Raw genomic sequence first — 57,528 nt, 5'->3', positions numbered from 1 at the left:
GCTGTCGTAGTTGTCGACGACGAGAATTCGCGCGCTCACTGGCCGTCCACCGTCACATCGTTGAACGGAAGCAGAGGTTCCGCCCAGGGGAACACGTACTGGAAGAGGGCGTAGACGGTCGCGAGGACCAGCACGACCGAGATCAGCGCCCGCACCCATGCGTTGCCCGGCAGATGCCGCCAGATCCAGCCGTACATGACGTCGACCGCCCCTTTCCGTTCGTTACGGGACCAGAGTACGGGGCGCGGGGGGCCTGGGGGGTCAGCTGTCCAAAGCCTGTGGACGGCCGTCGGTCACCGGGCGGGTGGCGTCCAGGTGGGCCCACGCGATCAGGCGGTGGCTGCTGCCCCACTCGGGGTCACAGGTGGTGAGGGTGAGGTAGCGGCCGGGACCGGTGAAGCCCGACTTCCGGGGGACGGGATCGACGACGGCGGTGTCGGTGGGAACGGTCCGGTGGGGACCCCGGTCGATCCGGTACGTGTACCAGGCCGTGCCGTCGGTGAGCACCACCGCGTCGCCGGGGCGCAGCCGGGGAAAGTCCTTGAAGGGATCGCCGTGGGTCCGGCGGTGGCCGGCGACGGCGAAGTTGCCGGTGTCGCCGAGCCGGGCGGTACGGGGGTAGTGCCCGAGTCCCTGCTTCAGCACGCCGGGCCCGGTGCCTTCGAGGACGGGCCACTTCCAGTCGCGGCCGAAGCGGGGGACGTACATCACGGCGATGCCCCGGCCCGGCGCGTAGGGCGTCCGTGCCCGGGCGGGTGCGGGCGGGCCGGCGACGGGCGCACTCGTCCACTCCCTCTGGAGGGTGTCGATCCGGGCGGAGCCGGCCTGCTCGGCCCGGACGCCGGTCCAGTAGAGGAGGTAGGCGACGAAGAGGACGACCAGGGCGCCCACGGTGATGCACAGCTCGCTGAGGCTCCGCACGACCCGTCGTACCGTCACGGCCCCGGCTCCCCCCGGTCGACCCCTGCCCGACGTCAGCCCGCCGGCTGCGCGTAATGGAGGTCCACTGTGCCCGAGTACCCCGGAAGAGTCACCTTCTTGTGCTCGTCCACCTTCCAGCCGAGCCCGTACGCCTTGACGTACAACTGGTAGTTCTGGAGCGCGGGGGAGTCGGCCAGCGCCCTGGTGAGCGCGTCCCGGTCGCCGACGGCGGTGATCTTGTACGGCGGGGAGTAGACCCGGCCCTGGAGGATCAGGGTGTTGCCGACGCAGCGCACGGCGCTGGTGGAGATGAGCCGCTGGTCCATGACCCGGATGCCCTGGGCGCCGCCGTGCCACAGGGCGTTGACCACGGCCTGGAGGTCCTGCTGGTGGATGACGAGGTCGTTGGCCTGCGGCTCGGGGTAGCCGGGGGCGGCACGGGCGTTCGGCGGGGCGTCATTGAGGGTGACGGTGAGGCCGGCGCCGGAGAGCTCACTGGTTCCGGCGCTCGCTTCGAGTGCGGCGAGCTTCTCGTCCTCCGCCCGCGTGGAGCCGTCGTCCCGGGCGGCGAGGGCGTCGACCTGGGTGCGGAGCGCGGAGGTCGACTCGTCGAGGCCGGCGTTCTTGTGGCTGCGTTCCTCGATGAGGTCGGAGAGTCTGAGGAGCGAGGCGTCCGTACGGATGTTGGTGCCCTTGGCGGTGTTGAAGCTCGTGACGAAGATCAGCCCGGCGAGCGCGAAAACGGCAAGGGTGAGCACCCGGACGGGGCGCCACCTCGTGGTGCGGCCCGGCCCGCTGGGAGTGTCGGCGGAATTGCTCAACGTACCCTGATCCCCTTCGGTGCCGCGGAAGCACTACGCTAACGGACGCCTGGGGGACGTCGCCGTCCTCCTTCGTCACATCCCGGCGCCAGCCACAGTTCCCTGCGCGGTCACGCAGCGCATCGACAGGAGAGTCCCTCGTGCCGAAGTCACGGATCCGCAAGAAGGCCGACTTCACGCCCCCGCCCGCCAAGCAGGCCACCAACATCAAGTTGACCAGCCGCAGCTGGGTGGCGCCCGTGATGCTGGCGCTGTTCGCCATCGGGTTGGTGTGGATCGTGGTCTTCTACGTCACCGACGGCTCCATGCCGATCGAGTCGATCCGGAACTGGAACATCGTGGTGGGCTTCGGCTTCATCGCGGCCGGCTTCGGCGTCTCCACCCAGTGGAAATAGCTGGGGGAAGGTAGCCGGGGGGGACGCAGCCGAGGCGACCTAGCGGTCGTGCCAGTCACTCGTCAAGCTCTCCCCCGAGCTTATCCACAGCGTTGTGCACAGCACTGGATAACTTACGAAGATCTGTGGATAACTCACGCGAGGTTGACGCCGGTATGACCGGAATCACTCTCGCTCAAACGCCATGCGCCCCTCGCCTCCCTGGAGAAATTCCAGGTCAGAGACGAGGGGCGTCCGCTTTCCCCACAGAGCGGAGAGGATCCACCACACACTGTGGATAACTCTGGGGAAAGCTCACAAGAGAGCTCTTCCACAGCCCTCCACGCTCAGGTGAGCGCCGCCGTACGGGCGAGCACGATCCCCAGGTCGACCAGCAACACCAACAGACAGACCCCGTACTGCACCAGGTCCCGTCGGGCCCGCGGCGCGTGCACCATCGCGTATGTCACCAGGGCGCCGGCGACCAGGCCGCCGATGTGCGCCTCCCAGGAGATCCCCGGACGGGTGAATGTGAGGAGCAGGGACAGCGCCACGAAGAGGAACACCGGGCGCATGTCGTGCCGCCTGCGCCGGGCCAGCACGGCCCAGGCGCCGAGCAGGCCGTAGACGATGCCGGAGGCCCCCAGCGAGAACTGGTTGTGCGGGGAGAGCAGATAGGCGAGTGCGGAGCCGGACAGCCCGGCGAGCAGGCAGAGCGCCGCGTACCGGATCCGCCCCAGCTCGGGTTCGACGATCCCGCCGATCACCCACAGGCCCAGCATGTTGAAGAGGAAGTGCGGGATCTCCTGGTGGAGGAAGGCCGAGGTCAGCAGTCGGTACCACTCGCCCTCCGCGACCCCGACCGGTTCACCGCTCGGCAGGACCACTCCGCCGCCGCCGATGAGCGCGAGGTCGTCGACGAGTCGGTCGCCCACCACCTGGACGGCGATGAACAGCGCCAGGTTGATCAGGATGAGGACCTTGGTGACGAGGCGGCCGTCCGCCGCCACCCGGCCGCCCGCGAGCGTGCGGGGTTGGTTGGCGTCCGAGGCGTGACCGGTGCCCGAGCCGTTCCGCACGCACTCCGGGCACTGGAAGCCCACGGACGCGGAGATCATGCACTGCGTGCAGATGGGGCGCTCGCAGCGCGTGCAGCGGATGCCGGTCTCGGCCTCCGGATGGCGGTAGCAGCGCACCAGGCCGGGCTGCGTGTCCATGGGAGGTTCCGTCCCTTCCGGTTCAGCGCTTCTCGATCACCGCGGACTCGATGACCACGTCCTGGAGCGGACGCTCCGTGTGCGGGTCGGTGGAGACCGTCGCGATCGCGTCCACGACCTTCCGGCTCTCCTTGTCCACCACCTCGCCGAAGATGGTGTGCTTGCGGTTCAGCCAGGTCGTGGGGGCGACGGTGATGAAGAACTGCGAGCCGTTGGTGTTCGGACCGGCGTTGGCCATGGCCAGGAGGTAGGGACGGTCGAAGAAGAGCTCCGGGTGGAACTCGTCGGCGAACTCGTACCCGGGCCCGCCGGTGCCGTTCCCCAGCGGGTCACCGCCCTGGATCATGAAGCCCTTGAGGACCCGGTGGAAGACCGTGCCGTCGTAGAGCGGATCCGAAGAGACCGTGCCGGTGGCCGGGTGCGTCCACTCCTTCTCGCCGGAGGCGAGCTCGACGAAGTTGCGGACCGTCTTGGGCGCGTGGAACGGCATCAGCCGCACCTCGATGTCGCCCAGGCTCGTCTTCAGGATCGCGTACAGCTGCTCGGCCACGGTCGCCTTCCGTCCCACGTCGTGACGCGTCGTCTCGCGTCATGTCAGGTCTGTTCCTGGCGTGTCCGATCCTCGCATGCCCCGGATGCCCGCCCCACATGCCGGACGGGGCTCCGGCGGGCATGATTCCGAAAAGGATGGAAAGGTGAAAAACCGACATCGCCACCGAGGAGGAGGAGTCCTGTGACCCGCATGGACAGCGTGCGCGCCGCGACAGATTCGGCGAAGGAGAGCGTCCTGCACGCCGCGGAAGTGGTGGCGCCGTACGCCGAGACGGCCAAGGACCAGGCCGCGCACTACGCGCACGAGGCGCGGGCGATGCTCGCACCGAAGCTCTCGAAGGCCGCTCATCAGGCTCGTGTGCAGTACGACGCCCATGTGGCACCGCACGTGCCGCCGCGGGTCGACGCAGCCGCACACCTCGCGGCGGTCAAGACCCGTGAGGCCGCCCGCCAAGCGGCCGACTACACCGTTCCGCGCGTCGAGTACGCGGTTGCCGCCACGGGTCCTGTCCTCGACGAGGCCGGGGCGCGCTCCACCGCCGCCTGGGCCGCGCTGCGCGGTCAGGTGACGCCGAAGGAAATCAAGAAGATCGTGAAGAAGCACGAGCGTCGGGCCAGGGCCGGGCGTCTCGTCAAGGGACTCGCCGTCTTCGTCGTCCTGGCCGGCGGCGCGTTCGCCGCCTGGAAGTGGTGGGACAGCCAGGCCAATCCCGACTGGCTGGTGGAGCCTCCCGCGCCGACCGATGTGGACGAGGACTCCTCACCGTCGTCCGTCGACGGTGGCGGGACTCCCCTCGACACGGAGGGCGGGACCGCTGCGGAAGCCGCCGACCGCGACGAAAGCCGCTGAGCCGCCGGGCTCCTGCCGGGGTTCCACCGCTTGGGGTGCCCGAGCCTCGCCGGGTCCCACGGGGTCCTAAGAGGTCCTACGGGGTTCTTCTGCGGGTGCTCCCGGAGCCCTCACCGGGGTCCCCGTCGGGGCCTTGAGGTGCTCCACGGGTCCTGCCCGCGGGGTGGTGGGGAGGGTGCCGTACGCGTCGTCCGCTCCCCGCTGCTCAGGCCGCCGCTGCGAGCGCCAGCTCGGTCAGGGCAGCCGGGTCGTTCTCGGCCGCGACGGTCGACGACGACCGCTGCCGGGTGGCGGGCGCGGAACCGTGGGCCTCGGCGGCGATGCGCTGCTTGATGGTGGGCGGCAGGGAGCGGTCCCCGACGAGCGGCCACCGGTGCGTCCGCTGTGCCGGTACGGAAAGCGTGCGCTCCGAGGGGACGGAGACCGGCGCGGCGGGTGCGGCCGACTCCTCGGGCTGCTGGACCGCGGGCTGCTGGGAGGCGGCGGCGGTGCCCGCGAGGCCGACGGAGGCGAGCAGGGCGAAGAGGACGGAAAGGAAGACGGTCCAGATCTGCTTGACCTTGGCGGCGGCCATGGCCCCTCACTTTCGTGGCTTTCTCGAATGGTTTATTTCGTTTTGCGCGTTTTACATACCTTCCTCATGATGTGCACGTAGGCCGGTTTTCCCCGCACCGACGCCGCCACCGCGCAGTTCTTCCGATGAACACCACCCGTCCGGACCAGCACCGCCCTGGCCCCCGGCACCACACCGGCCTCCGATAGCGCCCCGGCCTCCGTGCGGATCGCCCTGCTTCCGTGCGGATCGACCGACGGGCCGCCGACGGCCCCGCACCACCACGAGTCGGACTGTGCGGGCCGCGCCGCGGGCCCGCACCCCGGCAAGGGGATGCCGCCCGACCACCGCGCCCTTCGGGGTCCGTACGCCCCTCCTGCGCTCCGCAGGACACCGTTGCTTCCCCGCGGAAACACGAAAAATGCCCTCCGAGACTGCTTTTCGGCAGCTCGAAGGGCATTGAGGAGTGGAGCCTAGGGGAGTCGAACCCCTGACATCTGCCATGCAAAGACAGCGCTCTACCAACTGAGCTAAGGCCCCGGAACGAGAACAGCGTACCGGGTCACCCCCCATGTCAGGCAAAAGGATTGGGTCTCCCGGTCAGCGACCACTCTCCGTAAGATGCTGATCGAGGTTCGCAGTGGCGAACCTAAGGGATGGGGAGAGGGCAATGGACGCAGCGCAGCAGGAAGCCACGGCAAGAGCCAGAGAGCTTCAGCGCAGTTGGTACGGAGAGCCGTTGGGAGCGCTCTTCCGCCGGCTGATCGACGATCTCGGGCTCAACCAGGCGAGGCTCGCGGCCGTGCTCGGGCTCTCCGCCCCCATGCTGTCCCAGCTGATGAGCGGACAGCGGGCGAAGATCGGCAACCCCGCGGTCGTGCAGCGCGTCCAGGCCCTCCAGGAGCTCGCCGGCCAGGTCGCCGACGGCAGTGTCAGCGCCGCCGAGGCGACGGCACGGATGGACGAGGTGAAGAAGTCTCAGGGCGGTTCCGTCCTCACCAGCACGAGCCAGACCGGCCTCGGCACCAGCTCCGGCGCGCCGACCGTGCGCCGGGTGGTCCGTGAGATCCAGTCGCTGCTGCGGTCCGTGGCAGCCGCCGGTGACATCATCGACGCCGCCGACTCGCTCGCCCCGTCCCACCCGGAGCTGGCAGAGTTCCTCCGGGTGTACGGCGCCGGACGGACCGCCGAAGCAGTCGCCCACTACGAGTCGCACCAGAACTGACGCAGGCCCGGTGGGTCGACCGGGCACCGCGGGGAAACGACGCAGACGGGGAGCGGGCGCAACGCGATGGGCGAGGTCTTCGGTGGTCGGTACGAGCTGGTCGACCCGATCGGGCGCGGCGGGGCGGGCGCGGTGTGGCGGGCCTGGGACCACCGGCGCCGCCGCTACGTGGCGGCCAAGGTGCTCCAGCAGAGCGACGCCCACACGTTGCTCCGGTTCGTCCGCGAACAGGCGCTGCGGATCGACCACCCCCACGTCCTCGCCCCGGCCAGCTGGGCCGCCGATGACGACCAGGTCCTGTTCACCATGGACCTGGTCGCCGGTGGCTCCCTCGCGCACGTCATCGGGGACTACGGCCCGCTGCCGCCGCGTTTCGTCTGCGTCCTGCTCGACCAATTGCTCTCAGGCCTCGCCGCGGTCCACGCGGAGGGCGTGGTGCACCGGGACATCAAGCCGGCCAACGTCCTCATGGACGTCACCGGCACCGGGCGGCCCCACCTGCGGCTGTCCGACTTCGGCATCTCCATGCGCAAAGGGGAGCCCCGTCTCACCGAAACCAACTACGTCGTGGGCACGCCCGGTTACTTCGCACCGGAGCAACTCCTCGGGGCGGAACCGGACTTCACCGCCGATCTGTTCGCCGTCGGCCTGGTCGGCCTCCACCTCCTGAAGGGCAGCAAGCCGGACTCACAGGCATTGGTCGACCACTTCCTCACCCATGGCACTCCCGGCGCCCCCCAAGGGGTTCCCGAGCCGCTGTGGCAGGTTCTCGCCGGTCTGCTCCAACCCGACCCACAGGCACGGTTCCGGTCCGCCACGGGAGCGCGCAAGGCGCTCGCCTCCGCCGTCGAGCTGTTGCCGGAGCCCGGTTCCGGCGAGGGGCCGGTGGAGATCCTCGACCGGCTCGGTCCGTTGCCCGCCGGCTTCGGCCCGGAAGGGCCACGGGGGCCGGCAGCGGTCCCGGCGGAACGCCCCGTCCCGATACCGGTCCAGCCGTCCCCACCGGGGCCGGAACAGCCGCCGGCGCCCTCCCCGCACCAGCCGTACCGCCCTCCGACGCAGTTCACGGCTGCCGCCCCCGGACGCCCTCCGCTCCCCAGCCCTTCCGAGACGGGCAGCTTCCCCCTGCCCCCGCCCGCCCCGGTGCCGGATCCCGCTGGTGCGGCGCCGTACGGACAGCCCTCCGTCACCCACCCCGCACCGTTTCCGGTGCAGGCCCACGCCCCGGCACCCGCCCCGCACACCGGGCCCACGGCCCTCGTACCGGGACGCCGGCCGGGCCCGCCCGCGAAGGTCGCGGTCCCGCTGCTGCTGCTCGCGCTGGTGTGCCTCGCAGTCGGTTTCTGGGCGCTCGGCCAGGTCTGAGGCCGCTCCGCCCGCGGCTCGTCTCCCCCTCCCGCCGGAGGCACGGCTCCGGCGGGCTCCCCCCTCCCGCCGGGGGGGCGCGGCGTCCGGCTCACGCCCGCCGACGGGCCAGCAGGGTCCAGGCGCCGAGGACGAGCAGCAGTGCGGTCCCGGTGCCGATGCCCACGGTCGCGACGAGCACCATGGTGCCGTTCGTCTCCGCCGGTGCTCCGGGGACGCCCTTCGCCGCCGCCTCCCGGTCCCCCGTGGTCACCGTGAACGTCCCGGGGTCCCCGTCGTACCCGGGCTCCCCCTTCGGGCTGCCCTTGACGGTCACCCGAAGCGTCAGCGGGACCGGGGCGTCGCCGTACTCCGCGGCGATCTTCGGGCTCAGCGTGGCCGACAGGTAGTACCAGCCGGCGAACCTCATGCCGCTGGTGGCGACGTTGTACGAGGTGCGGTTCTCGTGGGCCACCGGCCGGAGCGGGGCGAGCACGAGCGTGGCGGGCTTCCCCGTGTAGCTGACCGTCTTCATCTCGACGAAGCCGAGGGCAGGATTGTCGAGCGTGAGGCTGAGCGCGTTGCTCACCAGATCGCCCTTGACTCCGCTGCCCAGTTCGGCGCTTGCGTGGAGCTGCTGTCCCCAGTCGACGGGCACCCGGTAGAAGAGGGTCTGGCCCGGCAGGATGTCCGCCCGCCACTCGCCCTCCCGCAGGGCGACGGCCTCGTGGAACCCGGCACCGCCCTGCCGTCTCTGCTGGCCTCCGGCCGGCGGTGCGGGCGTGCCCGACTCCCAGGTCTTGGGGAGTTCGGTGGGGCCCGGCTGCTTGAGGAGCGGCTCGGTGACGTGCCGGAGCTCCAACTCCCAGTCGTCCGGGGTGGAGGCCGTCGCGGACTCGCGCTCGACCAGCACGTAGTAGGCGCCCTCGGTCTGGCACCTGCTGCTCCCCGGGACGACGGTCCGGCGGGCGTAACCGGCGAGCGGACGGGCGTACTCGGCGGAGGCGAAGTTGACCTTCTGGTAGCTGCACTCGGCGCCGGAGCCGTCCTGGATGCTGATCCTGAAGCCGTCGCCGTACTCGACCTTGCCACCGGGCTGGGGAACGGCGACGACGGAAACGTAGGTGTTCCGCTCGTTGTCGAGGTTGATCCGGTAGTGGACCTTGCCGTCCTTCTTGAGGGTGTCCCGGTACGTCTGACCGGGCTTCAGCTCCTTCGCGTCCAAGCTGGAGGCGGCACCCTGGATCCGCTGGGCCGAACCGTCGAAGGCGTACGACGGGACCTCGGGCCCTCCGGTCGCCCGGGCCTGGGCGGGCAGCGCCGCCACCACGCCCAGCACCGTGGCCACCACGATCAGGGCCCCCGCCCTCCGGCCGGTCCCGGTCCGCCTCCCGGTCTGCGTGCTCACGCCTTCTCCCGTTCGTCCCGCCCTGCGCCGCGCCCGGCGGAGGCCGGTCCACGCCCCCGCGCGCAGCACCCGCGCCCGTCGCTCCCGCGGCGGGCCTGGTGCCGGTCCATCCTGCCCCGCCCGCGCCTTCGGTGTCCGCCGGCGTCGTGGATCGGTCCTGCGTCACGGGACTGCAGCGCACAGGACGCCCACGGCCAAATTTTTGCTTGAGCAACACCTTTGTTCACTTCAGCAAAAGCCGGAGGGTGCTGCGTTCCCGGAACGGTGAAGCCCCGGTCCGCTCGCGCGGCCGGGGCTTCATCCACAGTGTGTGCGTCGCTCAGACGCCGGAACCTGCGGGCACGGAGTCGGTCGCCTCCGTCCACAGATCCTGCTCGGCGCGATCCGCCTGGATCTGGCGGTACACGAGGAGCCCGCCGATGGCGGCCAGTGCGACCAGGAGAAGCTTCTTCACCGCGCGACCTCGTCTTTCGTTGACGTAGGAGACTTCTGTCGCCCACTCTACACATCGACCGATACCGATCGGTGACCTGTACCGGCTTCAAACCTCGCACAAACAGATCGACCCGGATGGAGGAACCATCCGGGTCGATCGTGCTGTGGGGCTAACAGGATTTGAACCTGTGGCCTCATCCTTATCAGGGATGCGCTCTAACCAACTGAGCTATAGCCCCGCCGTGCTTCGCGGTGTGTGTCCCGCTCGCTGACTCCTGAACATTAGCGCACGTCGGGGCCAGTCCCAAAATCGATACTCGGGACCGGCCCCGGGCAGGCTACTCGTCCTCGGCGAGCGTGAGCTCCACACCGCCCACGAAACCGGCCGAGAGGTTGTAGATGAAGGCGCCCAGCGTCGCGAGCGCGGTCATCAGAACCACGTCGATCACGGCGATCACCGAGGTGAACATCAGCACCCTCGGCAGCGACAGGAACGACTGGAGGTCAAAGCCATTGGACTCGTTCGACCCCGTGGCCTCGCTGATCGTGCCGCCGACCGTCGAGAAGACGCCCATGGCGTCCATGACCATCCACAGCACCGCCGCGGCCACCACCGTGCAGATGCCCAGCGCGATGGAGAGCAGGAAGCTCACCTTCATCACCGACCACGGATCGGCCTTGGCCACCCGAAGCCGTGCCTTGCGCGTCCGGGGCGTCGTGCGCGCCCCGGTCCGCGGCCGGCGCACGGCACCGGTCTGACCACCCGCCGTACCGCCCGACGCACCGGTGTACGCCTGCGGCGGGTGGTAGGGCCCGCTCGGCTGCTGCGCACCAGCGCGCTCGCCGGGCAGTGGCCCGTTGTACGTCTCGTACGGGGGCTGCTGCCCCCGGGTGTCCGTCACCGCAACCCCCTGGGAGTCCGTGGCGGGGCCACGGGCACCGTTCGCTCCGGCACCAGCAGAAGCTCCGGCAGCCGCCGATCCGGTACCCGTGGCTCCACTCACGCTCTTACTCCTCGTGCTCGCCGGCCGAAGGCTCCGTGCCCTCGACTGCCTCGGCCTCGACCTCGACCGACTCGACGGCGCCCTCGACGTCGTCGATGTCCTCGTCCTCGCCACCCGCCTCGGCGTTCCGTGCGATGCCGACGACGGCATCGCGCTTGCCCAGGTTGATCAGCTGGACGCCCATGGTGTCACGGCCGGTCTCCCTGACTTCGTTGACTCGCGTACGAATCACACCGCCGGAGAGCGTGATGGCGAGGATCTCATCGGTCTCCTCGACCACCAGCGCGCCCACGAGTGAGCCGCGGTCCTCCACGATCTTGGCAGCCTTGATACCCAGACCGCCACGGCCCTGGACGCGGTACTCGTCGACGGGGGTGCGCTTCGCGTACCCGCCGTCGGTCGCGGTGAAGACGAACGTACCGGGCCGGACGACATTCATCGAGAGCAGTTCGTCGTCCTCGCGGAAACTCATCCCCTTGACGCCCGAGGTGGCCCGCCCCATCGGGCGAAGCGCCTCGTCGGTGGCGGTGAAACGGATCGACTGCGCCTTCCTGGAGATGAGCAGCAGATCGTCCTCGGCCGAGACCAACTCGGCGCCGATCAGCTCGTCGTCGCTGCCGTCCTCGCGCTCGCGCAGGTTGATCGCGATGACGCCGCCCGACCGCGGGGAGTCGTAGTCCTTCAGCGCGGTCTTCTTCACCAGACCGGCCTTGGTGGCCAGCACCAGGTAGGGAGCGGCCTCGTAGTCGCGGATCGCGAGGATCTGGGCGATCTGCTCGTCCGGCTGGAAGGCCAGCAGGTTGGCCACGTGCTGACCGCGTGCGTCCCGGCCGGCGTCCGGCAGTTCGTACGCCTTGACCCGGTAGACCCGGCCCTTGTTGGTGAAGAAGAGCAGCCAGTGGTGGGTGGTGGAGACGAAGAAGTGGTCGACGATGTCGTCCTGCTTCAGCTTCGTGCCGCGGACGCCCTTGCCGCCGCGCTTCTGCGAGCGGTAGTCCTCGGTCTTCGTCCGCTTCACATAGCCGCCGCGTGTGATGGTGACGACGATGTCCTCTTCGGCGATCAGGTCCTCGATGGACATGTCACCGTCGAAGGGCACCAGCTTGGAGCGACGGTCATCGCCGAACTTCTCGACGAGCGCTGCCAGTTCCTCGCTGACGATGGCCCGCTGCTTCTCCGGCGAGGCCAGGATCGCGTTGTACTCGTTGATCTTCGCCTGAAGCTCGTCGTGCTCGGCGATGATCTTCTGGCGCTCCAGGGCCGCGAGTCGGCGGAGCTGCATCTCCAGGATCGCGTTCGCCTGGATCTCGTCGATCTCCAGCAGGTCCATCAGGCCCCCGCGGGCCACCTCGACCGTCTCGCTGCGCCGGATGAGGGCGATGACCTCGTCGATCGCGTCGAGGGCCTTGAGCAGGCCGCGCAGGATGTGGGCGCGCTCCTCGGCCTTGCGCAGCCGGAAGCGGGTCCGGCGCACGATGACCTCGATCTGGTGCGTCACCCAGTGGCGGATGAACGCGTCGAGCGAGAGGGTGCGCGGCACTCCGTCGACGAGCGCCAGCATGTTCGCGCCGAAGTTCGTCTGCAGGTCGGTGTGCTTGTACAGGTTGTTGAGGACGACCTTGGCGACGGCGTCGCGCTTGAGGACGATCACCAGTCGCTGGCCGGTCCGGGACGAGGTCTCGTCGCGGACGTCGGCGATGCCGCCGATCTTGCCGTCCTTCACCAGGTCGGCGATCTTCTGCGCGAGGTTGTCCGGGTTGACCTGGTAGGGCAGTTCGGTGACCACCAGGCACTGACGGTTCTGGATCTCCTCGACCTCGACGACCGCGCGCATGGTGATGGAGCCGCGACCGGTGCGGTACGCCTCCTCGATGCCCTTGCGGCCGACGACGAGCGCGCCGGTGGGGAAGTCCGGGCCCTTGATCCGCTCGATCAGCGCGTCGAGGAGCTCCTCGTGGCTGGCCTCGGGGTGCTCCAGGGCCCACTGGGCTCCGGCCGCGACCTCGCGCAGGTTGTGCGGAGGGATGTTGGTGGCCATGCCGACGGCGATGCCGGCCGATCCGTTGACCAGCAGGTTCGGGAAGCGGGCCGGCAGGACCGTCGGCTCCTGGTTGCGGCCGTCGTAGTTGTCCGTGAAGTCGACGGTCTCCTCGTCGATGTCACGGAGCATCTCCATCGACAGCGGCGCCAGCTTGCACTCGGTGTAGCGCATGGCGGCGGCCGGGTCGTTGCCCGGGGAGCCGAAGTTGCCGTTGGAGTCGACGAGCGGCATCCGCATCGACCACGGCTGGGCGAGGCGGACGAGCGCGTCGTAGATCGAGGAGTCGCCGTGCGGGTGGTACGTGCCCATGACGTCGCCGACCACGCGGGCGCACTTGTAGAAGCCCTTCTCGGGCCGGTAGCCGCCGTCGTACATCGCGTACAGCACGCGCCGGTGGACGGGCTTGAGTCCGTCCCGGACGTCGGGCAGCGCGCGGGACACGATGACGGACATCGCGTAGTCGAGGTACGAGCGCTGCATCTCGGTCTCGAGCCCGACGGGCTCGATCCGCAGCACGGGCTCCTGCTCTTCGGTGGTGCCGGAGGTGTTTTCGTCGGCCATTGCTGGTCGTCAGTCCTTTCGTACGGTCAGCTGAGACCGACTCAGATGTCGAGGAAGCGAACGTCCTTGGCGTTGCGCTGGATGAACGAGCGGCGCGCCTCCACGTCCTCGCCCATCAGCACCGAGAAGAGGTCGTCGGCCTGGGCGGCGTCGTCCAGGGTGACCTGGCCGAGGACGCGGTGCTCGACGTCCATGGTGGTGACCCGCAGCTCCTCGGCGTTCATCTCGCCGAGGCCCTTGAAGCGCTGGATCGAGTCCTCCCTGATCCGCTTGCCGTTCTGCTTGCCCAGTTCGACGAGCGCGTCCCGCTCCCGGTCCGAGTAGGCGTACTCGAAGTCGTCCCGACCCCACTTGATCTTGTACAGCGGCGGGCGGGAGAGGTAGACGTGCCCCGCCTCGACCAGCGGTCGCATGAAGCGGAAGAGGAAGGTCAGCAGCAGGGTGTTGATGTGCTGGCCGTCGACGTCGGCGTCCGCCATCAAGATGATCTTGTGATAGCGGAGCTTCTCGATGTCGAAGTCCTCGTGCACACCGGTGCCGAAGGCGGAGATCAGCGCCTGGACCTCGGTGTTCTGCAGGATCTTGTCGACGCGGGCCTTCTCGACGTTCAGGATCTTGCCGCGGATCGGCAGGATGGCCTGGTACATCGGGTTGCGACCGGACTTGGCCGAACCACCGGCGGAGTCACCCTCGACGATGAAGATCTCGCACTTGGAGGGGTCGTTCGACTGGCAGTCGGACAGCTTGCCCGGGAGGGAGGCCGACTCCAGCAGCCCCTTGCGACGGGTCAGGTCGCGCGCCTTGCGGGCGGCCACGCGGGCGGTCGCCGCCTGGATCGACTTGCGGATGATGTCCGCGGCCTCGTTGGGGTTGCGGTCCAGCCAGTCGTTGAGGTGCTCGTAGACCGCCCGCTGCACGAAGGTCTTGACCTCGGTGTTGCCCAGCTTGGTCTTGGTCTGGCCCTCGAACTGCGGCTCGCTCAGCTTGACCGAGATGATCGCGGTCAGGCCCTCGCGGATGTCGTCGCCCGTGAGGTTGTCGTCCTTCTCGCGGAGCAGCTTCTTGTCGCGCGCGTACTTGTTGATCAGCGAGGTCAACGCCGCGCGGAAGCCCTCCTCGTGGGTGCCGCCCTCATGCGTGTGGATGATGTTGGCGAAGGAGTACACGCCCTCGCTGTAGCCGCTGTTCCACTGCATGGCGACCTCGAGGGACAGGTTCTTGTCCTTGTCCTCGGCATCGAGGTCGATCACGGTCGGGTGGATCAGGTCGCCCTTGCGCGAGTTGAGGTACTTCACGAAGTCGACGATGCCGCCCTCGTAGTGGTACCTCACCGTGCGCGCGGTGGCTTCGGTGGCCGCGGCCGCGGCCTCGGGGTCGTCCGCACCGACCGTGGCCTTCGCGGACTCCCGCTCGTCCGTGAGCGTCAGGGTGAGGCCCTTGTTGAGGAAGGCCATCTCCTGGAAGCGGCGCGCGAGCGTCTCGAAGGAGTACTCGGTGGTCTCGAAGATGTCCGGGTCGGACCAGAACGTGACCGAGGTGCCGGTCTCGTCGGTCGGCTCGTGCTTCGCGAGGGGCGCGGTCGGGGCGCCCATCTTGTACTCCTGCGTCCAGCGGTGACCGTCGGTCTTGACCTCGACGGCGACCTTGGTGGACAGGGCGTTCACGACGGAGACGCCGACGCCGTGCAGACCGCCGGAGACCGCGTAGCCGCCGCCGCCGAACTTGCCGCCCGCGTGCAGCACGGTCAAGACGACCTCGAGGGCCGGCTTGCCCTCGGACGGGACGATGCCCACCGGGATGCCACGACCGTTGTCGACGACGCGCACGCCGCCGTCGGCCAGGATCGTCACGTCGATGGTGTCCGCGTGACCGGCCAGGGCCTCGTCGACCGAGTTGTCGACGACCTCCTGCACCATGTGGTGCAGACCGCGCTCACCGGTCGAGCCGATGTACATGCCGGGGCGCTTGCGCACCGCGTCCAAGCCCTCGAGTACCTGGATGTTGCTGGCGGTGTACTGGTTGTTCTCGTTGGGGTTGCCGGAATCGGCCACGAAGCGCCCTTTCTGGCACAGCACAGGCCGTTCTCCGGGCATACGGGAGCGGCTGCGTCATTCGACATGTTCCGCAGGATGGCGGGATTGTCTCCCAGTCTACCGGTAGCGCTGACAGTCATGGGGGTTTGCCGGTACCTGAATGCGCATGTGCCGCCCTGGGCGGACGCGAGACGACTCCCCATATTCGGATAGGGGCTCCAGGACGCCCTGACCACCACCCAGCGCTTCGAGCCGTAGCGCGTTGTGGGCAACTGTTCCGGGACCATGCCTCGGGCATGCGTTCGGACCGGGCGGGCACGGAAGGAAAGGACACCGTCGACGGCCGCCCGGGACCGCCCCCACCCCGCGCAGGCCCCGTGCGGACTGCTTCCGGGGAGCGGACTCCCTATCCGTACGTGTCGCCGGGCCCCACGGACCCCGGCGCGCGCAGCGGCCCGTAGCCCCGCCGGGGCGCACCGGGCCCGAGCACCTTGATCATCCGTACGGTCCCGTGCCCCAGGTCCTCGTTGAGCCGTGCGACGAGCCGCGGTGCCAGGAGCCTGAGCTGCGTGGCCCACGCCGTCGAGTCGCACTGCACCGTCAGCACCCGCACATCGGGTTCGTCGTCGAACTTCAGCGGTACGCAGTGCTTCGCCACGTCCTCGCCGACGATCTGCGGCCAGCGCCCCATCACCCCGCCGACGGCGGCCGGCGTCTCCCAGCCCCGCTCGGTGATCAGCCGGTTGATCGCTGCGCCCAGCGCCATCGGGTCGCGGCCGTCGGCACGCGCGCCGGAGCGCAACCCCCCGCCGCGCCGGGCCTGCTTCTTCTCCTGGGCGGCCGCACCGCGCGCCCGGGCCTGTTCCTTGGCCGCGCGCAGGGCGACCCGGGCGAGGTCGACTCCCGAGGGCTCGGCCGCCACGGGCGCCGCGGGCCGGTCGACCGGCTGCTCGCTCATCCCCGTCACACCCGTTCCACCGTTCCGCCGGACACCGCGTACCGGGTGCCCACCAGCGCGCCCGGCACGTCGTCGTCCACCGCCGCCGTGACGAGCACCTGCTCACCCGGTGCCACCAGTTCCGCGAGCCGCTCGCGGCGCCGTGCGTCGAGCTCGGCGAAGACGTCGTCGAGGACCAGGACGGGCTCGTTCCCCTCGGCCCTCAGCAGGTCGTACGAGGCCAGCCGCAGCGCGAGCGCGTACGACCAGGACTCGCCGTGGCTCGCGTACCCCTTCGCCGGCAGCTCGCCCAGCTTCAGGAGGAGCTCGTCCCGGTGCGGTCCGACCAGTGTGACGCCCCGCTCGATCTCCTGCTTGCGGACCTCGGCGAGGGCGGCGATCAGTTGCCCGTACAGCTCCTCGCGAGTGTGCCCACCGCCCGGAGCGGAGGGGCGGTACTCCAGCAGGATCGGCCCCCCACCGGGTGCGAGCTGGTCGTAGGCCTTGTCGGCGAGCGGCTGCAGCACGCCGATCAGGTCGAGGCGCTGGGCCAGCAGTTCGGCTCCGGCCCCGGCCAGGTGTTGGTCCCACACGTCCAGGGTGGACAGGTCCATGCCCCGGCCACCGTGCCGCCGGGCCATCGCGGCCGATTTCAGGAGCGTGTTGCGCTGTTTGAGCACGCGCTCGTAGTCGGAGCGCACGCCCGCCATGCGCGGCGCACGCGCCGTGATCAGCTCGTCGAGGAAGCGCCGGCGCTCACCCGGGTCGCCCTTGACCAGGGCGAGGTCCTCGGGGGCGAACAGGACGGTCCGTACGATGCCCAGTACGTCACGTGGTCTGACCTGCGAGGACCTATTGATCCGGGCCCGGTTGGCACGGCCCGGGTTGAGTTCGAGCTCGACCAGTTGGGAGCGCTCGCCCTGGGTGACAGCGGCCCGGATGACGGCCCGCTCGGCTCCCATCCGGACCAGCGGGGCGTCGGAGGCGACACGATGGCTGCCGAGGTTCGCCAAGTAGCCCACGGCCTCGACCAGATTGGTCTTCCCCTGGCCATTGGCGCCCACGAAAGCGGTGACGCCCGGATCGAGCGGGACCTCGACCCGGGCGTAGGAGCGGAAGTCGGCCAGCGAGAGGTGCGTGACGTGCATGGTGGGCGCTGACCTTCTTCCCCCGGCGGCTGTGCACCGCGGGGTGCACAGCCTGTGGATTACTTCTTCGTCTCGACCGCGTGGCCACCGAACTGGTTGCGCAGCGCGGCGATCATCTTCATCTGCGGGGAGTCGTCCTGGCGGGAGGCGAACCGCGCGAACAGCGATGCGGTGATCGCCGGCAGCGGAACGGCGTTGTCGATGGCGGCCTCGACCGTCCACCGGCCCTCACCGGAGTCCTGCGCGTAGCCCCTCAACTTCTCCAGGTGCTCGTCCTCGTCCAGCGCGTTCACCGCGAGGTCGAGCAGCCAGGAACGGATGACCGTGCCCTCCTGCCACGAGCGGAAGACCTCGCGCACGTCGGTGACGGAGTCGACCTTCTCCAGGAGCTCCCAGCCCTCGGCGTAGGCCTGCATCATCGCGTACTCGATGCCGTTGTGAACCATCTTCGCGAAGTGGCCGGCGCCGACCTTGCCCGCGTGCACCGAACCGAAGTCACCCTCGGGCTTGAGCGCGTCGAAGATCGGCTGGACCCGCGCCACGTGCTCGGCGTCGCCGCCGTACATCAGCGCGTAGCCGTTCTCCAGGCCCCAGACGCCGCCGGAAACGCCGCAGTCGACGAAACCGATGCCCTTGGCGGCGAGCTCCTCAGCGTGCTTCTCGTCATCGGTCCAGCGGGAGTTCCCGCCGTCCACGACGATGTCGCCGGGGGACAGCAGGTTCGCCAGCTCGTCGATGGTGGACTGGGTCGCGGCACCCGCCGGAACCATGACCCACACGACGCGCGGCCCCTTGAGCTTGCCCACAAGCTCTTCCAGGCTGTGGACATCGGCGAGGTCCGGATTGCGGTCGTATCCGATGACGGTGTGGCCTGCGCGGCGGATGCGCTCGCGCATGTTGCCGCCCATCTTGCCGAGACCGACGAGACCGAGCTCCATCAGAGATTCCTTAAGCGTCGTGTGCGGTTTACCCGGGTCCGAGCCTACGCCCGGACCCGGGTGCACACCTGTGGGGTCAGCCGCTCAGGCGATGTCCCCGGTGGAGGCCGTCAGCCGCTGAGACGCACCGGCATGATCAGGTACTTGTAGGCCTCGTCCGCCTCCGCGTCGAGCGCCGGCTTGCCGCTCAGGAGCGCCGGCTTCGTGGAGGTGGTGAAGGAGAGCTGGGCGACCGGCGAGTCGATCGCGCTCAGACCGTCCAGGAGGAAGGTCGGGTTGAAGGCGATCGAGATGTCGTCGCCCTCGAGCTGGGCGTCGACGCGCTCCACAGCCTGTGCATCGTCGCTGGAGCCCGCCTCCAGGATCAGCACGCCCTGCTCGAAGCTGAGCCGGACCGGGGTGTTGCGCTCGGCGACCAGGGCCACGCGCTTGACGGCCTCGACGAAGGGGGCGGTCTCGATCACGGCCACCGAGTTGAACTCGGTGGGGAAGAGCGTCCGGTACTTCGGCAGGTCGCCCTCGAGCAGGCGGGTGGTGGTGCGGCGGCCCGCGCCCTCGAAACCGATCAGGCCCTCGCCCTGACCGGAGCCGGAGAGCGCCAGGGTGACGGTGTCGCCGCTGGTGAGCGCCTTGGCCGTGTCCAGAAGGGTCTTCGCGGGCACCAGGGCGACCGCGGAGGCGTCCGGGGACTCCGGCTTCCACAGGAACTCGCGGACCGCGAAGCGGTAGCGGTCGGTGGAGGCCAGGGTGACGGTGTCGCCCTCGATCTCGATGCGGACGCCGGTGAGGACGGGCAGCGTGTCGTCACGGCCGGCGGCGATGGCGACCTGCGCGGCGGCGGAGGCGAAGACCTCACCGGGAACGGTGCCGGTCGCGGTGGGCATCGCCGGCAGTGCCGGGTACTCCTCCACAGGCAGGGTGTGGAGGGTGAAGCGGGAAGAGCCGCAGACCACGGTCGCCCGTACACCGTCTGTGGAAATCTCAACGGGACGGTTGGGGAGAGCACGGCAGATGTCGGCGAGCAGCCGGCCGGAGACGAGGACGGTGCCGTCCTCTTCCACCTCGGCCTCGACCGAGACCCGGGCGGAGACCTCGTAGTCGAAGCTGGAGAAGCTCAGCGCGCCGTCCTCGGCCTTCAGGAGAAGGCCCGCGAGCACGGGCGCCGGCGGACGGGCCGGGAGGCTGCGGGCCACCCAGGCCACCGCCTCCGCGAGTACATCGCGCTCCACCCGGATCTTCACCGGAACCGCCTCCTGCTTGTTGCTGGCTCTTCGTCGACTGCGGGAACCAGTCTGACGTACGCCACCGGCACTCGGTGCGGCTCGGGGTCAAGTCGTGACAAGGGCATGCCGGAGCTCCGGCGCCGAGTTGTGCACAGGTCCCACTTCGAAGCGAATTCCGGGCTAACTCTATGTGGGAGTAGTAGTAGGGCCTGTGGAAACCGTGGATAACGTCGTCATCGCAGGTCAGAAGCGATTTTTTGTCCACTGCGCCTGTGGGCAGAACCCGTGGACAACCAGGGGTCTCTGTGGACACACGAAAGTTCTGCACACCCGATACACAGGACATGGGGAGTTCTCCCCAGCGCTGTCCCCAGCTTTCCCCAGGTTCCCCACAGCCCAAACCTCCCTCTTGATGTGACCGCTTTCACTCGACTCGGTGAGCGAGGGTGTTGCGTTGCCGAACAGTGGACAGCGGTGTGGAGAAGCTGTGGGCAACTGGCTACTGCCTGTGGGCGGCCAGTGGACAACTATCCCAGCCGCCTGTGGACGAAGGATTCATCCACAGGCTGTGGGCATCCTTTGCTCACAAATCCACAAGGGGCTGACCTGGGATGATGATCTGTTGTCAGGTCTGCCTGTGGACACAGCTCGGATAACTCGATAGTCCCCACCCTGTGGATGGGAGGCCGTCCCCCGATCTGTGGAGAACTTGCCACCGAGTCGGAGTAATCGAACAGGGCCGTGGTGGCTGTGGGCCCTGGGAACGACGGAGGGCGCCCCAGGAGGTGTCCCGGGGCGCCCTCGAAGAGGCCGTGTGGAGGTCGCAGAAGCCCGCGTCAGCCGTTCTTGATGCGGTTGGTGAGCTCGGTGACCTGGTTGTAGATGGAGCGACGCTCCGCCATCAGGGCACGGATCTTGCGGTCCGCGTGCATCACCGTCGTGTGGTCGCGCCCGCCGAACTGTGCACCGATCTTCGGCAGCGACAGGTCCGTGAGCTCACGGCACAGGTACATGGCGATCTGCCGGGCCGTCACCAGGACGCGGCTGCGCGAGGACCCGCAGAGGTCCTCCACCGTCAGCCCGAAGTAGTCGGCGGTGGCCGCCATGATCGCGGGTGCGGTGATCTCCGGGGCGCTGTCCTCGCCGCCCGGGATCAGGTCCTTGAGGACGATCTCGGTGAGTCCGAGGTCCACCGGCTGCCGATTGAGGCTCGCGAAGGCCGTCACCCGGATCAGCGCGCCCTCCAGCTCACGGATGTTCCGTGAGATCCGGGAGGCGATGAACTCCAGCACCTCCGGTGGGGCGTTGAGCTGCTCCTGCACCGCCTTCTTGCGGAGGATCGCGATGCGCGTCTCCAGTTCCGGCGGCTGCACATCGGTGGTGAGACCCCACTCGAAGCGGTTGCGGAGCCGGTCCTCCAGGGTCACCAGCTGCTTGGGCGGCCGGTCCGAGGAGAGCACGATCTGCTTGTTCGCGTTGTGCAGCGTGTTGAAGGTGTGGAAGAACTCCTCCTGCGTCGACTCCTTGCTCGCCAGGAACTGGATGTCGTCGACCAGCAGGATGTCCACGTCCCGGTACCGCTTCCGGAAGGCGTCGCCCTTGCCGTCGCGGATCGAGTTGATGAACTCGTTGGTGAACTCCTCGGAGCTCACGTACCGCACGCGCGTGCCCGGATAGAGGCTCCGTGCGTAGTGTCCGATCGCGTGCAACAGGTGGGTCTTGCCGAGCCCCGACTCCCCGTAGACGAAGAGCGGGTTGTACGCCTTCGCCGGCGCCTCGGCCACCGCGACGGCGGCGGCGTGCGCGAACCGGTTCGAGGAACCGATGACGAAGGTGTCGAAGAGGTACTTGGGGTTCAGCCGTGCGTGCTGCTCGTTCGGCGCACCGGAGCCCTGCCCCGAGGGCGAGGAACCGGGGCCGCCCCCCGGCACGCCGATCGGCCCGGGCACCGGACCGCCCGGTCGGGGGCCGGGCCGGGGAACGTGGCCCTGCGGGTCGGCCAGCTCGGCGCGCTCGGACCGCTGCGGCTCGTAGCCGCGGGTCGGCTCTTCGTACCGCGGCTGCCGGGACTGTTCCGGGCCGGTGTACGGGGCGCGCTCCTGGTAGCCGCCGAGCCGCGGCTGTTGCCAGGAGAGGTCTTCCTGGGGGCGCGGCCAGGACCCGGGGACGGGGCGGGGCTGCTGGTAGTCCGGGTAGGCCGGGCGTGCGGTCGGCAGCCCGTCGTCGGACATCGACCGGTGGCCGTACCCCTCGTAGGCATCGGACTGCGCGCGCTCGTCGTAGCGCGGCTGCTGCGGCTGCTGGGAGGGGGGCGCCGGCGGCGTGGGCTCGCCGCCGACGGAGTCGTCGACGGTGATCGCGATTCTGATCGGTCGTCCGCACTCATGGCTGAGCGTCTCGCTGATCAGCGGGGCGAGCCGGCCTTCCAGCACGCGCTTGCCCCACTCGTTGGGCACTGCGAGGAGGGCGGTGTCGGCGACGAGGGCGAGCGGCTGGCAGCGCTCGATCCACTGTTTGTCCTTGGCCTCGATCCCCTGTTGCCCTTCTGCGAGCAACTGCTCCAGGACGCGTGGCCACACTGCGGCAAGATCGGCAGGTACGTCAGCCACAGGGCACGCTTTCTCGCAGGTCCCACGATGGAGTGGTGCTCGGGGACAGTGGGTCGAAGTTCATGAGGACGTGTCCGTTGAGGACAGGTGAGGACAGAACGGAAAAGATTGTGGAGACCGTCCACGGTAGTCGGGGCAGATGACGTGGTTCAAGTTGTTGTCCACAGGCTGTGCACAATGGGGGATGGCGACAGGCCGGTTTGACCGGATGGCGTAGCCGCGCGTACCGTAACCAGGTCGAGTTGTCGATGGCTGCTGCCGCCTGCCTCCGATGGGCAAAGATCATGGTCAGTGATCGTGAAGCGGTGCACTCGGGCGTATTGCGAGCTACTCGTGGGCGCACGGTGACAGCCAGGCGATGTCCCGCCATCTACGAATCATTTCTGGAGCCCCCGAGTGAGCAAGCGCACCTTCCAGCCGAACAACCGTCGTCGCGCGAAGACCCACGGCTTCCGCCTGCGCATGCGCACCCGTGCCGGCCGCGCCATCCTGGCGAACCGCCGCGCCAAGGGTCGCGCGAGCCTGTCCGCCTGATCCACTAAACAGGTCATGACGTGCTGCCTACCGAGAATCGGCTGAGGCGGCGCGAGGACTTCGCAACCGCGGTACGCCGAGGTCGCCGGGCCGGTCGCCCGCTCCTCGTCGTCCACCTACGCAGCGGTGCAACGGACCCGCACGCGCCTGGGGAGAGCGCTCCCCCGACGCGTGCGGGTTTCGTCGTGAGCAAGGCCGTGGGCGGTGCGGTCGTACGCAACCAGGTCAAGCGACGCCTGCGCCATCTCGTCCGAGAACGCCTCTCCGAGCTGCCCCCCGGTAGCCTGGTGGTCGTACGGGCGTTGCCCGGAGCCGGCGACGCCGACCATGCACAGCTGGCCCGAGACCTGGACGCCGCTCTCCGGCGGCTGCTGGGAGGGGGCACGCGATGAAGTACCCGCTGCTGGCTCTCATCAAGCTGTACCAGTGGACGATCAGCCCGCTCCTGGGCCCCGTCTGCCGGTACTACCCGTCGTGTTCCCACTATGGATTCACGGCCATCGACCGGCATGGCGCGATCAAGGGCACGGCCCTGACCGCCTGGCGCATCCTGCGGTGCAATCCGTGGTCGCCCGGCGGCGTGGATCACGTCCCCCCGCGTAAGCGCCCCCGTTGGCACGAGATGCTGAGGAACGCGCTGCGCGGTGACAAGGGCGGCTCCGCCGCCGAGACGAGCCCGGCCGCCGAGACCTCGCCCAATGCTCAAGGAGCCTGATTAGTGGACACGATTGCCAGTCTGTTCAGCTTCATCACCTGGCCCGTTTCCTGGGTCATCGTCCAGTTCCACAAGATGTACGGGGCCGTCTTCGGCCCTGACACGGGCTGGGCCTGGGGACTGTCCATCGTGTCCCTGGTGGTGCTGATCCGTATCTGCCTGATTCCGCTCTTCGTGAAGCAGATCAAGTCGACGCGGAACATGCAGGCGCTCCAGCCGAAGATGAAGGCGATCCAGGAGCGCTACAAGAGCGACAAGCAGCGTCAGTCCGAAGAGATGATGAAGCTGTACAAGGAGACGGGCACCAACCCGCTCTCCTCGTGCCTTCCCATCCTGGCGCAGTCGCCCTTCTTCTTCGCCCTCTACCACGTGCTCTCGTCGATCGCCTCGGGCAAGGAGATCGGCGTCATCGACGGCCCGCTGCTCGCCAGCGCCCGTCAGGCCCACATCTTCGGTGCCCCGCTGGCCGCCAAGTTCACGGACAGCGCCGAGAAGGTCGCTGCGCTCGACGCCTCGCTGACCGATGTGCGCATCGTCACCGCGGTCATGATCATCCTGATGTCGGCCTCGCAGTTCTTCACCCAGCGCCAGCTGATGATGAAGAACGTCGACCTCACGGTGAAGACCCCGTACATGCAGCAGCAGAAGATGCTCATGTACATCTTCCCGGTGATCTTCGCCGTCATGGGTGTCAACTTCCCCGTCGGTGTCCTCGTCTACTGGCTGACCACCAACGTGTGGACCATGGGCCAGCAGATGTACGTGATCAACCAGAACCCGACTCCGGGAAGCAAGGCCCAGGACGCGTACCTGCAGCGCCTGCTCAAGAGCATCGCCCATCACGGTGAGGTCCGCGGACGCCGCCGGAAGACCATCGTCAAGGTGATCGTCGCCAAGGGCGGCGACCGCAACGAGAACGAGCGTCGCTTCTTCACGGGCCTCTCCAAGGCCGGCTTCGCCGCCCAGGCCGACGGCACCGTGATCAAGGGCGACACCCTCGTGGCCGAGGCCGAGGGCGGCGCCACCGCCAAGCGCCAGCAGCCCAAGCGCCAGAGCAAGGCCCAGCGCCAGGCGGCCGGAACCCAGCAGACCACGGCGAAGGAAGCCGAGGAAGACTCCGAGTCGACCGCCGGCAAGGCGACCCCCTCGCTCGAGAAGAAGCTCCAGGGGTCGGCCAGGGCTGGTGCCAGCGACGCGAAGAACGAGGTGAAGGACGAGACCCAGGGCGACAGGCCCGCCCGTCCGAGCCGTGCCAACTCCGGTGGCTCGCGTCAGGGCAAGTCCGGTCAGCGCAAGGGCCAGCAGCGGCCCAAGCACCCGTCCTCCAAGAAGTAAGCCTCCCCGAAGCAAGAAGGAGTCCATCCGTGACGGAAGGCACCACCTCCGCCGCCGCCGAGGGTGGCGACACCCTGACCCGCCTGGAGCAGGAGGGTGAGATCGCGGCCGACTACCTCGAAGGTCTGCTCGACATCGCTGACCTCGACGGCGACATCGACATGGACGTCGAGGCGGACCGGGCCGCGGTCTCGATCATCAGCGACTCCGGAAGTCGTGACCTGCAGAAGCTCGTGGGCCGCGACGGTGAGGTTCTGGAGGCGCTCCAGGAGCTGACCCGCTTGGCAGTGCACCGGGAGACCGGTGACCGCAGTCGTCTGATGCTCGACATCGCCGGCTTCCGGGCCAAGAAGCGTGCTGAGCTCGCCGAGCTGGGAGCCAAGGCCGCCGCTGAGGTGAAGGCCTCCGGCGAGCCGGTCAAGCTGGACCCGATGACGCCGTTCGAGCGCAAGGTCGTGCATGACGCGATCGCCGCAGCCGGTCTGCGCAGCGAGTCCGAGGGCGAGGAGCCGCAGCGCTTCGTCGTCGTACTCCCGGCCTGAACCCCCACGCAGTGTCGGCCCCGTCTGTTCGCAGGCGGGGCCGATCTTTGTCAGCCTGATAGTCAGCCACCACAGTGCGCTCGCACGCGAGGCGTGCGGTACGGAAGGACGGTTCCCGTGACGGAGGCAGCGGAGCTCCCCGAGGCTCCGGAGCAGGCGCGGACAGTCTTCGGAGAGTACTTCCCGGAGGCCGTGCGGTATGCGGAGCTCCTTGCGGATGCGGGTGTGAAGCGCGGTCTGATCGGTCCGCGTGAGGTTCCACGTCTCTGGGAACGCCATCTGCTGAACTGTGCCGTCCTGTCGGAGGTCGTTCCCGAGGGCGTCACCGTGTGCGACGTGGGCTCGGGTGCCGGGTTGCCCGGCATTCCGCTGGCTCTGGTCCGGCCCGACTTGAAGATCACTCTTCTGGAGCCGCTCCTTCGTCGGACGAACTTCCTCCAGGAGGTCGTCGAGTTGCTTGGCCTTGACCATGTGACGGTGGTTCGGGGGCGTGCGGAGGAGATGCTCGGAAAGATCACCCCCGTGCACGTGGTCACTGCGCGTGCCGTGGCTCCTCTTGACCGGCTGGCCGGCTGGGGTGTCCCCCTGTTGCGTCCCTACGGAGAGATGCTGGCGCTCAAGGGGGACACCGCGCAGGAAGAGATCGATGGCGCCCGTGCCGCACTCTCTCGGCTCGGGGTGGTGGAGACCTCGGTGCTTCAGGTGGGCGAGGGCATTGTCGATCCGATGTCCACGGTCGTCCGGGTAGAGGTGGGCGAGAGCCCCGGCGGTGTGCGGTTCGCAGCCAAGCGGGCCAAGGCCGCACGGACCAGTAAGACCCGAAGGCGCCGCTAAGAGTCGCATACGTACCATTTCGGAGTGTCGAGCGGTTCCGGCAGGGCAGCAGCGGCATGGTGTTTCACGTGAAACGTCGCTCACTGCTGCAGGGGATCATCAGCCGCGGCCGCGCGGCAGCCGTGCCACGGGACCGCAGGCCCCGCGTGAAACCACTCGCGAGGGGTACCGGGTTGTCCACAGAGGTGGATTCGCCCACAGAACCGCCGACCTCGCTGGTTCGTGACCCCGAAAGCATGGCAGGCTCTCCCCATCGCGAGCCTGAAGCCGAGGAGAGTGAATCCTTGCGGTCCGACGCCAACATCGCGGGACCGATGACCGATCCGGTCCCCGGTCCCCGAACCGAATCGGCGGGGGAAGATGTTTCACGTGAAACACCGCCCCCGATGGACGACACCCCCATCGGTCGTGCTGCCCAACTGGCAGTAGCGGCGCTGGGTCGTGCTGGTGAGGGACTCCCCCGTCCGGCCCAGACTCGCGTGATGGTGGTTGCCAACCAGAAGGGCGGCGTGGGCAAGACGACCACGACGGTCAACCTTGCTGCGTCCCTGGCACTACACGGGGCCCGGGTCCTGGTCATCGACCTGGACCCGCAGGGCAATGCCTCCACCGCTCTCGGCATCGACCACCACGCCGAGGTCCCTTCGATCTACGACGTTCTGGTGGACAGCAAGCCACTCTCCGACGTGGTTCAGCCGGTCAGGGACGTCGAGGGCCTCTTCTGTGCTCCTGCCACCATTGATCTCGCCGGAGCAGAGATCGAGCTGGTGTCGCTGGTTGCGCGGGAGAGCCGTCTGCAGCGTGCGATCCAGGCGTATGAGCAGCCACTGGACTACATCCTGATCGACTGCCCGCCCTCGCTCGGTCTCCTCACCGTCAATGCCATGGTGGCCGGCGCGGAGGTCCTGATCCCGATCCAGTGCGAGTACTACGCGCTGGAGGGTCTGGGGCAGCTCCTGCGCAACGTCGATCTGGTGCGAGGCCATCTCAACCCGGCACTTCACGTCTCCACGATTCTGCTCACGATGTATGACGGCCGGACGAGGCTTGCCTCTCAGGTCGCTGACGAGGTGCGCAGCCACTTTGCCGAGGAGGTGCTGCGGACCAGCATTCCTCGATCCGTTCGCATCTCGGAAGCGCCGAGCTACGGGCAGACGGTTCTTACCTATGACCCGGGCTCCAGCGGCGCCCTTTCCTATCTCGAAGCGGCCCGCGAGATCGCCCTGCGGGGGGTTGCCGTCCCATACGACCCGCAGCACTCCCGTGTAGGGCACCAGAACAACCAGCGCAGCATGTCGGAGGGCATCCAGTGAGTGAGCGACGTAGGGGACTGGGGCGTGGGCTCGGTGCACTGATTCCTGCTGCACCGCAGGAGCGGCAGGTGGAGCGGGGAGTGGCCGCCGCGAAGCTGACGACACTGCCGCAGAGTCCGCAGCCCCCGGAATCCACGGCATCGTGGAACGAGGCCGAGGAGGTCGTTCGGCCGGAGCCTCCGGCAGGTGCCTACTTCACCGAGCTTCCGGTCAGCTCCATCGCTCCCAACCGGCATCAGCCGCGTGAGGCTTTTGACGAGGACGCGCTGGCTGAGCTCGTCACCTCCATCAAGGAGGTCGGTCTGCTGCAACCCGTGGTGGTGCGTAAGACCGGTGGGGAGGACTACGAGCTCGTCATGGGCGAGCGTCGTCTGCGGGCATCGAAGGAAGCCGGCCTGGACCGGATTCCGGCGATCGTCAGGGATACAGATGACGAGAAGATGCTCTTGGACGCGCTCCTTGAGAACCTTCATCGGGCTCAGCTGAACGCGATCGAGGAGGCTCACGCCTATGAGCAGCTCCTCAAGGACTTCGGCTGCACTCATGACCAGCTTGCGGAGCGGATCGGGCGGTCCCGCCCGCAGATCTCCAACACGCTGCGCTTGCTTCGCCTCTCTCTGCCGGTGCAGCGGAGGGTCGCCGCCGGGGTGCTCTCGGCCGGGCATGCAAGGGCCTTGCTCGGCGTGGAGGATTCGGAGGCCCAGGACAAGCTGGCGTCCCGCATCGTCGCCGAGGGCCTGTCGGTGCGGAGCGTCGAGGAGATCGTGAGTCTCATGGGCTCCGAGGAACCTGCGGCTGCGGTCAAGCCGAAGGGGCCGCGTGCCGGTGCTCGGGTATCGCCGGCGCTCATGGACCTTGCTACTCGGCTTTCGGACCGCTTCGAGACCCGTGTGAAGGTCGACCTGGGGCAGAAGAAGGGAAAGATCGTCGTCGAGTTCGCCTCCATGGACGACTTGGACCGGATCCTCTCCACGCTGGCTCCCGGAGAGGGCCGGGTCATGGGCCGCAAGGATGACGAGGGCTGATGTTTCTTCCTGCTCGCTAAGGCCGTCAAAGGGCGGGCCACGTTCCGGTCAGCACCGACACATGGCCCGCCCTTTGACTATGAGCGGTATCCCCTCGATCGCCCGATCGCTACGATTCCGAGAGGCGTATCCGCGCTCGATGCCGAAGGAAGCGAGGAGCAGCTGTGGGGCGTCGGCTCGTACCGCTCACGCTGGACAACCTTCCGGATCTGCCCAAGCGGTGTCGCTCGTGCGTCTTCTGGGAACTCGACCCGGTCAGCGGCGAGGCCGCGGTGGACGTCGGACGCTCGGAGCAGGAGAAGGAGTCCTGGATCTCGGCCGTTCTGCTTGAGTGGGGCTCTTGCGGCCGGGTGGTCTATGTCGACGAGGTGCCGGTCGGGTACGTCCTCTATGCTCCCCCGGCCTATGTGCCGAGGTCGACCGCCTTTCCGACGAGCCCGGTGTCGCCTGATGCCGTCCAGCTGATGACGGCATGGATCATGCCCAGTTATCAGGGGCAGGGGCTGGGGCGCGTGATGGTGCAGACCGTGGCCAAGGACGTGATGAGGCGGGGCTTCAAAGCGATTGAGGCTTTCGGTGACGCCCGTTGGAAGGAGCCGGCCTGTGTGTTGCCGGCCGACCATCTCCTTGCCGTGGGCTTCAAGACCGTGCGCCCACATCGTGCCTTCCCCCGGCTGAGGCTGGAGCTCAGGACCACGCTTTCCTGGAAGGAAGACGTGGAGATGGCATGGGATCGTCTGCTCGGTGTGGTGAAGAAGGAGCCCGTGCTGCGCCCTCTTTAGTTCCGCATGGCCTGGTGCAGTAAAAAGACGAACGACCCGTCCCCTGTCGGGGCGGGCCGTTCGTGTTCCACGCGGTGTTTCACGTGAAACGGTGGTGTGTGTCAGGCCGTGGTGGGCTCGACGAAGTCCGCGAGGTCGCGCAGGATGGCGGCCTTGGGCTTGGCACCGACGATGGTCTTCACGACCTCGCCACCCTGGTAGACGTTGAGCGTCGGGATGGACATGACGCCGTACTTGGCGGCCGTTTCCGGGTTCTCGTCGATGTTGAGCTTCACGACCTCGATCTCGCCGTGCTCGGCGGCGATGGCCTCCAGCGACGGGGCGATCTGACGGCACGGGCCGCACCAGGCCGCCCAGAAGTCCACCAGGACGGGCTTGTCGCTCTTGAGGACGTCGTCTTCGAAGGAAGCGTCGGTCACGGTCTTCAGGGCCACAGCGGCCTCCTTGATCTCGCGGGGTGTGGGGTGGGGAAGAGGGGTCAGACCGCGGGGGTCTCGGCCAGCTTCTCGCTGTCGGCGAGAGCGGCCAGGAAGCGCTCGGCGTCGAGCGCGGCGGAGCAGCCTGTGCCGGCGGCCGTGATGGCCTGGCGGTAGGTGTGGTCGACGACGTCACCCGCGCCGAACACGCCCGTGACGTTCGTACGCGTCGACGGTGCGGCCACCTTGAGGTAGCCCTCCTCGTCCAGCTCCAACTGGCCCTTGAAGAGCTCGGTCCGCGGGTCGTGACCAACGGCGATGAAGAGGCCGGTGACAGGGAGCTCTCGGGTCTCTCCGGTCTTTGTGTCACGCAGGGTCAGGCCGCTGAGCTTCTGCTCGCCGTGGATCTCAGTGACCTCGCTGTCCCAGGCGAACGAGATCTTCGGGTCGGCGAAAGCGCGCTCCTGCATGGCCTTGGAAGCGCGGAGAGTGTCGCGGCGGTGGACGATCGTGACGGACTTGGCGAACCGCGAGAGGAAGGTCGCTTCCTCGATCGCAGTGTCGCCGCCGCCGACGACCGCGATGTCCTGGTCCTTGAAGAAGAACCCATCACAGGTGGCGCACCAGGAGACGCCACGGCCCGAGAGCGCGTCCTCATTGGGCAGACCGAGCTTGCGGTGCTGGGACCCAGTGGTGACGATCACGGCCTTGGCGCGGTGCACGGTGCCGGCGGTGTCGGTGACGGTCTTGATGTCACCAGTCAGGTCCACGGAGATGACGTCGTCGGGGACCAGCTCGGCGCCGAAGCGCTCGGCCTGGGCACGCATGTTGTCCATCAGGTCCGGACCCATGATTCCGTCACGGAAGCCGGGGAAGTTCTCGACCTCGGTCGTGTTCATCAGGGCGCCACCTGCGGTGACGGCTCCCTCGAAGACCAGGGGCTTCAGCGACGCTCGGGCCGTGTAGAGCGCAGCGGTGTAACCCGCGGGCCCGGAGCCGATGATGATCACGTTACGGACGTCGCTCACGGGTTTCTTCCTCGTCTCTGCAGACTGCCACTGCCTAGGGGGCGATTGTCTCGGTGGCTCTCACCCCACCCAACGGATCCTAAGGGGCGCGCATTCCCGAGACCGCCGCGCGGCACGATGGCCGAGCAGAGAGGGAGGTCAGGAACGAGGATATGTCTGGCTGACCAGGAGATCGGCGACCGGTTGCCCGTCCGGCCCGGACCCGTTGGAGCAGGAAGCCGTAAGCACATAGGCGCGTACGCGTGTGTTATCCCCCGGGTCTGCCAGTACGAGGAGGTAGGCGGGTGCTCCCTGATAGTCGCCCCGCTCATACCCGAGCACCTCGGCGCTGCGGCCGGTGCCCGCCAAGACGCACTCGGGCACATCGCCCGCCCCGCTGAGCCGGGAGCTGTTGCCTTCGACCTGAGCGGAGGTGGATTCGTTGCTGAGGCCCTGCGGGGTCTTGGGCGCGACTTCCTTGGCCAGCAGGTCGTGGACGCGGTCCTCGATCAGGGCGCCGGAGAAGGAGCCGGTGGTGGCTGCTTCAGCAAGGGCGTCGGCTTTCTTGGTGTCGGCCGATCTGCCGGCGGTCACCGTGCCCGTGTGACTGAGGTAGAGGCTCGTTCCGAGCAGGACGGCCCCGAAGGCAGCGCCGATCGTGGAGAGCAGTGCGATCCGGCGGCGACGGGGCGCACGGGAGCGTCCGGGGCCGGTGGACGCGACGGGGCGTCCGGCCGGCCGGGTCTGCGTCGGGCGGTTCGTTGTTGGGGCGGGCTTAGCGGGAGAGGGGCCCTCGTCCGAGACAGGCGGTGTTTCACGTGAAACAGAGGCGTTGTCCTCGGGTGAGGTGGCGTTGAGGAGTGCCTCGGCGGCGAGGGCGGCATCAATCCTGCCGGCGATGTCAGCGGGCATCCGGGACGGTCCGGGGAGCGTGCCGAGCAGACTCCGAATCTCTTCCAGGGAAGACCGTACGTCCCCGCAGAGAGCACAGCCGTCCACATGGCGCCGCACAGCCGCAGAACGGGTCGGCGGGAGCAGCCCCTCGGTCAGGTCGGAGATCTCCGAGACGTCCGGGTGCTGTGTGGTGTCGGCCCTGTCAGCCGTGGAAGTCACGTGCGCCCACCTCCGCCCTTCACAGCAGCTGGATCTGTCGGTCCGGTGTCCTGTGGTCCCGGCACCGGTGGGACGGATGTCCCCGGCGTCCGGTTCCTTCCCCCTTCGATGGCTTCGTTACCCACGGTGCCGACGCGCAGATGAGTGACCATCGGAAGGAGGCGTGCCCGCCCTCGTGCGCAGCGGCTCTTCACGGTTCCGGCGGGGACGCCGAGGATACGGGCTGCTTCTGCGACCGGATATCCCTGCATGTCGACGAGCACAAGAGCGGCACGCTGGTCTTCGGGGATCGAGGCGAGCGCGGCGAGGACCTGGCGGTGCAGGTCCTGACGCTCGACGGGGGCTTCGGCTGACTCGTGCGGGTCGAGGAGCTGCTCGAAGCGGTCGGTGTCCTCGACGGGGGAGGTCTTGCGGGAGGCGGACTTGCGAACCCGATCGAGGCAGGCGTTCACCGTGATGCGATGCAGCCAGGTCGTAACGGCCGACTGGCCGCGGAAGGTATGGGCGGCTCGGAATGCTGAGATCAACGCGTCTTGGACGGCGTCAGCTGCCTCCTCGCGGTCCCCCAGAGTGCGCAGGGCAACGGCCCACAGTCGGTCCCGGTGGCGCCGGACGAGCTCGCCAAAGGCGTCGGGGTCGCCCGAGAGGTGCTGTGCCAAGAGGTCCTGGTCGGAAACGGTCCCACGATCGTCTGGCATACGGCTCACCCCCTCCTGCATGATCCCGCACCTTATAGAGGGTTTGGGGGCCGTGCAATACGGAAGCCCGAAATGAGGCTTTCTATATCGACGGCATTGGCATGACTGACGGGAGCAACTGCATGAGGAAGTTCGGTCACCGTTATGTGGATGTGCGGGAAGTCAATAACGGCTCGCGGTGGCAGGAGCCTGAAGAGCCGCTGGGCATGGAGAAGCGCATGGTTGAGGAAGGTGTGATCTGTGAGTAGAGGAGCAAGGTGCTGATGATTTTGCTACATGTGGAGTGCGGAGTCGCAGAACGGTTCCATCGCCAAGAGTTCTCTTCAATTTGAAGAGATTCGGGAACGTGGTGATTATGTCGCTCGATGTGCACGGCAGGGAAAACCGCATGGGGCGTCGGTGATTCCCTCCGGCGCTGTTGTCCGACCATCTCTGATGGAGGAACCGGAGAAAAGGCGTACGCCGACAAGTCGCACTGTCCCGTGAGACATCCGATGTGGCCTCCCGGTCGGGACACCATCTGGATCGCTCCCTGCGTCGGGTCGGCTCGGTCGACGCGGTCGGCGGGTGGGCAAGTTGATCCCCTGACGTGTCGGCCTTGCCCGCACCCCGTCCTGCCACGAGTGAGCCGTGGACGCGCTTCCTGGGGCGTCTTCTAGCTGACCACCTTGATGTCCACGACCCGCCCGCGGAAGGTTCCGTCGCCCGATGCCGGGAGCTTGGTCAACCAGATGAGGAGGTATCGAGAGTTGAGGGACTTTTCGGGCTTCAGCGTGATGGTTTCACCAGAGCCCTCAGCGACCTTGCTGTAAGCGCTGAAGGACGTCGGCATCGCATTCGTCTGGTCAGAGGCGGTGCGGAGCTCCATGGACGTGTCCCCTATGGAGGAGACCGTCACCTTCCCGATCGGCTGGACCTTGCCGAGATCGAGGATGATTCCCATGCCCGTCTTGAGTCGCCCAAAGTCCGCAGTGGTGTACCAGTCGCTCTGCCAGAAGGTCTGTGGGTTGCCGTCGAAGACGTTCTTTATCTGCTCGGGCTTCTCCGAGCCGTTTCCGAACGGGTCGAAGTCTTTCGCAGTGACGATGCTGATGGGCTTGTCCGCTTCGGGGGCCTTCTCGTCCTCGTCGTTTTGCGGCTGGGTCGTCTGCGAGGTGTCGTCGCTGTGCTGGTTCAGAAGCCGGTCGGCGATTTGCCAGCTGCCGAGCCCGAGCGCGGCGATGATCAGGGCGGCTACGGTCCACTTCAGGACCTTGCCGGTGCGGCTCTGGAAAGGGGGAGGAGGGACGACGACCGGTGGGGTGACTGCGGGGTGCGGTTGCGGGCGGCCGTAGGTGCCCTGCTGGTAGGTGGTGCGCTGGTATTCGGGCGGAGTGGGGAACTCCGGCTCCGGCGGCTTGACGCGGGGCATCGCCGCGACGGCCTTGGCCAGCTCGTCCGGAGTGGTGCAGGGCGGCTCCTGCCGCGAGGCGGTGGCACCGTCGTTGGCGAGGGCGCGCATGGCGATCTCGGAGAGACCTCGGTGAACGCCGGCGCGGACCTGGTCCGGCGGCAGCAGCCCGATGCCCTTGGGCAGGCCGGAAAGCCCGTGCGCGTCGCTCTCGTACGGCCAGCGCTGGGTGAGCGCGGCGTACAGCAGCGCGCCGATGGCCTCGGTGTCGGTCCGCTGGGGCCGTTCGGCGGTGATGCCGCGCAGAGCGGCGTTCACCGCGAGGCCCCGGATCCGGTACTGGCCGGTGGAGCTGCGCAGGACGGCACTCGGGGTGAGCCGTAGGTGGGAGAGGCCTTCACGGTGGGCGGCGGCCATGGCCTGGGAGACCTGGCTGACGAGTTGGTAGGCGTCGTGGGGCTCCAGGGGGCCGGCCGCGAGCAGCGTGGTCAGCTCGGTGGAGTCCGGAAGCCACTCGTGCACGACGTAGACGAGGTCGTTCTCCTCGACGGCGTCGAGGACCTGGACGAACCGGGGGTCGCCGAGGAGGGCTGAGGAGCGGGCCGCGGCCAGCACCGAGCGTGCTCGGGGGTGATCGGCCGGCAGCAGGTGGACCCCGACGGCACGGCGGAGCTTCTCGTCGACGGCACGCCAGCTGCTGAAGCCGTCCAGTCGGGTGACGCACTCCTCCAGCCGGTAGCGCCGGGCCAGCTTGTGACCGCTGTGCAGTTCCGGTGCCGCAATGGACGGCTGATCGCTGCTCTTTCGTTCGACCGCCTTGCTCCCCGTGACCTCGGCGGTCTTCTCCGCCGTCTTCCGCTCTTCCGCCACCCCGTCGGTCGCGGCCGTGTCCGCCTTGGCGGTCAGCGGGTCGTCACCGCTGTTGTCGGCCACGTCGACGGCAGCCGTGCTACGTTCCGCCACCGTCGTTCCTGCCTCCCCATCCGTTGTGCCATATCCAACAGCCATGCCAATTGTGCCCACAGTTGGACGCTGTGCACGACATGCGGTTCCCGTCGATGGTTGTGCGCGACTGCCGGTTCAGCGTCCCAAACGTCCGCGAACCATGCCGACCAGGGTGTTCAGCTCCGTGATCCGCATGCGCTTCGCCGCGACGAAGAAGACGCCGAGGAGGACCGCTCCGCCGATCACCAGGGCGGCGAGCGAGCCCAGGGCTCCCTCGCCGAGCAGCTTCAGCAGACCGAAGCCGACCGCGCCGGCGACGATGGCGGCGGGCACGGAGGCCATGCAGAGCCGTGCGTACGTCCGGAGCACCTGGGTGCCGTCCAGATCGCCGCCGAGGCGCTTGCGGAGCCGGCGCCATGCGATGCCGACGCCGACGGCGTAGGCGAGCCCGTAGGAGGCGGCCATGCCGACGACGGCCCACTGGGCGGGCAGGACGACGTAGCAGAGCGCCGAGGCGGCTGCGTTGACGGCGGCGACGATCACCGTGTTGTAGAAGGGCGTCCGGGTGTCTTCGTAGGCGTAGAAGCCGCGCAGCACGACGTACTGGACGGAGTAGGGGATCAGACCGAGCCCGAAGGCCATCAGGATGAAGCCCATGCCCTGGGCCGCCTCGACGCCGCTGGAGGCGTAGAGCAAGGTGCACATCGGCACACCGAGGGCCAGGAAGGCGAAGGAGACCGGGACGATCGCCACGGCCGAGTTGCGCAGGCCCTGCGAGATGTCGTCCCGGACGGCGCCGGGGTCGTCGTCGTGTGCGGCACGGGAGATCCGCGGCAGCAGCGCGGCCATGACGGACACGGTGATGATGGCCTGTGGCATGCCCCAGATCAGCTGGGCGTTGGAGTAGGCGAGGAAACCGGCACCGTTCTTCCCGGACGCCTCACCGGCGGCCGTGGCGAGCTGGGTGACGACCAGGACCCCCGCCTGGTTGGCGAGCACGAAGAGGACGGTCCACTTCGCCAGCTTCACCGTCTTGCCCAGTCCGTGGCCCTTCCAGTCGAAGCGGGGGCGGAAGCGGAACCCCGTCTCGCGCAGGTACGGGACCATGGCCACGGCCTGGACGACGAGGCCGAGCAGGGTGCCGATGCCCAGCAGCCGAACGCCCTCGTCGGGGATGGTCCGCACACCCATGTGGGACTCGGCAGAGGTGCCGTAGACCCAGATGAACAGGCCGAAGGTGACGATCATGACGATGTTGTTGAGGACCGGGGTCCACATCATTGCGCCGAACTTGCCACGGGCGTTCAGGATCTGGCCCATCACCACGTGCACGCCCATGAAGAAGATCGTGGGCAGGCAGTAGCGGGCGAAGGTCACGGCCACGCTGTTTGCTGCGACGTCGTCGGCGATGGTGTTCGACATCAGCCGGATCAGCAGCGGCGCCGCGAAGACGGCCACGGCCACGATGAGGCCGAGGGCCACCATGACCAGGGTCAGCAGACGGTTGGCATAGGCCTCGCCGCCGTCCTCGTCGTTCTTCATGGAGCGGACGAGTTGGGGGACGAACACCGAGTTGAGGCCACCGCCGACGGTGAGGATGTAGATCATCGTCGGCAGGGTGTAAGCGATGGTGAACGTGTCACCGAGCAGGGCCGCGCCGAGCGCACCGGTGATCACCAGACTGCGGACGAAACCGGTGAGTCGGGAGACCAGGGTGCCGGCTGCCATCACGGCGCTCGACTTCAGCAGTCCCGAAGCCCGGCCCGACTTCTTGGGGGCGGGCGGGGGCAGCGGGTCCGGCTCCGGGGCGGGCGGAGGCACCTGACCGGGTGCCTGCTGGTCCCGGTACAGGTGCGCGAAGGCGTCCGGCTCGGGCGTCTCCTCACTGGCCCGGGTCACCAGGTCGTCGACCCCGGTGAACTGGACCGTGCGGGCGTCGTCGCCGTACGGCAGGTGGCGTGAGGGGCCGTCCGGCTCGGGCGCCGGGGTCTGGGCCCACACCCGGGGGTCGGGGGCATGCTGGGAAGCGGCCGGCTGCTGGTAGAGCGCCTGGGGGTCCTGATAGGTGCCGGGTGGCGGCGGCGGGTGCGCGGCGCGGTCGTAGAGCGCCTCGACCACCGGGTCCTGCGCGGACACGTCCTGGGACCGGTAGGGGTCATGGGCGAAGGCGTCCTGGACGTAGGGGTCCTGGGCGTACGGGTTCTGCCCGTGGGGATCCTGTCCCTGCGGGCCGTGGGCGCCTTGCTGCGGAGGAGGTACCGGGGGGTGGCCGGAACCGGGAGGCGGCGTGGGCGTCCCACCGGACGGCGCGTGGCCGCCCGTGCCCTGGCCGCGGTCACCGTCGTACGGCGCGTTCATGGTTACCCCACCTCATCGTTTCCGGCCAACCGGCCACGACATTGCTCAACGGTCCACTTTCTCACCCGGGCCCGACGGGTCGCCGCTTTCGGCCCCGGTGTCCGATGCCGGGTCACTCGGCTGCGCGGGTCCCTTGTGGGCGGGATCCTCTTCGGCGGGCAGGTCCCGGCCGGGCCCCTTCTGCTCCGGTCCGTTCGACGCGGTGCCGTCCGACGGAACGTCCTCGGACGTCCCGGACTCCGGAGCGCTCCCGCCCCCGGTCGTCCCCGCTGCCCGGGCTTCGGCGTTCCGCGCAGCCACCCGCTTGCGCTGGCTGTACATGCGCACACCGGCGAGGACGAGGAGGAGGACACCGCCGGCGATCACCAGCATCACCGTGGGAGTGATCTCGGAGACCCGCACGGTGAAGGACATGGGCTGACCGTAAGGGGTGCCGTCCTCGGTGTAGAGCTGCGCCGTCATCGGTACCTGGCCGTTGACATTGGCCGAGGCCGTGAACTTCACCGACTGGCTGTGCCCGGCGCTGACCTTCACGGGGAGCTCGGTGTACCTGGCACCGCTGAGCTCCAACCTGCTCTTGTTGGGAGAGGTGAGGCGCAGCACCAGATGGTCCACTCCCTGGAGCAGCTGGTTCTGGACGGTCACGGGAATCGTCGCGCTCCGGCCGGAGAGGGTGAGGTCCGACTTGTCGACGAGCTGGACGCCCTTGGTCAGCTTCTGCAGGTAGTTCAGGACGTTGTCCCGGTAAATGGCGGAGGCCCGGGCCTCACCGCGCCAAGAGGTCGACATCTCGCGGTTGATCGCGTTGCCGAACGGCGGCACGACGCGTTCCGGCTGCGTCAAGATGATCTTGAAGTCGTTCAGCTCGTCCCGTGTCGTCTTCATGTCGCGGAAGGCCTGGACCGGAAGTTCCTGCTCACGCAGTTGCTTCGGGTAACGGGAACTGCTCGGCACCGTGGTGGAGGCGTCCGGGTCCGGCTTGGTCGCGGCAGCCGCGAGGAGGTCGCTCGGCTGGGACCAGCGCCGGCCGGAGAGGCCGCGCAGCGCGGTCGCCATGGACTGTGCCTGGGCCGCGGTCGGCACCCGCTGCGGCGCGATCACGATGCTCCGCTGGTCCTCCGGCCGCTCCAGGGTGATGGCCAAGGACTGGGCGAGGAATTCCTGGACCGCGAGCGTGGAGTTCTCCGCACGGACCATGTCCCCCTCGAAGGCGGTGGACAGGAGGGCGTCGCTGACCACGGCCGTGGTGCTCCCGTTGCCCAGCGGGCGGGCCGCCGTCGCCGTGTAGGGGAGCTCGTCGCGCACGCTGTCGCTGCGGGCGATCACCGTGTCGGCACCCGCAGAGGTGGCGACCGACACGATGGACGGGTCGACGGCACCGTTGACGGGCCAGGCGAAGCCGGTGGACGGCTCTACGTGGAGGACGGTTTCGACCGTCACGCTTGCCAGGGTGGTCGCCGACTGGAGGTGCCTGAGGGAGCCGGGCACGTCCTTGCCCCGGTGGGCCAAGGAGGCCAGGTCGGGGTCGGCGAAGGGAAGGGCCACGACCTTGCGCCCCTGAACGGCTTTCTCCAGCTCGCCCAGCCACTGCTCGGCTGCGGCTTGGTTCTTTCCGTGGACGTTCCGGTCCCCGTCCTTGACGCGGTACCCGTTCGCCATGGCGTCGACGGAGGCCAGCAGGTCCGGATCGATCACCCAGGTCACCGGAAGGTCCTTGCCCAGGGAGACCAGCTGCTCCAGGCGCCCGCCCGGCCGTAGCTCGGCCGCCAGGTCGTCGTCCTCGAAGACCGGTGTCTGCTGATCGTCCGTGGCCGTCTCCGCCGAGACGTGCGCGGACCCGATCAGCGGCCAGAGGTAGGTGAGCTGGGTCTTCTTCTCCGCGGCTTCGGGCTGGTACGGCAGGAAGGTCCGCTCGATGCCGAGCACCCGGTCGTACCGCTTGTCCGAGGTCTGCCCGGTGAGGGAGACGCCCAGCTGGTAGACGCCCTCCTTGCTGAACCCGAGCTTGGAGACGGGCACCGACAGGGAGAACTCTGTGCTGAGGCCGACGCCGAGGCGGGGGATCTCAAGGGCGGGTGCGCCGTTCAGGGGAGCCGGGTCGCTGTCGCTCCGGTAACCGGTGCGCCGTGTGACCTGCTCGATCTCGCTGCGGCTCGTCATCTGCGGTCCGACGCGCAGATTCACGGTCGCGTCGGTGATGGTTGTCTTGCCCCGGTTGGTCAACGTGCCGGTGACGGTGACGGTGTCTCCTTCGACGGGCGCGCTGGGAGTCAGCGTGTCGAGGGACACATCGACGGTCTTGGAACCGGTGCCGTCTTCGGCTGCGATCGCCGGGGAGGAAGCGACGGGTGCCTGGAGCAGGCCGGCGAGGAGTGGTGCCCCGAAGGCGACGGTGACCGTACGCCGCAGCCATCGGCGGGCAGGTGAGGGACGGGTTCCCTGGATGTCTGCCGCCTCGGCCACGCCTCGCCCGTCCTCGTCGTTGTCTGTGGTGTCGGTGGTTGCTCGGTTGCTGTGTCCAGGCATGGTAACGAGGCTTGCTGGGGGCAAGTGCCGGGGACTGCTCCAGGCGGTGGGCGCGGGCGTGCTGCCCGGGGGAAAACTGTGGCGTCGGGGCGATCCGGGGCACGTACCCTCTTCTGTTGTGCCGAACGCCAACGAAGACACCCCGACTGAACTGAGCCAGGTGCAGCGCCGCGCGGTCAGTGAACTGCTGCGCGTGTCGCCCGTCGCCGACGATCTCGCCCGCCGTTTCCAAGAGGCCGGGTTCAGCCTCGCGCTGGTCGGCGGCTCAGTACGGGACGCGTTGCTCGGGCGGCTCGGCAACGACCTGGACTTCACCACCGACGCCCGCCCCGAGGACGTGCTGAAGATCGTCCGCCCGTGGGCCGATGCGGTGTGGGAGGTGGGCATTGCCTTCGGGACGGTCGGCTCCCAGAAGGAGGGCTACCAGATCGAGGTCACCACGTACCGCTCGGAGGCGTACGACCGTACCTCGCGCAAGCCCGAGGTGTCCTACGGCGAGTCCATCGAGGAGGACCTCGTTCGGCGTGACTTCACCGTCAACGCCATGGCCGTTGCCCTTCCCGAGAAGGATTTCATCGATCCGTACGGCGGTCTGGAAGACCTTGAGGCCCGGGTCCTGCGGACCCCCGGCACGCCGGAGGAGTCCTTCTCCGATGACCCCCTGCGCATGATGAGGGCCGCCCGGTTCGCCGCGCAGCTGGACTTCGAGGTCGCCCCCGAGGTCGTCACCGCCATGAAGGAGATGTCCGGTCGCATCGAGATCGTCTCCGCCGAGCGGGTCCGTGAGGAGCTCAACAAGCTGCTGCTCTCGACCCACCCCAGGAAGGGGCTCGGGCTCCTCGTGGAAACGGGACTCGCCGAGCACGTGGTGCCCGAGCTGCCGGCCCTGCGGCTGGAGAGCGATGAGCACCACCGCCACAAGGACGTCTATGAGCACTCCCTGACCGTCCTGGAGCAGGCGATCGGCCTGGAGGAGGAAGGCCCCGACCTGGTGCTGCGGCTTGCCGCCCTTCTCCATGACATCGGCAAGCCACGCACCCGTCGTTTTGAAAAGGACGGCCGGGTCTCCTTCCACCACCACGAAGTGGTGGGCGCGAAGATGACCAAGAAGCGCATGACCGCGCTCAAGTACTCCAACGAGATGATCAAGGACGTCTCGCGCCTCGTGGAGCTGCACCTGCGCTTCCACGGTTATGGGAGCGGCGAGTGGACCGACTCGGCGGTGCGTCGTTACGTCCGCGATGCGGGGCCCCTGCTCTCCCGTCTGCACAAGCTGACCCGCTCCGATTGCACCACCCGCAACAAGCGCAAGGCGGCGGCGCTCTCCCGGACCTATGACGGTCTGGAGGAGCGGATCGCCCAGCTTCAGGAGCAGGAGGAGCTGGACGCGATCCGCCCCGACCTCGACGGCAATCAGATCCAGGAGATCCTGGGCATCGGCCCCGGCCCGGCCATCGGTCAGGCGTACAAGTTCCTGCTGGAGCTCCGGTTGGAGAACGGGCCGATGGAGCACGATCGTGCCGTCGTCGCCCTCAAGGAGTGGTGGGAAGCGCGCGGCTGAGCCCAAGCGCTGTTCGTGCGGGGTCGTGTTTCACGTGAAACACGACCCCGTCTGCTTACGGAGGGTGATGTTTCACGTGAAACGTCACCCCTTCTTGCGTTCCAGGTACAGGGTGAAGGCGATCGTCGCGTAGATCACGGCCACCAGGACGACCAGGAGCGGCGACCGTCCGTCGGGCGGCAGCATCAGGGCCGCGACGCCTGCCGCGCTCACGAAGGCGACGTTGAACAGCACGTCGTAGAGGGAGAAGACCCGTCCTCGATAGGCGTCGTCCACCGCCGTCTGGACGACGGTGTCCGTGGCGATCTTCGCTCCCTGGGTGGTGAGCCCGAGGACGAAGGCGGCGACGAGGAACGGCGTCGGGGCGAAGGTGAGGCCGAGTGCCGGTTCGAGCACGGCAGCCGTCGCCGTGCACACGATCATCCAACCGAAGGGGCCGAACCGCCCGACTGCCCAGGGGGAGAGGACGGCGGCTGCGAAGAAGCCGGCGCCCGAAGCCGCGACGGCGAGTCCGAGGAGGCCGAGCCCCTCTGATTCAGTGGAGCTCCAGGCGTAGCGGCTGAGCATCAGCACGGTGACGAGCAGGGCGCCGTAGCAGAAGCGCATGAAGGCCACTGCGGCGAGGGCTCGGGCAGCGGCCCGTCGCTCGGCGAGGTGCCGTAGCCCCGCGAGCAGGCCTCGGGCCGTCGACTTCACGGCGGAGGCGAGGGGCTGGGGAACGGGGCCGGGGTCGGGGCCGAGGAGTTCCCGTGACATCCGCAGGGAGGCGAGGCCGGCGCAGAGGTAGAGCACGGCGCCGAAGGTCACGACGACCGCGTCGGAGTCGTCGGAGAGCAAGCGGACGCCGAAGGCGAGGCCGCCGCCGAGGGTCGCGGCGAGGGTGCCGGCCGTGGGCGAGAGGGAGTTCGCCACGACGAGACGCCCTTCGTCGACGACCCGCGGAAGGGAGGCCGAGAGCCCGGCGAGGACGAAGCGGTTGACGGCGGTGACCGAGAGGGCGGAGCCGTAGAAGAGCCAGTCCGGTACCGAAGCGAGGACGAGGACGGCGGTTCCACAGGCGAGCAGGGCGCGCAGGAGGTTGCCGTACAGGAAGACCTGGCGCCGCTGCCAACGGTCCAGGAGCACTCCGGCGAAGGGGCCGACGAGTGAGTACGGGAGCAGGAGTACCGCCATGGCGGAGGCGATCGCGGTGGGCGAGGTCTGCTTCTCGGGGGAGAAGACGACGTACGTGGCCAGGGCCACCTGATAGACGCCGTCGGCGCACTGGGAGAGCAGCCGGACGGCGAGTAGGCGGCGGAAGTTCGTCAGGCGCAGGAGTACGCGCAGATCACGTACGACGGACATGGCAGCAAGACTCACATACGAGGAGGGTCCCCGGGCAGTGCCGCGGGGACCCTCGATCGACAGGAGAGGGGCGCTCTAGCGCTCGACCTCACCCTTGATGAACTTCTCGACGTTGGCGAGGGCCTCGTCGTCGAAGTACTGCACCGGCGGGGACTTCATGAAGTACGAGGAGGCCGAGAGGATCGGGCCACCGATGCCGCGGTCCTTGGCGATCTTCGCGGCACGCAGGGCGTCGATGATGACACCCGCGGAGTTCGGGGAGTCCCACACCTCGAGCTTGTACTCCAGGTTCAGCGGGACGTCGCCGAAGGCGCGGCCCTCCAGGCGGACGTACGCCCACTTGCGGTCGTCCAGCCAGGCCACGTAGTCCGACGGGCCGATGTGGACGTTCTTGTCGCCCAGCTCGCGGTCCGGGATCTGCGAGGTGACGGCCTGCGTCTTGGAGATCTTCTTGGACTCCAGGCGGTCGCGCTCCAGCATGTTCTTGAAGTCCATGTTGCCGCCGACGTTGAGCTGCATCGTGCGCTCAAGGCGGACACCGCGGTCCTCGAACAGCTTCGCCATCACACGGTGCGTGATGGTCGCGCCCACCTGGGACTTGATGTCGTCGCCGACGATCGGGACGCCCGCCTCGGTGAACTTGTCCGCCCACTCCTTGGTGCCGGCGATGAAGACCGGAAGGGCGTTGACGAAGGCGACCTTGGCGTCGATGGCGCACTGGGCGTAGAACTTCGCCGCGTCCTCGGAGCCGACGGGCAGGTAGCAGACGAGGACGTCGACCTCGCGGTCCTTGAGGATCTGGACGACGTCGACCGGCGCCTCGGCGGACTCCTCGATGGTCTGGCGGTAGTACTTGCCGAGACCGTCGAGCGTGTGACCGCGCTGGACCGTGACGCCCTTGTTCGGGACGTCACAGATCTTGATGGTGTTGTTCTCGCTGGCGCCGATCGCGTCGGAGAGGTCGAGGCCGACCTTCTTCGCGTCGACGTCGAAGGCGGCGACGAACTCCACGTCACCGACGTGGTAGTCGCCGAACTGGACGTGCATCAGGCCGGGCACCTTGGCCGCCGGGTCGGCGTCCTTGTAGTACTCGACGCCCTGCACCAGCGAGGCGGCGCAGTTGCCCACGCCGACGATGGCTACGCGAACCGAACCCATTCCGGTTGCTCCCTGTGTGATCGTGGAAGCCCTGCTGTGCGCAGGGTTTCACTTGGCGGTGTCATCGGACGGATCCGGCCGGGTACTGCCCCCGTGCCGGGGCAGGCCGCCCGTTTCTCCAGAATCGTTGTCGTGCAGAGCGGGGGCCGCGGGACCGGATCGCTGATCCCGTCCCGCCCGCTCGCTCTCGATGAGCTCGTTCAGCCAGCGCACTTCGCGCTCCACGGACTCCATGCCGTGGCGCTGTAGCTCAAGCGTGTAGTCGTCCAGGCGTTCCCGCGTCCGCACCAGGGAAGCGCGCATCTTCTCCAGACGCTCCTCCAGCCGGCTGCGGCGGCCCTCCAGGACGCGCATCCGCACCTCACGCTCGGTCTGCCCGAAGAAGGCGAAGCGAGCCGCGAAGTGCTCGTCCTCCCAGGCGTCCGGGCCGGTGTGGGAGAGGAGCTCCTCGAAGTGCTCCTTACCTGCCGGGGTCAACCGGTAGACGATCTTGGCGCGGCGTCCTGCGAGGGAGGCGGCGAGGGCTTCCTCGGGGGCGCTGCCCGGTTCCTCGATCAACCAGCCGTTGGCGACCAGCGTCTTGAGGCAGGGGTACAGCGTTCCGTAGCTGAAGGCCCGGAAGACGCCCAGCGAGGTGTTGAGGCGTTTCCGCAGCTCATAGCCGTGCATGGGGGCCTCGCGCAGCAGACCGAGGACGGCGAATTCGAGGATGCCGGAGCGTCTGCTCATCCGTCGTCTCCTCCTCTGCTTCGGGGCCCTTATGCCGTGCTGATGTATCGAGTCGATACATCAGCACGATAGAACGACCTCTCCGTCTCGACAAGCGGACCCACCGTGACCGGCATCACATCATCAATTCATGACGATCCAGTTGACCGATTTGAGGGGAAGTTCGGCTCTAGGTGGGTTTTGGCCGTGCGTAGTCTGTGCGGCATGCAGACCACCGGGAACCGAGCGATGCCCTGGGGCGTCAGTGCTGCGGGTGACCGGCTGCGGTACGGGGGACCTCTGATGGGGCTCCGTCCGTGCGCATTTCGGGGGGACCGGAACTCAACTGCCGCTTCCAGGCGTACACGCCTGCCCGAGGAGTAGTCGTTCGATGAGCGAGCATCGTCGCAAAATGCCGCCGCAGCAGCCGCCGACGGGCGGTCGCGCGGCGGCACGGCGCGCTGCCCAACAGCCGATGGGCCGCATGCCGGCCCCGGCCCATGACGTCGGTGTGGAGGCCCCCTCGGCCTCGTACGGACCGCCCTCTTCCTACGGAGAGGAGCAGCGCCCCTACGGGGGGCGTGCCGAGGCCCGTCGGGCCGCCCAGCGCGGCAGCCGGCGGAGAGGCGCCGACTCCGGCCCCGGTGGGACCGGCGGAGGTCGCCGTGGTGGTGGCGGTGGCGGCGGTGGACGCGGCAGTGGTGGTCCCGGGCGGGGCTCCGGCGGCAGGCCCCCGGGCAAGAAGCGGATCATCGACTACCCGCGTCACAACAAGTACGGCTGGCGTCGCTGGATGCCGTCGTGGAAGCTCGTGACGGGCACCTTCCTCTTCTTCTGCGCTTCGGTGATGGGCGCCGCCGCGTTCGCGTACTCGCGGGTGGACGTCCCCAACGAGGCCGAGACCGCGACCTCGCAGAACAACATCTACTACTGGGCCGACGGGTCCCGGATGGTCGCGACGGGCAGCGGCACCAACCGCCAGATCGTCAAGTTCGAGCAGATCCCGAAGCCCATGCAGGACGCGGTGATCTCGGCGGAGAACAAGACCTTCTGGGAGGACTCCGGGGTCGACCCCATGGGCATCGGCCGTGCCGTGTGGAACATGGCCATGGGCGGTCAGACCCAGGGCGGTTCGACCATCACCCAGCAGTACGTGAAGAACAACCGCCTGGACGACCAGTCGCAGACCGTCACCCGGAAGGTGAAGGAACTCTTCATCTCCATGAAGGTCGGCAACGAGGTCACCAAGCAAGAAGTCATGGCCGGTTACCTGAACACCTCGTACTACGGACGTGGCGCGTACGGCATCCAGGCGGCGGCCCGCGCGTACTTCAACAAGGACGTGGAGGAGCTCAACCCCAGCGAGTCGGCGGTGCTCGCCGCGGTGCTGAAGGGCGCGACCTACTACGACCCGGCCGGCTATCCGGACGTCGACCCCAGTGCCACCGCGCAGGCGAACACCGAGCGCCTCACCAAGCGGTGGAAGTGGATCCTCGACGAGATGCAGAGGGACGGGCACATCTCGGCCGAGGAGCGGGCGAAGTACACCGCCCTCCCCAAGGTGCAGAAGATCAAGAAGAGTGCCAACCTGAGCGGCCAGATCGGCTACCTGGTGAGCACCGCCAACCTCAACATGAAGAACGAGTTCGACATCAGCGAGGCCGAGCTCGAGCGCGGCGGCTACGAGATCCACACCACCTTCGAGAAGTCGAAGGTGGACAAGATGGAGCAGGTGATCAAGAACGTCATCAAGGAGAACATCGACCCGAAGAAGCGTCCCAAGGAGGACTCGCACGTCCAGTTCGGCGGCGCGTCCGTCGACACGGCGACCGGGAAGATCGTCGCCATCTACGGCGGCGTCGACGCCACCAAGCACTTCCGCAGCAACGCCGACAACACCGGTGCCCAGGTCGGATCGACCTTCAAGCCCTTCGTGCTCGCCGCCGCGATGACGGACGGCGTGCGGGACCCGGAGCTCGGTCCGCAGCAGGACGCGTCCGAGCGCACGATCCTCGACCCGGACAAGAGCCTCTACAACGGCAAGGACGACCTGGCGGTCCGCAAGTACAACGGGGACATCTGGCTCGACGACAAGGGCAACGAGTGGCGCCAGAGCAACGACGAGGACGCCAGCTACGGCGACATCTCGCTGCGCTACGCCATGATGAAGTCCGCCAACTCGCCGTATGTGCAACTCGGCATGGACGTCGGCATCGACAAGGTGCGCAACGCGGCCATCAAGGCCGGCGTCCGCGAGGACTCCCTGGTCAAGGGCGACTTCCCCTCCTTCTCCCTCGGTGTCTCCAGCCCGAGCGCCATCCGCATGGCCGGCGCGTACGCGACCTTCGCCAACCAGGGCGAGCAGAACGACCCCTACTCCGTCGAGAAGGTGGTGCGGAACGGCTCCGTCGTCAACAAGCACAAGGCCGAGCCCAAGAGGGCCTTCAGCCCGGCGGTCGCCAACAACATCACCGACGTGCTGCGGAGTGTCGTCGCGGACGACCGGGGCACCGGCCGCAAGGCACGGCTCCCCGGCCGTGACGTGGCCGGCAAGACCGGTACGACCGACGACAACATGTCGGCCTGGTTCGTGGGCTACACGGCCCAGCTGGCGACCGCGATCGACATGTACCGCTTCGACGACGACGAGACGAAGCCGGACCGCACGTTCGAGTCGATGTACGGCACGGGCGACCAGCCCACGATCCACGGTTCGTCGTTCCCCTCGCGGATCTGGCGCGAGTACATGCTGGACGCGGTCAAGGGCATGCCGAAGGTCGACTTCCCCGAGCCGGAGAAGCTGGAGGGCGCCAAGGCGATCTTCGGCGGTGGCGCGGAGAGCCCGACGCCGACGCCGACGGACTCGCCGACGCCCACCGAGTCGGCCAGCCCGACGCCCACCGAGTCGGCCAGCCCGACGACCACTCCTCCGGGACAGACCAAGACGCCGAAGCCCGGCAAGACGACCTGTAGCGTCTGGGACTTCAACTGCAACAACCCCGGCGACCCCGGTGGGAACACCGGTGAGCCCACTCCCACGGATCCGACGCCGACGGACTCGCCGACGCCGACGGACTCGCCGACGGACAGCTCCGGCGGCAACGGCAACGGCAGACCCGGGGGCGGGACGCCCTGATCCCGCAGTCCGGCGCCTGACCGGGCATCCATCGAGGGCCGTCGCGGCCGTCCCGTACCTTCCGTACGGAACGACCGCGGCGGCCCTCGCCGTTTTCCCGGGGTCGTACGGCAGGATGTCCCCCATGCCGAGCCTCCAGAAGTCGAGCGCACCGCGAGACCGCGCGCAGACGGTCGTTCCCACCCACCGGGACGAGGTGGCCGCCGCGGGCAGCGAGCTGATCGGTGGCCCCTACGGCCGTCGGGCGGCGCGGAACACCGGACAGCTGACGCCGGTGCGGGTGATCGCGCTGGTGGCCCTCGGCATGTACGCCCTCGGCATGGTCCAGAAGCTGCCCTGCTACGACTGGGCCTGGTTCCGGGGCGCCACCTCCCAGTACACCCACGCCTGCTACTCGGACATCCCCCACCTCTTCGCCGGGCGGGGCTTCGCGGACGGCCTGGTCCCGTACTTCGACCGGTTGGGCGGCGACATACCGTTCCTGGAGTACCCGGTCCTGACCGGCCTCTTCATGGAGGTCGCGTCCTGGCTGACCCCGGGTGGCGGTGACCTGACGCAGCGGGAGCAGGCGTACTGGCTGGTCAACGCCGGCCTGCTGATGGTCTGTGCCGCCGTCCTCGCGGTCTGCGTGACCCGGACGCACCGGCTGCGTCCCTGGGACGGCCTCCTGGTCGCCCTGGCGCCCGCGGTGGCGCTCACCGCCACGATCAACTGGGACCTGCTGGCCGTCGCGCTGACCGCCGCCGCCGTCCTCATGTGGTCACGGAGCCGGCCGCTGGCCTTCGGCGTCCTGCTCGGTCTGGCGACCGCCGCCAAGTTCTACCCGATACTGCTCCTCTGCCCGCTGCTGCTGCTCTGCTGGCGGGCCGGCAAGTGGCGGGCGTACGGGACCGCGCTGCTCGGCTTCGCGGGTGCCTGGCTGGTCGTGAACCTGCCGGTGATGCTGCTCGCGCCGGAGGGCTGGAAGCAGTTCTACCTCTTCAGCCGGGACCGGAACGTCGATTTCGGTTCGATCTGGCTGTTGGTCAGCCAACGGACGGGAGACGCGATCCCGCCAGGCCGGGCCAACCTGTACGCGCTGCTGCTGCTGGCGGTCGCGGTGGTCGGGCTCGCCTTCCTGGCCTTCACCGCCCCCCGCAGGCCCCGCTTCGCCCAGTTGGCCTTCCTGGTCGTCGCCGCCCTCGTGCTGACCAACAAGGTCTACTCGCCGCAGTACGTCCTCTGGCTGGTCCCCCTGGCCGTGCTCGCCCGCCCCCGCTGGCGCGACTTCCTGATCTGGCAGGCCTGCGAGGTCACGTACTTCCTCGGCATCTGGATGTACCTGGCGTTCACCACGGGCGGCAACAAGCAGGGCCTGCCGGTGGAGGGCTACCAGTTCGCGATCGTGCTCCACCTGCTCGGCACGCTCTACCTGTGCGCGATGGTCGTGCGCGACGTCCTCGCGCCGGAGAAGGACCCGGTCCGACAGGACGGCGCGGACGACCCTTCGGGGGGCGTCCTGGACGGCGCCGAGGACGTCTTCGTGGCGGGCGGGGCGGCCCGGCAGGCCCGGCACGCCGCTCCGGCGGAGATGGAGGGCCCACGGGTGAGCTGGGGCGTCCCGGACGTCCCCGACCACCCGTGGGGCGCACCCGGGGAGCCGGGCGGGCCGTCGGCCACCCCCGGGGAGCAGCGCTCCCGGGGGTGAGCGGATCCGGCCGGCTCAGCGTTCGACGAGCCGGTCGTACTGCGTCGTGGTGTGGCGCAGGTGCGCCACGAGTTCGTCGCCCACCCGGGGCTCTTCGGCGTCGGCCGGCACGAAGAGGATCGACACCTGCATGTGCGGCGGCTCGGCGAACCAGCGCTGCTTCCCGCCCCAGACGAACGGCGAAAGGTTTCGGTTGACCGTCGCCAGACCCGCCCGGGCCACGCCCTTGGCGCGCGGCATGACGCCGTGCATCGCCTTCGGAGCCTCCAGGCCCACACCGTGCGAAGTGCCGCCGGCGACCACCACGAGCCAGCCGTCGGAGGCGGCCTTCTGCTGGCGGTAGCCGAACCGGTCGCCCTTGGAGACCCGGGTCACGTCGAGCACCGAACCCCGGTACTCCGTGGCCTCGTGGTCGCCCAGCCACAGCCGGGTGCCGATCCGGGCCCGGAAGCGGGTCTGCGGGAACTGCTGCTGCAGCCGGGCCTGTTCCTCCGCCCTCAGATGGCTGACGAACATGGTGTGCAGCGGCAGCCGGGCGGCCCGCAGTCGATCCATCCAGGAGATGACCTCCTCGACCGCGTCGGTGCCGTCCGGGCGGTCCAGGGGCAGGTGCAGCGCGAAGCCCTCCAGGCGCACGTCCTCTATGGCGGCGTGCAGCTGCAGGAGCTCCTCCTCGCGCACCCCGTGTCGCTTCATCGAGCTCATGCACTCGATCACGACCCGGGCGCCCACCAGGGCGTGGACGCCGTCCACGGACGACACGGAGCGGATCACCCGGTCGGGCAGCGGCACCGGCTCCTCACCCCGACGGAAGGGGGTGAGGACCAGCAGGTCGCCGCCGAACCAGTCCTTGATCTTCGCTGCCTCGTAGGTGGTGCCCACCGCGAGCATGTCGGCTCCGAGCCGGGCGGTCTCGTCAGCGAGCTTCTCGTGCCCGAAGCCGTACCCGTTTCCCTTGCAGACCGGGATCAGTCCCGGAAACTGGTCGAGGACGGACTTCTGGTGCGCCCGCCAGCGAGCGGTGTCGACGTAGAGGGAGAGCGCCATGGCCGGCCCGGAACCTTTCTGATGGCAGCGGTGTCAAAGGTGTGTACGAGACTACGAGCCTACGGAACCGTCAACGGCGCGACATGTAGATGTCGAGCGCCTTGTGGAGCAACTTGTTCAGCGGGAAGTCCCACTCGCCGACGTACTCGACGGCTTCGCCGCCCGTGCCCACCTTGAACTGGATGAGCCCGAAGAGGTGGTCGGTCTCGTCGAGGGAGTCCGAGATGCCCCGGAGGTCGTAGACGGTCGCGCCCATCGCGTAGGCGTCGCGGAGCATCCGCCACTGCATCGCGTTCGACGGCCGGACCTCACGGCCGATGTTGTCGGAGGCCCCGTACGAGTACCAGACGTGCCCACCGACGACGAGCATGGTCGCGGCCGAGAGGTTCACCCCGTTGTGGCGCGCGAAGTAGAGCCGCATGCGGTTGGGGTCCTCGTTGTTGAGGACGGTCCACATGCGCTGGAAGTAGGAGAGCGGGCGGGGCCGGAAGTGGTCGCGCACGGCCGTGATCTCGTACAGCCGCTGCCACTCCGCCAGGTCCTCGTAGCCGCCCTGGACGACCTCGACGCCGGCCTTCTCCGCCTTCTTGATGTTGCGGCGCCACAGCTGGTTGAAGCCCTTGAGGACGTCGTCGAGCGAGCGGTTGGCCAGCGGGACCTGGAAGACGTAACGGGGCTGCACGTCGCCGAAGCCGGCGCCGCCGTCCTCGCCCTGCTGCCAACCCATCTTCCGCAGCCGGTCCGCGACCTCGAAGGCGCGCGGCTCGATGTGGGTGGCCTCGACGTCCTTGAGGCGCTTGACGTCGGGGTTCTGGATGCCGGACTTGATCGCGGTGGCGTCCCAACGGCGGATCACCACCGGCGGGCCCATCTTCACCGAGAAGGCACCCTGCTGCTTCAGGTGCGCCAGCATCGGCTGCAGCCAGTCGTCGAGGTTGGGCGCGTACCAGTTGATGACCGGGCCCTCGGGCAGGTAGGCCAGGTAGCGCTTGATCTTCGGGAGCTGGCGGTAGAGCACCAGGCCGGCGCCGACCAGCTCACCGGCCTTGTCGAACCAGCCGAGGTTCTCCGAGCGCCACTCCGTCTTCACATCAGCCCACGCCGGGACCTGGCAGTGGCTCGCGGCGGGCTGGCTCTGGATGAATGCCAGATGCTGCTCACGGCTGATGGTCCTCAGGGTCAGGCTCATGCGGGGCGCTCCTCGGCAGGTGTGTCCCCATCGGTTAGGGGTCCGGCTCTCGCGCCGAAGCCTACTGTGACCGAGGAGCGCCCCGAATGGGTGCGTGCGCGCTGACGTGCCGCGCGGGACGGGGCGGCGCCGCCGACGGGGTCATCGGGCGGTGTCGCCGGGGTCGCCCGACGGTGTCGTCGGGGCATCCGCCAGTGGCGCCGGGGGCATCCGTCGGGTGTGTCCGTCGCCGATGTTCGCTCAGCTGACGACGCCGCCGAAGAGCCCGCCGTGGGCCATGCCGAGGTAGAAGCCCAGCGCCGATGCGCCGAGTCCGACGATCAGTGCGAAGCGTTCGCGGGTCGTCACGGAGATGAACTGTCCGTAGGCGCCGGTCAGGATGCCGATCAACCCCGACCAGGAACTCAGTAGGTGGAGGTTGTGGAAGAACGAACTGACGAAGGCGAGGGTCCCCAGGACCAGGGTCACGCCGACCAGGGCGTCCTGGATCGGATGGGGCTTGCCGTCGGTGGCGAAGAGGGAGTGGCCGGGGTCGGGTCGCATTGCCTGTGCCATGGGGCACCTCCTGGCGTAGCTGCCGGAAGGCGGCGCATCGTAGCGCCGCCGACTTCCGTTGTGTACAGATTGCGTCCCCTCACCGGTGAATTTCAACCGCAAGCCGGTGTGCGGGTACTCTGTACAGCTGCGCCGGTGTCTGCCCAGGTCCTTCTGGGATCCCGACAGCTCTCCTCGCCCGTCGAGGTGGATTGTCAGTGGGGGCCGATATCGTCGCTCACGCATCACGACCCTCCTGCCACGGAACGACCGTGGCCGCTGAGTCCAAAGGAGGTGGGTTCCACATGCGTCACTACGAGGTGATGGTCATCCTCGACCCCGATCTCGAGGAGCGCGCTGTCTCCCCGCTGATCGAGAACTTCCTCTCCGTCGTCCGTGAGGGCAACGGAAAGGTCGAGAAGGTCGACACCTGGGGCCGTCGTCGTCTCGCCTACGAGATCAAGAAGAAGCCCGAGGGCATCTACTCGGTCATCGACCTGCAGGCCGAGCCTGCGGTCGTCAAGGAGCTCGACCGCCAGCTCAACCTGAACGAGTCGGTCCTCCGGACCAAGGTCCTCCGCCCCGAGACCCACTGAGCTTCTAGCTCAGAGGTCATCGGGTTCGAGTAGCAACGAAGCAGCCAGAAGCAAACCCGCCGAGAGGTTCCCCATGGCAGGCGAGACCGTCATCACGGTCGTCGGCAATCTTGTCGACGACCCCGAGCTGCGCTTCACCCCGTCCGGTGCGGCGGTCGCGAAGTTCCGTATCGCGTCCACCCCCCGCACCTTCGACCGTCAGACCAACGAGTGGAAGGACGGCGAGAGCCTCTTCCTCACCTGCTCGGTCTGGCGTCAGGCGGCGGAGAACGTCGCCGAGTCGCTCCAGCGAGGCATGCGCGTCGTCGTGCAGGGCCGGCTGAAGCAGCGGTCCTACGAGGACCGTGAGGGCGTCAAGCGCACGGTCTACGAGCTGGACGTCGAGGAAGTCGGCCCCAGCCTCAAGAACGCCACGGCCAAGGTCACCAAGACCACTGGCCGCGGTGGCCAGGGTGGGTACGGCGGCGGCCAGCAGCAGGCCGGCGGCGGTGGCGGCTGGGGTGGAAACTCCGGCGGTCCCCAGGGTGGCGGCGGGGCTCCCGCCGACGACCCGTGGGCGACCGGCGGTCCCTCCGGCGGCGGCCAGCAGCAGGGCGGCGGCGGTGGCGGCTGGGGTGGAAACTCCGGCGGCGGCTACTCGGACGAGCCCCCCTTCTAGGGCACGCCCTCGAAGCAGCTCGTAACCCCACTTCTTGATCACACAGGAGAAACACCATGGCGAAGCCGCCTGTGCGCAAGCCTAAGAAGAAGGTCTGCGCGTTCTGCAAGGACAAGACCGCGTACGTGGACTACAAGGACACGAACATGCTGCGGAAGTTCATTTCCGACCGCGGCAAGATCCGTGCCCGCCGCGTCACCGGCAACTGCACGCAGCACCAGCGTGACGTCGCCACGGCCGTCAAGAACAGCCGTGAGATGGCGCTGCTGCCCTACACGTCCACCGCGCGATAAGGGAAGGGTGACCGAAAAATGAAGATCATCCTCACCCACGAGGTCTCCGGCCTCGGTGCCGCTGGCGACGTCGTTGACGTCAAGGACGGCTACGCTCGCAACTACCTGGTCCCGCGTGGTTTCGCGCTCCGTTGGACCAAGGGTGGCGAGAAGGACGTGGCGCAGATCCGCCGCGCCCGCAAGATCCACGAGATCGCGACCATCGAGCAGGCCAACGAGATCAAGGCTCGGCTCGAGGGCACGAAGGTGCGCCTGGCCGTTCGCTCCGGCGACGCCGGCCGTCTCTTCGGCTCCGTGACCCCGGCCGACATCGCCGCGGCGATCAAGACCGCGGGTGGCCCCGACGTCGACAAGCGTCGCGTCGAGCTCGGTTCGCCGATCAAGACCCTGGGTGCCCACCAGGTGTCCGTGCGTCTGCACCCCGAGGTTGCCGCGAAGCTCGGCGTCGAGGTCGTCGCCGCGTAACGCTGCCCTTGGCAGTCTGCGCCCAGCAGTGAGGAAGGGCCGTACCCCTCGGGGTGCGGCCCTTCCGCCGTTTCACGTGAAACTTCCCTTGTCAGCGGGTGGCACCCGTGACGATCCAGTTGCCGGAACGGGTCCGGAGCAAGAGGGTTCCCATGCGTACCGACATCATCAGGGTCATCGCCCACCAGAGTGCGGTGAGTCCACCGTCGAACGTCGGGACCAGTAGGGCAACGGGTGCGAAGACGGCCAGGGTGAACAGCATGGCCCGGGCCAGGTAGGGGCCGTCTCCCCCGCCCATGAGGACACCGTCGAGGACGAAGACCACGCCGGAGATCGGCTGGGAGAGCGCGACGACGAGGAGCGCCGGGAGCAGGGTGTCCTGCACGGTGGTGTCGCTGGTGAAGAGCGGGACGAACAGGGGACGGGTGACCACGAGGAGTGCACCGAGCACCACCCCGGAGACCACTCCCCACTGGACCATGCGGCGACACGCCTGCCGTGCACCCTCGGCGTCGGCCGCGCCGAGGTAGCGGCCGATGATGGCCTGCCCCGCGATGGCGATCGCGTCGAGCGCGAAGGCCATCAGGCTCCACAGGGACAGGATGATCTGGTGGGCGGCGACCTCTGCGTCCCCCAGCCGGGCGGCGACTGCCGTGGCGATCATCAGGACCGCGCGGAGCGATAGCGTACGGACCAGGAGCGGAGCGCCGGCCTGGGCGGAGGCGCGGATGCCGGCAGGGTCGGGGCGCAGGGAGGCGCCATGGCGTCGGGCGCCACGGACGACCACCATGAGGTAGACGGTGGCCATGCCGTACTGGGCGATGACCGTGCCCCAGGCGGAGCCCGCGATGCCGAGCCCGGCCCCGTAGACGAGGACCAGGTTGAGCGCGCCGTTGGTCACGAAGCCGGCGATTGCCACGTACAGCGGGGTGCGGGTGTCCTGGAGGCCCCTCAGAACGCCGGTGGCCGCCAGGACCACCAGCATGGCGGGGATGCCGAGACTGGAGATCCTGAGGTAGGTGACCGCGTACGGGGCAGCGGTGTGCGAGGCACCGAAGGCATCGACCAGCCACGGCGTCGTGGGCAAGGTCAGTGCCACGACGGCCGCGCCGAGGAGCAGCGCGAGCCAGACTCCATCCATGCCCTGTCGGATGGCAGCCGGGAGATCACCTGCACCCACCCGTCGGGCGACGGCGGCCGTGGTGGCGTAGGCGAGGAAGACGAAGACGCTGACGGCCGTGGAGAGCAGCGCCGCGGCGATGGCGAGTCCCGCAAGTTGAGGTGTGCCGAGGTGGCCGATGATGGCGCTGTCGGCCATCAGGAACAGGGGTTCGGCGACGAGGGCGCCGAAGGCGGGCAGGGCGAGGGAGACGATCTCGCGGTCGTGCTGTCGGCGGACGGCCTTGGTCGTTGCGGGGGCCTGGGTCATGAGCTCAATCTAATCTTCCACAGGTAATAGATGCAATTGACTTCTGATCCTTACTTTTGGATGGGGCGAGGCTTCGGGTGTGGGCCGTTTGTTCTGATCTTGATTGAGCTCCAGAAGTTTTTCTCCCCCACAGCCCGTGCGTGAGAAAGTTGCAGGTCAGGCGCATAAGGTGAGGGGTGCTATGAGTTTGTCCACATGCCTGTCCCCCGGTCCGTGCACAGGTTCTGGCGAGTTCTCCACAGCATCTGGCCCTTCATGCACAGGGCCTGTGGATAACCAGATTGGCTGATGCCCTCCGCGGGCCTACCGTGGTCCGGCGCCCGACGCGCCAGAACCGGTCGCGAAGCCACTCTTTGATCAAGGCCGTGGCGTAAGAAAGAGTGGCACGGCGAGGTCCGCGGAGCGGACGGGAGGAGGTGGCTTGGTGAGCGTTCCCGAGACCATGGACGACCCTTGGGCCGATGGCGGACCGAGTGACCGTTTGCCCACCCGTACCCGAGGCGAAGGCCGTGGCCGCGGTCGTGGCCGCGACGACCAGCACGAGCGGGGTGGCGAGGGCCCCTGGGACGGGGGGCTCTCCGGCTTCGAGCGGGTTCCCCCCCAAGACCTCGACGCCGAGCAGTCCGTCCTCGGCGGCATGCTGCTCTCCAAGGACGCCATCGCCGACGTCGTGGAGATCATCAAGGGGCACGACTTCTACAAGCCGGCCCACGAGACCGTCTATGCGGCGATCCTCGACCTCTACGCCAAGGGCGAGCCGGCCGATCCGATCACGGTCGGCGCCGAACTCACCAAGCGTGGCGAGATCACCCGTGTCGGCGGCGCCTCCTACCTCCACACCCTGGTCCAGTCCGTCCCGACCGCCGCCAACGCCTCTTACTATGCGGAGATCGTCCACGAGCGTGCCGTCCTGCGCCGCTTGGTGGAAGCCGGCACCAAGATCACGCAGATGGGTTACGCCGCCGACGGCGACGTCGACGAGATCGTGAACTCGGCCCAGGCGGAGATCTACGCGGTCACCGAGCAGCGCACCACCGAGGACTACCTGCCCCTCGGCGACATCATGGAGGGGGCGCTCGACGAGATCGAGGCGATCGGCTCCCGCAGCGGTGAGATGACGGGTGTACCCACCGGCTTCACCGACCTCGACTCGCTCACCAACGGGCTGCACCCCGGTCAGATGATCATCATTGCGGCTCGTCCCGCCATGGGTAAGTCGACCCTCGCGCTCGACTTCGCGCGGGCGGCCTCCATCAAGCACAACCTGCCCAGCGTCATCTTCTCCCTCGAAATGGGGCGCAACGAGATCGCGATGCGTCTGCTCTCGGCAGAGGCTCGGGTCGCGCTCCACCACATGCGCTCCGGCACGATGACCGACGAGGACTGGACACGGCTCGCCCGCCGGATGCCTGACGTCTCCCAGGCTCCGTTGTACATCGACGATTCCCCGAACCTGTCGATGATGGAGATCCGGGCGAAGTGCCGTCGGCTCAAACAGCGCAACGGCCTCAAGCTCGTCATCATCGACTACCTGCAGCTCATGCAGTCCGGCGGTTCCAAGCGGCAGGAGAGCCGTCAGCAAGAGGTCTCCGACATGTCGCGAAACCTCAAGCTCCTCGCCAAGGAGCTGGAGCTGCCGGTGATCGCGCTCTCCCAGCTGAACCGTGGTCCCGAACAGCGCACCGACAAGAAGCCGATGGTTTCCGACCTCCGTGAGTCCGGATCGATCGAGCAGGACGCCGACATGGTGATCCTGCTGCACCGCGAGGACGCCTACGAGAAGGAGTCGCCGCGCGCCGGTGAGGCCGACATCATCGTGGGCAAGCACCGTAACGGCCCGACGGCCACGATCACCGTGGCCTTCCAGGGCCACTACTCCCGCTTCGTGGACATGGCTCAGACCTAGTGTCCTGAGTCTTAGAAGAGCTATAGAAGTATGCTGGGCTCATGGCACGCATGGGTCGACCGACGGTTGACGTGGTTCTGACGGATGACG

General features: G+C 68.3%; 52 protein-coding genes and 2 tRNA genes (1 of these 54 only partly in view). 21 read left to right on the top strand and 33 right to left on the bottom strand.

Features of this window, described 5'->3' with window-relative positions; genetic code table 11:
* From ACFW2Y_RS08350 to ACFW2Y_RS08335, 4 genes are all read right to left on the bottom strand, one after another.
* On the bottom strand, positions 1-39 hold the beginning of the coding sequence (locus tag ACFW2Y_RS08350; protein ID WP_384875312.1) for an aminodeoxychorismate/anthranilate synthase component II. The gene continues 600 nt to the left of window position 1, outside the view; 39 of the gene's 639 nt are visible here — the first part of the coding sequence; its start codon is at positions 37-39; the stop codon falls past the left edge of the window.
* Positions 36-197, bottom strand: coding sequence for a hypothetical protein (locus tag ACFW2Y_RS08345; RefSeq protein ID WP_384875309.1), 162 nt, complete (start codon positions 195-197; stop codon positions 36-38). Before ACFW2Y_RS08345 ends, ACFW2Y_RS08350 begins: the two co-directional genes overlap by 4 nt.
* Before the next feature lie 64 nt (positions 198-261).
* Complete coding sequence (locus tag ACFW2Y_RS08340; RefSeq protein WP_384875306.1) at positions 262-939, bottom strand: class E sortase; 678 nt, start codon at positions 937-939, stop codon at positions 262-264.
* A 35-nt stretch (positions 940-974) separates the two neighbouring features.
* Positions 975-1,742, bottom strand: coding sequence for a DUF881 domain-containing protein (locus ACFW2Y_RS08335; protein WP_384875303.1), 768 nt, complete (start codon positions 1,740-1,742; stop codon positions 975-977).
* Between the two features lie 140 nt (positions 1,743-1,882).
* Here ACFW2Y_RS08335 and crgA point away from each other — a divergent pair, with 140 nt between their 5' ends.
* The gene (crgA, locus tag ACFW2Y_RS08330) at positions 1,883-2,137 is read left to right on the top strand and encodes a cell division protein CrgA (protein WP_384875300.1); all 255 of its coding nucleotides are present in this window, start codon (positions 1,883-1,885) and stop codon (positions 2,135-2,137) included.
* 326 nt (positions 2,138-2,463) lie between these two features.
* Here crgA and ACFW2Y_RS08325 read toward each other — a convergent pair whose 3' ends face one another.
* The gene (locus ACFW2Y_RS08325) at positions 2,464-3,333 is read right to left on the bottom strand and encodes a rhomboid family intramembrane serine protease (protein ID WP_384875298.1); all 870 of its coding nucleotides are present in this window, start codon (positions 3,331-3,333) and stop codon (positions 2,464-2,466) included.
* Positions 3,334-3,355: 22 nt separating this feature from the next.
* On the bottom strand, positions 3,356-3,883 hold the full coding sequence (locus ACFW2Y_RS08320; protein ID WP_384875295.1) for a peptidylprolyl isomerase: 528 nt from the start codon (positions 3,881-3,883) through the stop codon (positions 3,356-3,358).
* Positions 3,884-4,066: 183 nt separating this feature from the next.
* Between ACFW2Y_RS08320 and ACFW2Y_RS08315 the strand changes: the two genes are divergently transcribed.
* The gene (locus ACFW2Y_RS08315) at positions 4,067-4,735 is read left to right on the top strand and encodes a DUF5324 family protein (protein WP_384875292.1); all 669 of its coding nucleotides are present in this window, start codon (positions 4,067-4,069) and stop codon (positions 4,733-4,735) included.
* A gap of 205 nt (positions 4,736-4,940) precedes the next feature.
* Here ACFW2Y_RS08315 and ACFW2Y_RS08310 read toward each other — a convergent pair whose 3' ends face one another.
* Together ACFW2Y_RS08310 and ACFW2Y_RS08305 are read right to left on the bottom strand one after the other, a co-directional pair.
* Complete coding sequence (locus ACFW2Y_RS08310; RefSeq protein WP_384875289.1) at positions 4,941-5,309, bottom strand: DUF6344 domain-containing protein; 369 nt, start codon at positions 5,307-5,309, stop codon at positions 4,941-4,943.
* Positions 5,310-5,755: 446 nt separating this feature from the next.
* Positions 5,756-5,828 (bottom strand) — tRNA-Ala (locus ACFW2Y_RS08305).
* A 130-nt stretch (positions 5,829-5,958) separates the two neighbouring features.
* On the opposite strand from ACFW2Y_RS08305, the gene ACFW2Y_RS08300 reads away from it, so the two are divergent.
* Together ACFW2Y_RS08300 and ACFW2Y_RS08295 are read left to right on the top strand one after the other, a co-directional pair.
* A complete protein-coding gene (locus ACFW2Y_RS08300) occupies positions 5,959-6,513 on the top strand; it encodes a helix-turn-helix domain-containing protein (RefSeq protein ID WP_384875287.1) in 555 nt (184 codons plus the stop codon).
* A gap of 66 nt (positions 6,514-6,579) precedes the next feature.
* On the top strand, positions 6,580-7,878 hold the full coding sequence (locus tag ACFW2Y_RS08295) for a protein kinase (protein WP_384875285.1): 1,299 nt from the start codon (positions 6,580-6,582) through the stop codon (positions 7,876-7,878).
* A 91-nt stretch (positions 7,879-7,969) separates the two neighbouring features.
* Here the strand turns inward: ACFW2Y_RS08295 and ACFW2Y_RS08290 are convergent, their stop codons facing one another.
* The 11 genes from ACFW2Y_RS08290 to dnaA form a co-directional block, all read right to left on the bottom strand.
* Positions 7,970-9,265, bottom strand: coding sequence for a hypothetical protein (locus tag ACFW2Y_RS08290; protein WP_384875283.1), 1,296 nt, complete (start codon positions 9,263-9,265; stop codon positions 7,970-7,972).
* A gap of 319 nt (positions 9,266-9,584) precedes the next feature.
* Complete coding sequence (locus ACFW2Y_RS08285; protein WP_003958712.1) at positions 9,585-9,719, bottom strand: DLW-39 family protein; 135 nt, start codon at positions 9,717-9,719, stop codon at positions 9,585-9,587.
* Positions 9,720-9,865: 146 nt separating this feature from the next.
* Positions 9,866-9,939, bottom strand: a tRNA-Ile gene (locus ACFW2Y_RS08280).
* Between the two features lie 99 nt (positions 9,940-10,038).
* Positions 10,039-10,602, bottom strand: coding sequence for a DUF3566 domain-containing protein (locus tag ACFW2Y_RS08275; RefSeq protein WP_384875281.1), 564 nt, complete (start codon positions 10,600-10,602; stop codon positions 10,039-10,041).
* A gap of 106 nt (positions 10,603-10,708) precedes the next feature.
* Entirely contained in the window at positions 10,709-13,306 is a 2,598-nt protein-coding gene (gene gyrA, locus ACFW2Y_RS08270; protein WP_384875278.1) for a DNA gyrase subunit A, read from the bottom strand.
* A 41-nt stretch (positions 13,307-13,347) separates the two neighbouring features.
* Positions 13,348-15,381: a DNA topoisomerase (ATP-hydrolyzing) subunit B gene (gene gyrB, locus ACFW2Y_RS08265; RefSeq protein WP_384875276.1), complete on the bottom strand. Its 2,034-nt coding sequence runs from the start codon at positions 15,379-15,381 to the stop codon at positions 13,348-13,350.
* Between the two features lie 364 nt (positions 15,382-15,745).
* Positions 15,746-16,297 (bottom strand): DUF721 domain-containing protein, encoded by a 552-nt coding sequence (locus ACFW2Y_RS08260; protein WP_384875273.1) that lies wholly within the window; start codon positions 16,295-16,297, stop codon positions 15,746-15,748.
* A 5-nt stretch (positions 16,298-16,302) separates the two neighbouring features.
* Entirely contained in the window at positions 16,303-17,424 is a 1,122-nt protein-coding gene (gene recF, locus ACFW2Y_RS08255; RefSeq protein WP_384875271.1) for a DNA replication/repair protein RecF, read from the bottom strand.
* Positions 17,425-17,483: 59 nt separating this feature from the next.
* Positions 17,484-18,362: a phosphogluconate dehydrogenase (NAD(+)-dependent, decarboxylating) gene (gene gnd, locus ACFW2Y_RS08250; protein WP_384875268.1), complete on the bottom strand. Its 879-nt coding sequence runs from the start codon at positions 18,360-18,362 to the stop codon at positions 17,484-17,486.
* Positions 18,363-18,472: 110 nt separating this feature from the next.
* The gene (gene dnaN / locus ACFW2Y_RS08245) at positions 18,473-19,603 is read right to left on the bottom strand and encodes a DNA polymerase III subunit beta (protein WP_384875265.1); all 1,131 of its coding nucleotides are present in this window, start codon (positions 19,601-19,603) and stop codon (positions 18,473-18,475) included.
* An 818-nt stretch (positions 19,604-20,421) separates the two neighbouring features.
* Positions 20,422-22,194: a chromosomal replication initiator protein DnaA gene (dnaA, locus tag ACFW2Y_RS08240; RefSeq protein ID WP_384875263.1), complete on the bottom strand. Its 1,773-nt coding sequence runs from the start codon at positions 22,192-22,194 to the stop codon at positions 20,422-20,424.
* Positions 22,195-22,590: 396 nt separating this feature from the next.
* On the opposite strand from dnaA, the gene rpmH reads away from it, so the two are divergent.
* From rpmH to ACFW2Y_RS08195, 9 genes are all read left to right on the top strand, one after another.
* Positions 22,591-22,728, top strand: a complete 138-nt coding sequence (gene rpmH, locus ACFW2Y_RS08235; protein WP_015659252.1) for a 50S ribosomal protein L34 — start codon at positions 22,591-22,593, stop codon at positions 22,726-22,728.
* Between the two features lie 20 nt (positions 22,729-22,748).
* On the top strand, positions 22,749-23,120 hold the full coding sequence (gene rnpA / locus ACFW2Y_RS08230) for a ribonuclease P protein component (RefSeq protein WP_384875260.1): 372 nt from the start codon (positions 22,749-22,751) through the stop codon (positions 23,118-23,120).
* Positions 23,117-23,443 (top strand): membrane protein insertion efficiency factor YidD, encoded by a 327-nt coding sequence (gene yidD / locus ACFW2Y_RS08225; RefSeq protein ID WP_384875257.1) that lies wholly within the window; start codon positions 23,117-23,119, stop codon positions 23,441-23,443. Before rnpA ends, yidD begins: the two co-directional genes overlap by 4 nt.
* A 3-nt stretch (positions 23,444-23,446) precedes the next feature.
* On the top strand, positions 23,447-24,778 hold the full coding sequence (yidC, locus tag ACFW2Y_RS08220; RefSeq protein ID WP_384875256.1) for a membrane protein insertase YidC: 1,332 nt from the start codon (positions 23,447-23,449) through the stop codon (positions 24,776-24,778).
* A 29-nt stretch (positions 24,779-24,807) separates the two neighbouring features.
* On the top strand, positions 24,808-25,320 hold the full coding sequence (locus ACFW2Y_RS08215) for a protein jag (RefSeq protein WP_384875253.1): 513 nt from the start codon (positions 24,808-24,810) through the stop codon (positions 25,318-25,320).
* Positions 25,321-25,437: 117 nt separating this feature from the next.
* Positions 25,438-26,154 (top strand): 16S rRNA (guanine(527)-N(7))-methyltransferase RsmG, encoded by a 717-nt coding sequence (gene rsmG, locus ACFW2Y_RS08210; RefSeq protein ID WP_384875251.1) that lies wholly within the window; start codon positions 25,438-25,440, stop codon positions 26,152-26,154.
* Positions 26,155-26,390: 236 nt separating this feature from the next.
* On the top strand, positions 26,391-27,467 hold the full coding sequence (locus ACFW2Y_RS08205; RefSeq protein ID WP_384875322.1) for a ParA family protein: 1,077 nt from the start codon (positions 26,391-26,393) through the stop codon (positions 27,465-27,467).
* A complete protein-coding gene (locus tag ACFW2Y_RS08200; protein ID WP_384875248.1) occupies positions 27,464-28,492 on the top strand; it encodes a ParB/RepB/Spo0J family partition protein in 1,029 nt (342 codons plus the stop codon). Before ACFW2Y_RS08205 ends, ACFW2Y_RS08200 begins: the two co-directional genes overlap by 4 nt.
* A gap of 164 nt (positions 28,493-28,656) precedes the next feature.
* Complete coding sequence (locus tag ACFW2Y_RS08195) at positions 28,657-29,274, top strand: GNAT family N-acetyltransferase (RefSeq protein ID WP_384875245.1); 618 nt, start codon at positions 28,657-28,659, stop codon at positions 29,272-29,274.
* A 101-nt stretch (positions 29,275-29,375) separates the two neighbouring features.
* Here ACFW2Y_RS08195 and trxA read toward each other — a convergent pair whose 3' ends face one another.
* The 7 genes from trxA to ACFW2Y_RS08160 form a co-directional block, all read right to left on the bottom strand.
* A complete protein-coding gene (gene trxA / locus ACFW2Y_RS08190; RefSeq protein ID WP_384875242.1) occupies positions 29,376-29,708 on the bottom strand; it encodes a thioredoxin in 333 nt (110 codons plus the stop codon).
* 44 nt (positions 29,709-29,752) lie between these two features.
* Positions 29,753-30,718, bottom strand: coding sequence for a thioredoxin-disulfide reductase (gene trxB, locus ACFW2Y_RS08185; RefSeq protein WP_384875239.1), 966 nt, complete (start codon positions 30,716-30,718; stop codon positions 29,753-29,755).
* A gap of 138 nt (positions 30,719-30,856) precedes the next feature.
* Positions 30,857-31,810, bottom strand: coding sequence for a hypothetical protein (locus tag ACFW2Y_RS08180; RefSeq protein ID WP_384875236.1), 954 nt, complete (start codon positions 31,808-31,810; stop codon positions 30,857-30,859).
* Entirely contained in the window at positions 31,807-32,508 is a 702-nt protein-coding gene (gene sigM, locus ACFW2Y_RS08175; protein ID WP_384875233.1) for an RNA polymerase sigma factor SigM, read from the bottom strand. The genes ACFW2Y_RS08180 and sigM overlap by 4 nt, the downstream gene beginning before the upstream one ends.
* Positions 32,509-33,163: 655 nt before the next feature.
* Positions 33,164-34,861 carry a protein kinase family protein gene (locus ACFW2Y_RS08170; protein WP_384875231.1) on the bottom strand — a complete coding sequence of 566 codons (1,698 nt, stop codon included), beginning with the start codon at positions 34,859-34,861 and terminating at the stop codon, positions 33,164-33,166.
* Between the two features lie 117 nt (positions 34,862-34,978).
* Positions 34,979-37,201 (bottom strand): murein biosynthesis integral membrane protein MurJ, encoded by a 2,223-nt coding sequence (gene murJ / locus ACFW2Y_RS08165; protein WP_384875228.1) that lies wholly within the window; start codon positions 37,199-37,201, stop codon positions 34,979-34,981.
* Between the two features lie 45 nt (positions 37,202-37,246).
* Positions 37,247-39,664, bottom strand: a complete 2,418-nt coding sequence (locus ACFW2Y_RS08160) for a DUF6049 family protein (RefSeq protein WP_384875319.1) — start codon at positions 39,662-39,664, stop codon at positions 37,247-37,249.
* Between the two features lie 181 nt (positions 39,665-39,845).
* Between ACFW2Y_RS08160 and ACFW2Y_RS08155 the strand changes: the two genes are divergently transcribed.
* Positions 39,846-41,288 (top strand): CCA tRNA nucleotidyltransferase, encoded by a 1,443-nt coding sequence (locus tag ACFW2Y_RS08155; RefSeq protein ID WP_384875225.1) that lies wholly within the window; start codon positions 39,846-39,848, stop codon positions 41,286-41,288.
* Positions 41,289-41,372: 84 nt separating this feature from the next.
* Here ACFW2Y_RS08155 and ACFW2Y_RS08150 read toward each other — a convergent pair whose 3' ends face one another.
* The 3 genes from ACFW2Y_RS08150 to ACFW2Y_RS08140 all read right to left on the bottom strand — a co-directional run bounded on the left by ACFW2Y_RS08150 (position 41,373) and on the right by ACFW2Y_RS08140 (position 44,519).
* Positions 41,373-42,632, bottom strand: a complete 1,260-nt coding sequence (locus ACFW2Y_RS08150) for an MFS transporter (RefSeq protein WP_384875223.1) — start codon at positions 42,630-42,632, stop codon at positions 41,373-41,375.
* Between the two features lie 75 nt (positions 42,633-42,707).
* A complete protein-coding gene (locus ACFW2Y_RS08145) occupies positions 42,708-43,790 on the bottom strand; it encodes an inositol-3-phosphate synthase (protein ID WP_384875220.1) in 1,083 nt (360 codons plus the stop codon).
* A gap of 48 nt (positions 43,791-43,838) precedes the next feature.
* Positions 43,839-44,519, bottom strand: a complete 681-nt coding sequence (locus ACFW2Y_RS08140; protein ID WP_384875217.1) for a helix-turn-helix transcriptional regulator — start codon at positions 44,517-44,519, stop codon at positions 43,839-43,841.
* Positions 44,520-44,889: 370 nt separating this feature from the next.
* Between ACFW2Y_RS08140 and ACFW2Y_RS08135 the strand changes: the two genes are divergently transcribed.
* Both ACFW2Y_RS08135 and ACFW2Y_RS08130 read left to right on the top strand, forming a co-directional pair.
* Positions 44,890-47,634, top strand: a complete 2,745-nt coding sequence (locus ACFW2Y_RS08135) for a transglycosylase domain-containing protein (RefSeq protein ID WP_384875214.1) — start codon at positions 44,890-44,892, stop codon at positions 47,632-47,634.
* A 124-nt stretch (positions 47,635-47,758) separates the two neighbouring features.
* Positions 47,759-49,321 carry a glycosyltransferase family 87 protein gene (locus ACFW2Y_RS08130; RefSeq protein ID WP_384875211.1) on the top strand — a complete coding sequence of 521 codons (1,563 nt, stop codon included), beginning with the start codon at positions 47,759-47,761 and terminating at the stop codon, positions 49,319-49,321.
* A gap of 15 nt (positions 49,322-49,336) precedes the next feature.
* Here ACFW2Y_RS08130 and ACFW2Y_RS08125 read toward each other — a convergent pair whose 3' ends face one another.
* From ACFW2Y_RS08125 to ACFW2Y_RS08115, 3 genes are all read right to left on the bottom strand, one after another.
* Entirely contained in the window at positions 49,337-50,368 is a 1,032-nt protein-coding gene (locus ACFW2Y_RS08125) for an alanine racemase (protein WP_384875208.1), read from the bottom strand.
* Between the two features lie 70 nt (positions 50,369-50,438).
* Complete coding sequence (locus ACFW2Y_RS08120) at positions 50,439-51,557, bottom strand: lipid II:glycine glycyltransferase FemX (protein ID WP_384875206.1); 1,119 nt, start codon at positions 51,555-51,557, stop codon at positions 50,439-50,441.
* Between the two features lie 240 nt (positions 51,558-51,797).
* A complete protein-coding gene (locus ACFW2Y_RS08115) occupies positions 51,798-52,112 on the bottom strand; it encodes a hypothetical protein (protein WP_384875203.1) in 315 nt (104 codons plus the stop codon).
* Between the two features lie 284 nt (positions 52,113-52,396).
* Between ACFW2Y_RS08115 and rpsF the strand changes: the two genes are divergently transcribed.
* The 4 genes from rpsF (at position 52,397) to rplI (ending at position 54,103) form a co-directional block, all read left to right on the top strand.
* Entirely contained in the window at positions 52,397-52,687 is a 291-nt protein-coding gene (gene rpsF, locus ACFW2Y_RS08110; RefSeq protein ID WP_015034882.1) for a 30S ribosomal protein S6, read from the top strand.
* A 73-nt stretch (positions 52,688-52,760) separates the two neighbouring features.
* A complete protein-coding gene (locus ACFW2Y_RS08105) occupies positions 52,761-53,345 on the top strand; it encodes a single-stranded DNA-binding protein (RefSeq protein WP_384875200.1) in 585 nt (194 codons plus the stop codon).
* 56 nt (positions 53,346-53,401) lie between these two features.
* On the top strand, positions 53,402-53,638 hold the full coding sequence (rpsR, locus tag ACFW2Y_RS08100) for a 30S ribosomal protein S18 (RefSeq protein WP_005315025.1): 237 nt from the start codon (positions 53,402-53,404) through the stop codon (positions 53,636-53,638).
* Positions 53,639-53,656: 18 nt separating this feature from the next.
* Positions 53,657-54,103: a 50S ribosomal protein L9 gene (gene rplI, locus ACFW2Y_RS08095; RefSeq protein WP_384875197.1), complete on the top strand. Its 447-nt coding sequence runs from the start codon at positions 53,657-53,659 to the stop codon at positions 54,101-54,103.
* Between the two features lie 91 nt (positions 54,104-54,194).
* Here the strand turns inward: rplI and ACFW2Y_RS08090 are convergent, their stop codons facing one another.
* Complete coding sequence (locus ACFW2Y_RS08090; protein ID WP_384875194.1) at positions 54,195-55,532, bottom strand: MATE family efflux transporter; 1,338 nt, start codon at positions 55,530-55,532, stop codon at positions 54,195-54,197.
* Positions 55,533-55,956: 424 nt separating this feature from the next.
* Here ACFW2Y_RS08090 and dnaB point away from each other — a divergent pair, with 424 nt between their 5' ends.
* On the top strand, positions 55,957-57,438 hold the full coding sequence (gene dnaB / locus ACFW2Y_RS08085; protein ID WP_384875191.1) for a replicative DNA helicase: 1,482 nt from the start codon (positions 55,957-55,959) through the stop codon (positions 57,436-57,438).
* Positions 57,439-57,528: the final 90 nt, after the last annotated feature.

Source organism: Streptomyces sp. NPDC058877 (assembly GCF_042742855.1).
Classification (GTDB): domain Bacteria; phylum Actinomycetota; class Actinomycetes; order Streptomycetales; family Streptomycetaceae; genus Streptomyces.
This window is presented reverse-complemented; position numbering and strand designations above follow the sequence as displayed.

Excerpts from the sequence above, each read along its gene's own strand:
- murJ (WP_384875228.1), bottom strand. The coding sequence starts at position 37,201 with ATGAACGCGCCGTACGACGGTGACCGCGGCCAGGGCACGGGCGGCCAC.
- ACFW2Y_RS08115 (WP_384875203.1), bottom strand. The coding sequence starts at position 52,112 with ATGGCACAGGCAATGCGACCCGACCCCGGCCACTCCCTCTTCGCCACC.
- yidD (WP_384875257.1), top strand. The coding sequence starts at position 23,117 with ATGAAGTACCCGCTGCTGGCTCTCATCAAGCTGTACCAGTGGACGATC.
- ACFW2Y_RS08130 (WP_384875211.1), top strand. The coding sequence starts at position 47,759 with ATGCCGAGCCTCCAGAAGTCGAGCGCACCGCGAGACCGCGCGCAGACG.
- ACFW2Y_RS08325 (WP_384875298.1), bottom strand. The coding sequence starts at position 3,333 with ATGGACACGCAGCCCGGCCTGGTGCGCTGCTACCGCCATCCGGAGGCC.
- ACFW2Y_RS08300 (WP_384875287.1), top strand. The coding sequence starts at position 5,959 with ATGGACGCAGCGCAGCAGGAAGCCACGGCAAGAGCCAGAGAGCTTCAG.
- ACFW2Y_RS08145 (WP_384875220.1), bottom strand. The coding sequence starts at position 43,790 with ATGGGTTCGGTTCGCGTAGCCATCGTCGGCGTGGGCAACTGCGCCGCC.
- ACFW2Y_RS08260 (WP_384875273.1), bottom strand. The coding sequence starts at position 16,297 with ATGAGCGAGCAGCCGGTCGACCGGCCCGCGGCGCCCGTGGCGGCCGAG.
- ACFW2Y_RS08120 (WP_384875206.1), bottom strand. The coding sequence starts at position 51,557 with ATGAGCCTGACCCTGAGGACCATCAGCCGTGAGCAGCATCTGGCATTC.
- ACFW2Y_RS08310 (WP_384875289.1), bottom strand. The coding sequence starts at position 5,309 with ATGGCCGCCGCCAAGGTCAAGCAGATCTGGACCGTCTTCCTTTCCGTC.
- ACFW2Y_RS08090 (WP_384875194.1), bottom strand. The coding sequence starts at position 55,532 with ATGACCCAGGCCCCCGCAACGACCAAGGCCGTCCGCCGACAGCACGAC.
- ACFW2Y_RS08135 (WP_384875214.1), top strand. The coding sequence starts at position 44,890 with ATGAGCGAGCATCGTCGCAAAATGCCGCCGCAGCAGCCGCCGACGGGC.
- recF (WP_384875271.1), bottom strand. The coding sequence starts at position 17,424 with ATGCACGTCACGCACCTCTCGCTGGCCGACTTCCGCTCCTACGCCCGG.
- ACFW2Y_RS08205 (WP_384875322.1), top strand. The coding sequence starts at position 26,391 with ATGGCAGGCTCTCCCCATCGCGAGCCTGAAGCCGAGGAGAGTGAATCC.
- gnd (WP_384875268.1), bottom strand. The coding sequence starts at position 18,362 with ATGGAGCTCGGTCTCGTCGGTCTCGGCAAGATGGGCGGCAACATGCGC.
- ACFW2Y_RS08140 (WP_384875217.1), bottom strand. The coding sequence starts at position 44,519 with ATGAGCAGACGCTCCGGCATCCTCGAATTCGCCGTCCTCGGTCTGCTG.
- ACFW2Y_RS08125 (WP_384875208.1), bottom strand. The coding sequence starts at position 50,368 with ATGGCGCTCTCCCTCTACGTCGACACCGCTCGCTGGCGGGCGCACCAG.
- ACFW2Y_RS08105 (WP_384875200.1), top strand. The coding sequence starts at position 52,761 with ATGGCAGGCGAGACCGTCATCACGGTCGTCGGCAATCTTGTCGACGAC.
- rpsF (WP_015034882.1), top strand. The coding sequence starts at position 52,397 with ATGCGTCACTACGAGGTGATGGTCATCCTCGACCCCGATCTCGAGGAG.
- ACFW2Y_RS08345 (WP_384875309.1), bottom strand. The coding sequence starts at position 197 with ATGTACGGCTGGATCTGGCGGCATCTGCCGGGCAACGCATGGGTGCGG.
- sigM (WP_384875233.1), bottom strand. The coding sequence starts at position 32,508 with ATGCCAGACGATCGTGGGACCGTTTCCGACCAGGACCTCTTGGCACAG.
- ACFW2Y_RS08295 (WP_384875285.1), top strand. The coding sequence starts at position 6,580 with ATGGGCGAGGTCTTCGGTGGTCGGTACGAGCTGGTCGACCCGATCGGG.
- rpsR (WP_005315025.1), top strand. The coding sequence starts at position 53,402 with ATGGCGAAGCCGCCTGTGCGCAAGCCTAAGAAGAAGGTCTGCGCGTTC.
- ACFW2Y_RS08150 (WP_384875223.1), bottom strand. The coding sequence starts at position 42,632 with ATGTCCGTCGTACGTGATCTGCGCGTACTCCTGCGCCTGACGAACTTC.
- rplI (WP_384875197.1), top strand. The coding sequence starts at position 53,657 with ATGAAGATCATCCTCACCCACGAGGTCTCCGGCCTCGGTGCCGCTGGC.
- gyrA (WP_384875278.1), bottom strand. The coding sequence starts at position 13,306 with ATGGCCGACGAAAACACCTCCGGCACCACCGAAGAGCAGGAGCCCGTG.